Source organism: Vogesella sp. EB (assembly GCF_001037925.1).
Taxonomy (GTDB): Bacteria; Pseudomonadota; Gammaproteobacteria; order Burkholderiales; family Chromobacteriaceae; genus Vogesella; species Vogesella indigofera.
In genome coordinates this window covers 1-53,138 of sequence record NZ_LFDT01000022.1, presented here as the reverse complement: position 1 = coordinate 53,138, position 53,138 = coordinate 1, and the positions used below count along the sequence as shown (strand labels likewise).

Below are 53,138 nucleotides of genomic sequence, written 5' to 3'. Positions count from 1 at the left end.
AAGGTGAAGACATTGAAGTTCTGAAGAAAGAACTGCAGCGTCGTCTTGGTGTGCCTGTGCACGTCAATATCGAAGAAGTTCGCAAGCCAGAGATTGATGCGCAGATCATCGCCGACGGTATCGCCTCGCAGCTGGAAAAGCGCGTGATGTTCCGTCGTGCCATGAAGCGTTCCATGCAAAATGCAATGCGCATGGGTGCCCAAGGCATCAAGATCATGAGCTCCGGTCGTCTGAACGGTATCGATATCGCTCGTAGCGAATGGTACCGCGAAGGCCGCGTGCCTCTGCACACTCTGCGTGCAGATGTTGACTACGCTACTTCTGAAGCTCACACCACCTACGGTGTTATCGGCATCAAGGTATGGGTATACAAGGGCGACATCAAGCCAGGTCAAGTCCAGGCTGCCCCTGTAGCACCAGAGAAGAAATCCAGAAAGGCAGGAGCTCGAAATGCTGCAGCCAACTAGACTGAAATACCGTAAACAGCAGAAAGGTCGCAATACTGGTATCGCGACCCGCGGCAACAAAGTTAGCTTCGGCGATTTTGGTTTGAAAGCAATCGGTCGTGGTCGTCTGACTGCCCGTCAAATCGAAGCGGCTCGTCGTGCTATGACTCGTCACATCAAGCGTGGCGGTCGCATCTGGATCCGCGTATTCCCAGACAAGCCAATCACTTCCAAGCCAGCCGAAGTTCGTATGGGTGGGGGTAAGGGTAGTCCGGAATACTTCGTGGCCGAAATTCAGCCAGGCAAAATGTTGTACGAGATGGATGGTGTTGCCGAAGAGCTGGCACGCGAAGCCTTCCGTCTTGCAGCTGCCAAGTTGCCTATTCCGACAGTGTTTGTAATTAAACAGGTGGGTCAGCAATGAAAGCATCCGAACTGAGAGCGAAAAGTGTTGATGAGCTGAAGGCCGAGTTGCTTGGTTTGCTGAAGGCGCAATTTGCACTGCGCATGCAGCACGCAACTCAACAGCTCGCCAAGAATAGTGAGCTGAAAAAGGTGCGTCGCGATATCGCCCGTACCCGCACTGTTCTGAAAGAAAAGGCTGCCTGAGATGAGCGAAACTAAAGTAGTCCGCACGCTGGTCGGCAAAGTAGTCAGCGATAAGATGAACAAGACCGTTACTGTTCTGGTAGAGCGCAAAGTAAAGCACCCTATCTACGGTAAAATTGTTCGTCGCTCCAAAAAGTTTCACGCTCATGACGAAACCAACCAGTACAAAACTGGCGATCTCGTTGTGATCAGCGAAACTCGTCCACTCTCCCGGACGAAAACTTGGGTTGTGACCTCACTGGTAGAGCGCGCAGTTTAATCTGTGTGTAATGCTTGCAGGGGGGCTTGCCCCTCTGTATAATGTGTGATTCGGTGTTCAGCCGAAGTCATCCCTTACGGGGTCCAAGACTGGCCGTTGGATACGCCACCTTACTTTAGGTGGCGTTTCTTTCATCTTCTTGAAGGTGAAAGAAAGTGACGGAATTAAGTTGGATAGAAAGGTAATCAAATGATTCAAATGCAGTCCATTTTGGATGTTGCAGACAACACTGGTGCGCGTTCTGTTATGTGCATCAAGGTGTTGGGCGGCTCCAAGCGTCGCTACGCTGGCGTGGGCGACATCATCAAGGTGAGCATCAAGGATGCAGCACCTCGCGGTCGCGTGAAAAAAGGTGATGTGTACAACGCTGTTGTCGTGCGTACTGCCAAGGGCGTTCGCCGTCCTGACGGTTCGCTCATCAAGTTTGATGGCAACGCTGCAGTTCTTCTGAACAATAAGCTGGAGCCTATCGGTACCCGTATTTTCGGGCCGGTGACTCGTGAGCTTCGTACCGAGCGTTTCATGAAGATCGTTTCGCTCGCGCCAGAAGTGCTGTAAGGAGACCACAGATGCGCAAAATTCGTAAAGGTGATGAAGTCGTAGTAATCACCGGTAAAGACAAGGGCAAGCGCGGTTCCGTTCTGCGTGTCCTGGAAGGCAAAGTCGTAGTGGAAGGCATCAACCTGGTGAAAAAACACCAGAAGCCTAATCCAGTACGTGGTGTCGCTGGTGGCATCGTTGAAAAGACTATGCCGATTGATGTATCTAACGTCGCTATTTTCAATGCGGGTAGCCAGAAAGCTGACCGCGTAGGCTTCAAGGTGCTTGAGGACGGCCGCAAGGTGCGTATCTTCAAATCCACCGGCGAAGTTATCGGCGCGTAAGGGGTGAAGATGGCACGTCTGTACGATTTTTACAAAAACACTGTTGTACCAGAGCTGGTAAAACAGTTCGGTTACAAGTCCCTGATGGAAGTTCCGCGCATTGAGAAGATCACTCTCAACATGGGCGTGGGCGAGGCTGTGGCTGACAAGAAAGTAATGGATCACGCTGTTTCCGACCTGGAAAAGATTGCCGGTCAGAAGCCAGTTGTGACTACCGCACGTAAGTCGATCGCGGGTTTCAAAATCCGTGACCACTACCCGGTTGGTTGCAAAGTGACCCTGCGTCGTGAACGCATGTACGAGTTCCTGGATCGTCTGGTTACGATCTCGCTGCCTCGCGTACGCGACTTCCGTGGCGTTTCTGCCAAATCCTTTGATGGCCGTGGTAACTACAACATGGGCGTTAAAGAGCAGATCATTTTCCCGGAAATCGAATACGACAAAATCGATGCTTTGCGTGGTATGAACATCACTATCACCACTACTGCAAAGACCGATGAGGAAGCCCGCGCTTTGCTGGCTGCGTTCAAATTCCCGTTCAAGGGCTAAGCACATGGCAACTCTAGCTTTGATTAATCGTGAAGAGAAGCGCGCTAAGCTCGTGGCTAAGTACGCCGGCAAGCGTGAAGCGCTCCTCGCTATCATCAATAACCAGAATCTTTCCGAAGAAGAGCGTTTTGCTGCTCGTCTGCAACTGCAGACCCTGCCGCGTAATGCTAGCCCGGTTCGCCAGCGTCGCCGCTGCGCACTGACTGGTCGCCCTCGCGGTGTATTCCGTAAATTCGGTTTGGCACGTAACAAGCTGCGCGAACTCGCCATGAAAGGCGAGATCCCGGGCGTGACTAAAGCCAGCTGGTAATAGGAGATACAGAATGAGCATGCAAGATCCTATCTCCGATATGTTGACTCGTATCCGCAACGCCCAACGTGCTGCTAAAGCCGTTGTTGCAATGCCTTCTTCCAAGTTGAAGGTGGCCATTGCTCAGGTGTTGAAGGAAGAGGGTTATATCGAGACTTTTTCTGTTACCGATGCTGATAAAAAGCCGGTTCTGGAAATTGAATTGAAGTACTACGTTGGTCGTCCGGTAATCGAGAAGATCGAGCGCGTTTCGCGCCCAGGTCTGCGCGTTTACAAGGGTTCCAACGAGATCCCTAAAGTAATGAACGGTCTTGGTGTCGCTATCGTTTCGACTTCAAGTGGTGTGATGACTGATCGTAAAGCACGTGCAGCCGGTATCGGCGGCGAACTGCTCTGCGTCGTAGCCTAATCGGAGGGTTGAATGTCTCGCGTAGCAAAAAACCCGGTAGTCATCCCTGCTGGCGTAGAAGTGAAATTCGGTGCTGAAGAAGTGACTGTAAAAGGCGCTCTCGGCTCTTTGAGCACAGCACTGTGTGCTGATGTTGAAGTCAAGCTGGTTGATAACCAGCTCGAATTTGCCGCCAAGAACGACAGCAAGTTCGCACGTTCCATGTCCGGAACCCTGCGCGCGCTGCTGAACAACATGGTCATTGGTGTTAGCAAGGGTTTTGAGAAAAAGCTGAACCTGGTGGGTGTGGGTTACCGCGCTCAAGCCCAGGGTGAAGCACTCAACCTGTCCCTTGGTTTCTCGCACCCGGTTGTTCACGCCATGCCAGCCGGCATCAAGTGTGAAACCCCGACTCAGACCGAGATTTTGATCAAGGGTGCCAACAAGCAGTTGGTTGGCCAGGTCGCAGCCGAGATCCGTGCTTATCGTTCCCCAGAGCCTTACAAGGGCAAGGGCGTGCGTTATGCCGACGAGGTTGTGGTTCTGAAAGAAACCAAGAAGAAGTAATTGAGGCCCTGAAATGGACAAGAAACAGACTCGACTCCGCCGCGCACGTAAAACCCGTGCCCGTATTGCGGAGCTCAAGGTGGCTCGTCTGTGCGTTCATCGCACTAACAGCCATATCTATGCTCAAGTGATTGACGCAACCGGTAATGTTGTTCTGGCTAGCGCCTCCTCCCTGGAGTCCGCTGTGCGTGCCGACCTGAGCAATGGCGGCAACACCGCTGCTGCTGCGGTTGTTGGCAAGAACATTGCTGAAAAAGCTAAGGCTGCTGGTATCAACCAAGTTGCTTTCGATCGTTCGGGTTTCAAATACCATGGCCGTATCAAAGCCCTGGCTGACGCAGCCCGTGAAAACGGTCTTGTATTCTAATCGGAGTTAAGAATGGCTAAGCACGAGATCGAAGATCGTGGCGATGGTCTGATCGAGAAGATGATCGGCGTAAACCGCGTCACCAAAGTGGTGAAGGGCGGTCGTATCATGGCCTTCTCGGCTCTGACCGTAGTTGGCGATGCTGACGGTGGTATTGGCATGGGCAAAGGGCGTTCGAAAGAAGTGCCAGTTGCTGTGCAAAAAGGTATGGAGCAGGCTCGTCGCAACATGATCAAGGTTCCGCTGAAAAACGGCACCATCCATCATGCTGTTGTTGGCAAGCACGGTGCGACCACTGTGTTCATGCAGCCAGCTAAAGAGGGTGCCGGTGTTAAAGCTGGTGGTCCTATGCGCGCTGTATTCGAAGCACTGGGCGTACACAACGTTACTGCCAAGATCCATGGCTCGACCAACCCGTACAACGTGGTTCGCGCCACGATTGACGGTTTGAGCAAAATGGCAACTCCTTCGCAGATCGCTGCGAAGCGTGGCCTGACCGTTGCTCAGATTCTGGGAGCGGATCATGAGTGATGTTAAAAAAATCCGTGTGACTCTGGTTAAGAGTCTGATTGGTCGCATCGAGTCTCATAAAGCTTGCGCGAATGGTCTGGGTCTGAAGAAGATCAACCAAGTCGTTGAAGTGATTGATACTCCTGCTAACCGTGGCATGATCAACAAGATCAGCTACCTGGTTAAGAGCGAGGGTTAATATGCTGCTGAATACTATTAAGCCTGCAGCCGGTGCCAAACACGCAAAGCGTCGCGTGGGTCGTGGTATCGGTAGCGGTCTGGGCAAGACTGCTGGCCGTGGTCACAAAGGTCAGAAGAGCCGTGCTGGTGGCTTCCACAAGGTAGGTTTCGAAGGCGGTCAGATGCCTCTGCAACGTCGCCTGCCGAAGCGTGGCTTCAAGTCCCTGACTGCTGGCGATGTAGCCGAAGTTCGCTTGTCCGAACTGGCGCTGATGCCGGTTGACGAGATTGACCTGTTGTCCCTGAAGCAAGCCGGCATCGTGCCGACGCAAGCTCTGGGTGCAAAAGTCATCCTGTCCGGCAAGGTTGAGCGTGCTCTTAAACTGCGTGGCATCGCTGCCACCGCTGGTGCCAAGGCTGCAATCGAAGCCGCTGGCGGTAGCTTCGTAGAATAAGGTAAAGCTCGTGGCGAATGCTTCTCTAGTTGGTAATGCCAGTAAATTTGGTGACCTCAAGCAGCGGATTTTCTTTTTGATCGGCGCGCTGATTGTTTATCGCATCGGTGCCCACGTTCCGGTGCCTGGTATCAATCCGGTAGAACTAGCGAAGTTGTTCCAGTCGTCACAGACGGGCCTGCTTGACATGTTCAACATGTTCTCGGGCGGGGCCCTGTCGAGATTTTCGGTATTTGCCCTGGGCATCATGCCGTACATCTCCGCCTCCATCATTCTTCAACTGGCTTCAGAAATTGTTCCAACGCTGAAGCAGTTGAAGAAGGAGGGTGATGCTGGCCGTCGCAAAATCACTCAGTACACGCGTTATGCAACGCTCTTTTTGGCTACGTTCCAGAGTTTCGGTATTGCTGTCATGCTGTTCAAGCAACCGGAGCTGGTACTGAGTGGTCAGACCGAGTTTTATGTAACGACCGTGGTGACCCTGGTCACCGGCACCATGTTCCTCATGTGGCTGGGCGAGCAGATTACCGAACGTGGTTTGGGAAATGGTATTTCGTTGATCATCTGTTCGGGTATTGCCGCTGGCATTCCCGGATCGATCGGTCAGACACTGACCCTGGCTAGCCAGGGCTCCTTGTCCATCCTGTTGGCGATTGCCTTGTTTGCTGGTGTGATTGCTGTCACTTACTTGGTGGTGTTCGTTGAACGCGGCCAACGTAAAGTGCTGGTCAACTACGCCAAGCGACAGGTTGGCAACCGCGTGATGCAGGGCCAGTCGACGCATATGCCGCTGAAGCTGAATATGGCCGGGGTCATCCCGCCGATTTTTGCATCCAGCATCATTCTTTTCCCGGCAACCGTACTGGGCTGGTTTGGTAATACCGAAGGCTTGGGTGTGCTGAAGTCTGTTGCAGACAAATTGCATCCTGGTCAGCCGCTGTATGTTCTGCTCTATGCTGCTGCTATCGTTTTCTTCTGTTACTTCTATACCGCCCTTGTGTTCAACCCCAAGGAAACGGCTGATAACCTGAAGAAAAGCGGTGCGTTCATTCCGGGTATCCGTCCGGGTGAGCAGACGTCGCGTTATATTGAGAAAATCATTCTCCGTCTAACACTTATTGGTGCGATCTACATCACGCTGGTTTGCTTGTTGCCTGAGTTCCTGATCCTGAAGTGGAATGTACCGTTCTACTTTGGCGGGACTTCGCTGTTGATCATTGTTGTCGTGACAATGGACTTCATGGCACAGGTTCAGTCCTACGTGTTGTCTCACCAGTATGACGGGTTGCTCAAGAAGGCCAACTTCAAGGGCGCATCCGGTCGCTGACGGTCAACGGTAGCAGTTTTATGGCTAAAGAAGATACCATCCAGATGCAGGGCGAGATCCTGGAAAATTTGCCTAGTGCAACTTTCAAGGTCAAGCTCGAGAATGGACACATTGTGCTCGGGTATATTTCCGGAAAGATGCGGATGCACTACATCCGCATCCTGCCGGGAGATAAGGTGACGGTAGAAATGACGCCTTATGATTTGTCCCGTGCCCGTATTGTGTTCCGTGCGAAGTAGTCGCACTTGCTCTTTTCAGATAGAAAGGAACTGAAATGCGTGTACAACCTTCGGTAAAGAAAATTTGCCGTAACTGCAAAATCATTCGCCGCAATCGTGTGGTACGAGTGATCTGCACTGATCCGCGTCACAAACAAAAACAAGGCTAACATTTGTTAGCTGGGTTTTCGTATGTTACAATCGCAACCTTTTCAAGCTCGTAAAGCTTAAGGAAAGAGAATGGCCCGTATTGCAGGGGTAAACATCCCCAATCATGCGCATGCCGTTATCGGCCTGCAGGCTATCTATGGCATCGGTTCTACTCGTGCGAAGCTCATCTGTGCTTCCGCGAGCGTTAATCCTTCTTCCAAGATCAAGGATTTGACCGAAGCCGAGATGGAGTCTCTGCGTGTAGAAGTCAGCAAGTTCACTGTTGAAGGTGACCTGCGTCGCGAAATTACCATGAGCATCAAGCGTTTGATGGACATGGGTTCTTATCGCGGTTTCCGCCATCGTCGCGGTCTGCCTTGCCGTGGTCAGCGCACCCGCACGAATGCACGCACCCGTAAGGGTCCGCGCAAGCCGATCGCCGGCAAGAAGTAATAAGGAACATAGATAATGGCTAAAGCAAACACAGCAGTGCGTGTACGCAAAAAGGTACGCAAAAGCGTAAGCGATGGCATCGTCCACGTTCACGCTTCCTTTAATAACACCATCATCACCATCACTGACCGTCAAGGGAATGCTTTGTCTTGGGCTACCTCCGGCGGTGCTGGTTTTAAAGGCTCGCGTAAAAGTACACCGTTTGCAGCTCAGGTAGCTGCAGAGCACGCTGGTAAAGTTGCCCAAGAATATGGTGTAAAGAACCTTGAGGTTCGTATCAAGGGCCCAGGCCCTGGTCGTGAATCCTCCGTGCGTGCCCTGAACGCCCTTGGCTTCAAAGTTACCAGCATCTCCGACGTGACTCCGGTACCACACAACGGATGTCGCCCTCCCAAGAAACGTCGTATCTAATCCGGAGAGTCTGAGAACATGGCACGTTATATTGGCCCAAAATGTAAGCTTGCTCGTCGCGAAGGGACTGATCTCTTCCTGAAGAGTGCCCGTCGCGCACTTGATTCCAAGTGTAAGCTTGATACCCCTCCTGGTCAGCACGGCGCGAAAAAAGGCCGTCTGTCTGACTATGGTGTACAGCTGCGTGAAAAGCAGAAAGTTCGTCGTATTTACGGCATTATGGAACGTCAATTCCGTAAGTACTTTGCTGAAGCAGCTCGTCGTCAAGGCTCCACCGGTGAAAACCTGCTGAAAATCCTTGAAGCTCGTCTGGACAACGTTGTTTATCGCATGGGCTTTGGTTCTACCCGTGCTGAAGCACGTCAGCTGGTTAGCCACAAGGCAATCACTGTGAATGGTCAGATTGTGAATATTCCTTCTTTCCAAGTGAAAGCAGGCGACGTTGTTGCTATTCGCGAAAAGTCCAAGAAGCAAGTGCGTATTCAGGAAGGCTTGGCCCTGGCCGAGCAAATCGGCTTCCCTTCGTGGGTTGCTGTTGACAGCAAGAAGATGGAAGGTGTCTTCAAGACTGCTCCTGAGCGTTCCGAGCTGTCTAGCGATATCAACGAGCAGCTCGTTGTGGAATATTACTCCAAGTAATCGCTAGCTCTTAAGGAATGACTATGCAAAACAGCGCTTCGGAATTTCTGAAACCGCGTTTGATCGATGTGCAGCCGGTTTCGGCTACACACGCCCGTGTGTCGATGGAGCCGTTCGAGCGTGGTTATGCCCATACTCTGGGTAACGCCCTACGCCGGATCCTGCTCTCGTCGATGCCTGGTTACGCACCGACCGAAGTTACTATTGCTGGCGTTTTGCATGAGTATTCCGCTCTTGACGGTGTTCGGGAGGATGTCGTCGACATTCTTCTGAACCTGAAGGGTGTAGTACTCAAACTGCATGGTCGTGACAGTGTCATTCTTTCCCTGAAAAAGGAAGGTGAAGGCCCTGTCTTGGCTGGTGATCTGGAATTGCCGCACGATGTTGAGGTGATCAACCCTGATCACGTCATCTGCAACCTGTCGGTTGGCGGCAATATTGATATGGAAGTCAAAGTTGAGAAGGGCCGTGGCTACCAGCCAGTTTCCGCCCGCATCAGCCATGATGATAACCGTACCATCGGCACCATCCAGCTCGATGCTTCGTTCTCCCCGGTTAACCGCTGCAGCTTCAATGTTGAGAGCGCCCGTGTGGAGCAGCGCACAGACCTTGACCGTCTTGTGCTGGACATCGAGACCAATGGCGTGATCGAGCCGGAAGAAGCAGTGCGTATTGCTGCCCGCATCCTGGTTGATCAGCTGTCGATTTTTGCAGACTTGCAAGGCACCGCAGTTGAGGAAATCGTTGAAAAGGCGCCGCCGATCGATCCGATCTTGCTGCGTCCGGTTGACGATCTCGAACTTACGGTACGTTCCGCCAACTGTCTGAAGGCAGAGAACATTTACTACATCGGTGATCTCATTCAGCGTACGGAAACCGAGCTGCTGAAGACTCCGAACCTTGGTCGCAAGTCTCTGAATGAGATCAAGGAAGTTCTCGCTTCTAAAGGCCTGACCCTTGGCATGAAACTTGAGAACTGGCCACCGGCTGGTCTTGAGAAGCCGTAAGTCGGGATAAAAGGACACTAAAATGCGTCATCGTAACAGTAATCGTAAATTGAACCGTACGAGCAGCCACCGTCTTGCGATGCTTCGCAACATGGCTAACTCGTTGCTGCGTCACGAAGTGATCGTGACTACTCTGCCAAAGGCCAAAGAACTGCGCCGTGTCGCCGAGCCGCTGATTACCCTGGGTAAGAAGCCATCGCTGGCCAACCGTCGTCTGGCTTTTGACCGCACTCGTGATCGTGAAATGGTTGTAAAACTGTTTGACGAACTCGGCCCACGTTTTGCTAACCGCAATGGTGGCTATGTGCGTATTCTGAAGTACGGCTTCCGTCAGGGCGACAACGCTCCGATGGCACTGGTTGAACTGGTGGATCGTGCAGAAGAAGCAGTTGCAGTAGAAGCCGCTGAATAAGCAGCTTCAAGTAAAAAAGCCGGCGCAAGCCGGCTTTTTTATTGCCCTCGCCACGTAGATGGCTCCCGCACCGTTGCGGCCTGCTGTAGCCGATGCTTCGGCCATTGCCTGCACATTGTGTAGTTGCTAACGCGGGTCGCTGAGCGTGAAAAGCAGGCACAGCCGTCGGTGTTATTGTGGGCTACCGCATGGTAGGTGATGCGGCAGCACACGGCATGCGATTCCTATCCCATCACCTCGTGTCGCCTAAGACAATTCATGCCAGCAGCGGTGCTGGCTATGTGCTGATTGCAGCATTGGGGGCAGCATGTGTGTCACGGTAGCCGGCCCTCGGTCAGCGTAGCCGCCGCTGATCCACTGTCTCGCACAAGACGCGGAATCATTTTCTGCAGATCCAGCCCCGGCCTGCAGCTCATCTCTACAGACTGATCGTAGTTCGCTGTCCTTATTAATTGGTCCTGCCCGCATCCTGCCGGTGGTGTGAGTGGCACGGCTGCCCGATTTCGATAGTGCGGTGCCGCTGCTCAACGCGCACCAGTATGGCAGCGACAGCAACATCTTTACCCGCCCCGTGACGGTAGCGCGCGAGTTAGGTGGCCACATCCAGGTCGGCATGATCGGGGTCGATCTAGCGATCCCGCTGCCGATGACGTGCCACCGCTTTGGCGGCGTGGCGTCACTGTTCGGCGACCAGCACGGGCACGGCCCTAAGGGAGGCTTCTCTCGCCGTATGCAGACCATGACCACACGCTGTCCGGATAACTATGCGCCGAATTGGTGATGGCGACGATGAGGTATGAGGTAACCCGGTTCCGGATGAGGGATTACCCGCTATCGCTGTTTTGCCCGGCCCAGGTCAGACTTTTTTCTGGTTAAATGCTTTAAAAAGGGCAATTGCTCTAGTGGTGGTTTACATAAAGTGATACTAAATAAGCACGCCGGCCCACACGGCGACATAAAACGACAAGGAGAGTAGCGATGAGCAGTAAGGGAACGATGTCATTGAGGCGACGTTTGCAATTGCAGGTGGTACTGGTAGCGGTGCTGCTCTGTATCATCGGCGGCATCACGCTGTACTTCGAGCGCGCCTCGCTGTACGCCGACCGCGAGGCCAAGGTGCGTAATCTGGTTGAGAGCGCGGTCACCCTGATCAAGGGCTACGAGGAGATGGCCGCTGCTGGCAAGCTGTCCGAGGCTGATGCCAAGCAGCAGGCGATTACCGTACTCAACAGCATGCGCTACGACGAGCGCGAGTATTTCTTTGCCTTTGACCCCGCTTGGGTGTGGGTGGCGCACGGCGCCAAGCCGCAGCTGGCCGGTACCAACCTGAAAACCATCAAGGATCCGACCGGCGTCAACCTTGGCGAGCTGTTCGAGACAGCGGTGCGCGACGGCAACGGCCGCAATTTCGTGTCCTACGTGTGGGACAAGCCGGGTTTCGACCAGCCGCAGCCTAAGCTGTCCTACCTCGCTACCAGCGGCAAGTGGGGCTGGGTGGTGGGCACCGGCATCTATCTTGACGACGTGGCGCTGGCGCTGCGCAATACCGCGCTGCTGCTGTTTGCCGAGATATTTGTCGCGCTGCTGCTGGTGGTGCTGATCGGCTACCTGACCCGCCGCAGCGTGATGCAGCAGCTGGGCGGCGAGCCGGCGCTGACGCGCGACGTGGTGCGCCAGATCGCCCAGGGCCAGCTCAATGTCGCGGTGCCGGTGGCGGCCAGCGACAAGGACAGCCTGCTGGCGGCGGTGGCCGACATGCAGCAGCACCTGCGCGAACTGGTCGGCGGTATCGCCGACAGCAGCCAAAGCCTGACCGGCATGGCCGGCAATATTTCCGGCAGTGCCACCGCGGTGGCCACCGGCTCTGAGCAGCAAAGCCGCGCCGCCAGCGACATGGCTGCCTCGATCGAGGAGCTGACTGCAAGCATCAAGCAGATTTCCGAACTGGCCAGCCACGCGCACGCGGTATCGGCCAGCTCCGGCCAGCTGTCGCACAGCGGCGGCGAGGTGATCTCGCGCGCGGTGGACGAGATGCACCGCATCAACGAATCGGTGGATCAGGCGGCGCTGACCATCGGCGACCTGGTCAGCAAGACGCAGACCATCTCCACCATCATGCAGGTGATCAAGGACATCGCCGACCAGACCAACCTGCTGGCACTAAACGCGGCGATTGAGGCGGCGCGGGCCGGCGAGCTGGGCCGTGGCTTTGCCGTGGTTGCCGACGAGGTGCGCAAGCTGTCGGAGCGCACCGGCCAGGCGACGCAGGAGATCGCGGTGATGATCCGCGAGATCCAGAACGGCTCCGAGGCATCGCGCAGCAATATGGAAGAGGCGGTGGAGCGGGTGAAATCCGGGCTGGCTCTGGCGGAGAAGGGCGGCGAGTCGATCCGCCAGATCCGTGACAGCGCCGGCGGCGTGGTGGCGGTGGTGAACGACATTTCGCAGGCACTGTCGGAGCAGGGCCACGCCAGCGAGGAGATCACCCGCCACGTCGAGCAGATCGCGCAGGCGGCGGCACAGAACGCCGAGGCCGCTGGTCACACCTCCGGTGCCATCGGCGAGTTGCACGGCCTGACCGGCAATCTGCGGCAGATGGTGTCGCGCTTCCACGTGTGACGAGACGACAAGGTTGGCCGCAGGCTTGCGGCCAACCTTGTGTGCAATAAAAAAGCCCGACGCAGCGCGTCGGGCTTTGTTCATGCCGCGGTCGGTAACTGGCGGCGGTAACGTTGCCAGCCGTGCAGTGCGATGCCGGCCAGCAGTAGCGCCACGCAGCCCCATAACACCGGCGCATTGCCGTAGCGCATGTATGGCGTCAGCCCGCTGCGGCCCTGTACCCGTGCCGTCAGCGTCTGCCGCGTGTCCGGCGCCGCCACGGTCTGCACCTCACCGCTGGCATCGATCACCGCGGTCATGCCGGTATTGGTGGCGCGCAGCATCGGGCGCCCGGTTTCCAGTACCCGTGCCTGCGACAGCTGCAACTGCTGGCTCATCGCGTTGCTGCTGCCGAACCAGGCCAGGTTGCTGACGTTGGCGAGCATGGTGGCACCGGCGGCGGGGCCGATCAGTTCCTCGCCGAAACCGTCCTCGTAGCAGATGTTGAAGGCGATGCGCTGGTCGGCCACCGCCAGCGGGGCCTGGCTGTCGCCGCCGCGGCTGAAGCCGGACAGCGGCATGTCCATGAAACGGTAGATCCAGCCGGTCACCGCCGGCAGCGGGATGAACTCGCCGAACGGCACCAGATGGTTCTTGGCGTAGTACGGCTGCGCCGGATCGTTCAGCGCCACCACGGCATTGAGATAGCCACTGCCGTCGTCTGTGCGGCGCGGAATGCCGGTGATCAGCGTCGCCTGGCGGCGGCTGGCGTCGCCGTTGATCATGGTCAGGTAGCCGGAGGGGAGGTCGTCGAGGAACACCGGCAGCGCGGTTTCCGGTAGCAGCAGCAGGTCGGACGGTGGCGCGCTGGCCACCATGCGGTAGTAGGTGCTCAGCGTCAGCTCGAAGGTGGCCGGATCCCATTTCAGCGATTGCGGGATATTGCCCTGCAGCAGCGACACCGCCAGCGGCTTGCCGCTGGCTTGGGTCCACTGCTGCTGTTGCAGCCAGGCGCCGCCGCCCCACAGCGCGGTGGCCAGCCCCAGCAGCGCCAGCTGCGGCAGGGGGCGCCAGCGCGGCAGCAGCACGAGGATGGCGGCAGACAGCGCCACGGCATAGGTGACGCCGTGGATGCCGGTGACGGCGGCCAGGCCGGCGAGCGGGCTCTCGGTGATCTGGCTGTAACCGATGGCGCCCCACGGGAAGCCGGTCAGCATCCAGCTGCGCAGCCACTCGCCCAGCGTCCACAGTGCCGGGAACAGCAGCAGCCAGCGGCTGGCGCTGTTGGTGCCGATGCGGCAGGCCAGCCACACTGCCAGCGCCGGGAACAGCGCGAGCCAGGCCGGTAGCAGCAAGGTCATGACGCCGGCCATCGGCGCCGGCATGCCGCCGATGTCGTGCAGGCTGATGTAGATCCAGTAGAAGTTGCTGGTATAGGCGGCCAGCGCCCAGCCGTAGCCGAGCAGGAAGGCGCGTTGCGGCCAACGTTGCACCAGTTCCAGCAGCAGCGCCAGCAGCAGCGGCATCAGCAGGAACAGACGATAGGGGGCAAAGGCGAACACGGTGGCGGCGCCGGCCAGCAGCACCAGCAGCAAATAGCCGAGGGTACGCCGCATCTAGCGTGCTGCCTGCGGACGGCGCTCGACCAGCAGCGCCTGCAGCCGGCGGCTGTCGGCGCGGATCACGGTGAAGTGCCAGTCCTGCAACTGCAGGCCCTCGCCGCGTACCGGCACGTAGCCGAGATTGGCGGTGACCAGGCCGCCGATGGTGTCGACCTCGTCGTCCGGCAGCGCGCACTCGAAGAAGTCGTTGAAGTCGTCGATGCTGGTGGTGGCCAGCACGCGGTAGCGCTCGCCACGCACCGGCACGATGTCGTCTTCCGATTCGATCAGGTCGTGTTCGTCGTCGATGTCACCGACGATCACTTCCAGCACGTCCTCGATGGTGATCAGCCCGGACACGCCGCCGTATTCGTCGACCACGATCGCCATGTGCGTCTTGGTGGCGCGGAACTCGCGCAGCAGGCCGTCGAGGCGCTTGCTCTCCGGCACGAACACCACCGGGCGCAGCGTCTTCTGCAGGTCGAAATCGTTGGGCGTCAGGAAGTAGCGCAGCAGGTCCTTGCTCAGCAGGATGCCCTGTACGTCGTCCTTGTCCTCGCCGATCACCGGGAAGCGCGAATGGCCGGCCTCGATCACGTGCGTCAGCAGCTTTTCCATCGGCTCGGACAGGCGGATCACGTCCATCTGGCTGCGCTGCACCATCACCTCGCGCACGGTGCGCTCGGAGAAGGACAGCACGCCTTCGATCATCGACAGCGCTTCGGCATCCAGCACATTGCGTTCGAAGGCGGCATGCAGCTGGGAAACCAGCTCTTCGCGGTCTTCCGGTTCGTGGGTAAAGCGGTTGAGCAGGCGCTCGAACCAGTTGGGCGCGGGTTTACTGGAATAATCGTCCATGGTGTCGGGTCAGGGTTTCTCTGCGGCGTAAGGATCGGCATAGCCTAACTTGCCGAGGATGACGGTTTCAAGCGCTTCCATCGCCTCGGCCTCGTCGTCGGCTTCGTGATCGAAGCCCTGCAGGTGCAGCATGCCGTGCACGGTGAGGTGGGCGTAGTGCGCGTCCAGGCTCTTGCCCTGCTCGGCGGCCTCGCGTGCCACCACCGGGGCGCAGAACACCAGATCGCCGAACAGCGGCATGCCGGCGACGGTGTCGCCCTCGTTCAGCGCGAAGCTCAGCACGTTGGTGGCGTAGTCCTTGCCGCGGTAGTCGCGGTTCAGCGCCTGGCCTTCGGCCTCGTCCACCACGACCAGCGAAATCTGGGCCTTGTGCACGTCGCGTTGCAGAGCGGCCTGGCACCAGCGGCGCCACTGTTTGCCTTCCGGCAACGCCTGTTCGGCTTCCAGCCGGTCTTCGAGGGTCAGGTCCAGCCGTGCGGCCAACCTTTGCAGCACTTGATTGCGTTTAGCGGTTTTCATCTTCTTGGATCTGGTAACGGTCGTAGGCGTCGACGATCTTCTGCACCAGCGGGTGGCGCACCACGTCGTCGCTCTGGAAATGGTGGAAATGGATGCCGCGCACCTGGCTCAGGATGCGCTCGACCTCGACCAGGCCGCTCTTCTGGTGGCGGGCGAGGTCGATCTGGGTCACGTCGCCGGTGATCACCGCGCGCGAGCCGAAGCCGATGCGGGTGAGGAACATCTTCATCTGTTCCGGCGTGGTGTTCTGCGCCTCGTCGAGGATGATGAAGGCGTTGTTCAGCGTGCGGCCGCGCATATAGGCCAGCGGCGCGATCTCGATCAGGTTCTTCTCGAACAGCTTGGCGACCTTGTCGAAGCCCATCAGGTCGTACAGCGCGTCGTACAGCGGGCGCAGGTAGGGGTCGACCTTCTGCGCCAGATCGCCGGGCAAAAAGCCCAGCTTCTCGCCGGCTTCCACCGCCGGGCGCACCAGCACGATGCGTTTCACCGCGTCGCGCTCCATCGCGTCCACCGCGCAGGCGACGGCGAGATAGGTCTTGCCGGTGCCGGCCGGGCCGATACCGAAGGTGATGTCGTGGCTGAAGATGGCCTGGATGTAGCGGCTCTGGCGCGGGGTGCGGCCTTTCAGATCGCGGCGGCGGGTGTGCAGGGTCGGGGTGTCGTCCAGCCCGTCCTGCGGGTTATCCTGCCGTGCCTCGACCAGTCCCAGCTGGATGTCCTGCACCGACAGCTCGCGTTTTTCCGCCAGCGCATAGAAACGCTGCAGCAGGCCCAGCGCGCGGCCGGCCTGCTCGCCGCGCAGGCTGAACTGCTCGCCGCGGCGCTGGATGCTGACATCCAGCCCGGTTTCAATCTGTTTCAGGTTCTCGTCCAGTGCGCCGCACAGGCGGGACAGGCGTTCGTTGTCGACAGGGGTAAAGCTGTGGCTGCTGTGGGCTTCGGTCATGGACTGGTGGTCGTCAGGGGCGGACATTGCCGTTGCTGGTATCGCTGCTGCAATTGCAGCAGCCTGTGTTCAAGCCCGGCGATGCGCTGCGGATCCGGTTGCGCGGTGCCCAGCGGCACGCCGAAACCGATACCGGCGCTGCCGTGGCTGCCGATGGCGCCGCCCAGCCCGATATTGAGCTGCACCGGGCTGCGTGGCGCCTGTCGCTCATCCTGCAGCTGCTGCCGCGTTTGCGCAAGCGCCTGCGTCAGCGCCGCGCAGTCCATGGTCGCCGGATCGGCCGGTGGCAGGCTGGCACAGGCGGCCAGCAGGGGCAAGATTACAAGCAGCAGGCGCATGGTTCAGTCACTTTCACGCAGCAGCAGTTCGCCGCCCAGCGAGTGCGGGTTGGCTTCGGTAATCACCACGTCGACCAGCTGGTTGATCAGCCGTGGCTGGCCGACAAAATTGACCACGCGGTTGTTGGCGGTACGTCCGGCCAGCATCGACGGGTCCTTCTTCGAGATGTTCTGCACCAGCACGCGCTGCACGCTGCCGAGCATGCCCTGGTTGATGCGGAAGCCTTCAGCCTCGATCACCTCGTTGAGCGCTTCCAGGCGGCGCACCTTCTCGCTGTGCGGGGTGTCGTCGGCAAGGTTGGCCGCCGGCGTGCCGGGGCGCGGGCTGTAGATGAACACATAGCTGAAATCGAAGGCCATGTCTTTCACCAGTTTCAGCGTCGCCTCGAAATCGGCCTCGGTCTCGCCGGGGAAGCCGACGATGAAGTCCGACGACAGGCACAGCTCGGGGCGGATGGCGCGCAGCTTGCGGATGATGGACTTGTATTCCAGCGCGGTGTAGCCGCGTTTCATTGCCATCAGCGTGCGGTCGGAGCCGCTCTGTACCGGCAGGTGGATGTGCGAGACCAGCTTGGGCAGGCGTGCGTAGCAGTCGATGATGCGCTGGCTGAATTCGCGTGGGTGGCTGGTGGTGAAGCGCATGCGCTCGATGCCGGGAATCTCGTGCACGTACTCCAGCAGCAGCGCGAAATCGGCGATCTCGCCGTCGGCCATCAGGCCGCGGTAGGCGTTGACGTTCTGGCCCAGCAGGGTGATTTCCTTCACCCCCTGTGCCGCCAGGCCGGCGATCTCGGTCAGCACGTCATCGAACGGGCGCGACACCTCCTCGCCGCGGGTGTAGGGCACCACGCAGAACGAGCAGTACTTGGAACAGCCTTCCATCACCGACACCATCGCCGCGGCGCCGTCGACCTTGGCTGCCGGCAGGTGGTCGAACTTCTCGATTTCGGGGAAGGAAATGTCGACCTGGGCGCTACCGCTTTGTTGCCGGCTCTTGATCAGCTCCGGCAGGCGGTGCAGCGTCTGCGGCCCGAACACCACGTCGACGTAGGGTGCGCGCTTGACGATGGTGTCGCCTTCCTGCGACGCGACACAGCCGCCGACGCCGATGATCAGGTTGGGATTGGCCTCTTTCAGCGGGCGGATGCGGCCGAGATCGGAGAACACCTTTTCCTGCGCCTTCTCGCGCACGCTGCAGGTGTTGAACAGGATCACGTCGGCGTCTTCCGGGTTTTCCGTCTTGATCATGCCTTCGCTGCTGCCGAGCACGTCGACCATCTTGTCGGAGTCGTACTCGTTCATCTGGCAACCGAACGTCTTGATGTAAACCTTTTTCATGCTGGGCACACTGTAAATGAGAAATGCCAGCAGGGGCCGCCAAAGCAAGCGGCCACGGGCTTGCGAACGGTTTTTGCTGGCAAATGAATAGCTTGCGCCGATTTTAACACGGCTGGCAGGGCTTGGGGATGTCGCGGGCCGGACGGGCGCCGGCGCGGAAACGGAAAAAGCCAGCATTTCTGCTGGCTTTTAAACTGGTGGCGAATCAGGGACTCGAACCCCGGACCTGCGGATTATGATTGCTTGGAAAAAATACAATAAATCATTGGTTTATGCTGTTTTTTCGCAAAAAGCTAAAGCAATAGATGCTTGGAACTAGTATTGGGTAGGTTCCAGAATCTTTGTGGAACAGATTCCTGCTCCCCTCCGGCAGAGCGCATGAGATGGCTGAAGGTTTGTAATTAACTCATTGCCGTCTTGGCTATTTTGCCCGCGACTCTAAGCTGACGCATCGCTAAGGCAAATCCTAGATCTCAAAGATGCTCTCGATTTCACCTGAAACCACTCGCATTCCGGTTTCTACAAGTGCAGTCGGTGAACGAGTAGGCAACCCGCCTGCGATCTTCTCGTGCAAACGTGCGCTAACCTGTGGAGATAGCCCCTCCCACCAACTTGGGGTGCAGAAGAAATTCTCCAGATGCTCCATTGACAGGATTAGCACCGCGTTGGATTTGTCGGTGTCCGGTAGCGCCTTAAACGATTGCACGAGTTGCGCAGCAGCACAGTTCGGCCCACCAAACCATCCAAAACCAACACAGGTTGCGTTGCCTAGCCGCGTGATGTTCAACGCGATCTGGTTTGCGGTCCGACCTGTACCTAGCCTTTGAAGTTGTTTTCCTGAAAAGTCGAACTCCGGCATGAAGGCACCTGCGGCGGCGAATGGCAAAGCCTGGTCAAATTTAATGCCATAGAAGCTGAAGCCGCTGAGATCTTGTTTTAGGAAGGCGCTGTCGTACATTGCCTTCAAACCCGAAACATCTTCCAGCCCTTGCTGGATTCCGAGTTGCTGGTGGTGCAGTAAGTTCTGAATTGCTGCTTGTTGGTTGAAGGGCTGTCCGTAGTCTATGAAGTCTCGCATGGCAATATAGGACCTCAATTGGGCACCTTTCGTGGCGAGCTCATAGGTTACGGCACGAAACGACAGTAGAAATCCATTCCAAGCGTCCAAGATTGAGTCTGCCTGTTCCACAGGTCGAAAAAGCTCAGTGTCATGGCGGCTGCAGAAGCCAGGGAATGTTGATGCTTTGGCTACGCCGATCTTTGCCATGTCAATTTGACCTTGCCTCTTTTCAATCTCTTGGAATGCCTTCTTGGTTGAATATACATGACCATTCTCGGCAATAGAAGCGAGTCCACCTCGACGCTGAATAGTGTGAGATTGGATAGATGAAGGTGTTGAACAGCTTTCTGCAGACGCCGACGGATGCTGACAGGGGCCGGTCTCGTAGAACTTCATGCTTTTGGCCTGTATTTGGCCGAACGACATTGAGGCCTTCTTGTCACGGTCTTTGTGGCAGAACTTCCACTTCTTGCCAGAACCGCACCAGCACGGTCCATAGGTATCGAGTGGTTTCTCAACAGCATTCAACGAGTTCATCATTCCAGCGAACTGCACTGCCTTTATAAAATCGTCATGGTTCTGAAGCAGGTCTGGCATGTCCATTACCTCTGATTTCAGTCTTTAAAAGGGCGCAGGCTGCAGTCTAATGGCATTTCTCATACGAAGAAAGGCTTCAAGGGGACGTTGCAGGCGCGTCTATCTCCGGGTCCTCAGTTGAGTTGCGGTAGTGGCTAAACGGAAATTTTGTGGAATTGTGCAAATGCTGAGAAAACGCGAAAAAGGGGTTACGTTTACACGTAACCCCTTAAAACTATTGGTGGCGAATCAGGGACTCGAACCCCGGACCTGCGGATTATGATTCCGTCGCTCTAACCGACTGAGCTAATTCGCCGTGAGACTTTGCCGTGGCACCGTCCCGGTAAACTGTGGTGGCGAATCAGGGACTCGAACCCCGGACCTGCGGATTATGATTCCGTCGCTCTAACCGACTGAGCTAATTCGCCACATCTCGATGCCTAGGCATCAAGGCCGCTGACTATACGCAGCAGATTTCCGGGTGTCAACTATTTTTCGTGGAGTGGCCTGGCGCCGCTTACAGGGTGTAGCAGCGGTCGCCGCTATTAAAGCCGACCCAGTCGATGGCCACCTGTTTGCCAAAGCCGATCACCTTGAAGGTTTCCCCCATTTCCTGCGGTGACAGCAGGCGCTGCGCCGCCTTGGCTACCGGCAGGTAGTCCTTGACGTTGGCCGCATCCAGGAACGACAGCCGCTCGGTGATGCCGGCGTTGATCAGGAACTGCGCCTGGCTGAGGTAGCCGATCAGGTCGAGGCCGGCATCGAGGCCGCTTTGCGCCACGGCGCTGAAATCCACGTGCGTGGTCAGGTCCATCAGCCCGGGCAGGTAGAACGGATCCTGGATGGTGTGGTGGCGGTAGTGGCCGAGCAGGGTGCCCATGCTGCGTTCCGGGTGGTAGTACTCGCCGGCGTTGTGGCCGTAGTCGATCATCAGGATGGCGCCGCGTTGCAGCACGCCGGCCAGGGTGTGGATGAAGGCGCGGTTGGCGAGGCTGATTTCGGTGACGTAGCCGGGGATGTCCGGCACCAGCTCGGTGGCCAGCGCGGCCAGCGTGGCGTCGCCGAAGTCGCGGTCGTCGAAGCAGAAGGCGCCGTCGCGGATGGTGACGCCGCGCTGCTGCAGGCGGCCGTCCTGCTGGCGGACGACCAGCTCGCACGGCATCGCGTCCAGCACCTCGTTGCCGAGCATGATGCCGTCGAAGGTTTCCGGCAGCGCCGCCAGCCACTGCACCCGCGGCAGCAGCGCCGGGGCGAGGCGGGCGATGGTGTCGCGCTGGCGTTCGATCAGGTCGGGCGACAGGTCGACGATGAAGTACTGCGCCGGCGCGCAGCCGAGCGCGTCCAGCGCCAGCAGCAGGTCGGCGGCGAGGCGGCCGGTGCCGGCGCCGAACTCCATGATGTTGCCGGCAGTCTGCGGCAGCAGCTCGGCCAGCTGGCGCGCCAGCGTCTGCGCGAACAGCGGCGTCAGTTCCGGCGCGGTGACGAAGTCGCCGTCGGCGCCGAACTTGCGGCTGCCGGCGGCGTAGTAGCCGAGGCCGGGCGCGTACAGCGCCTGCTGCATGAAGTGGGCGAAGGAAATCCAGCCGTCGGCCGCGGCGATGTCGGCGGCGATGCGGTGGCTGAGCGCGTGGCTGGTGGCGAGGGCGTCGGCAGAGGGTTCTGGCAGGCTCATGGCGGCTAAGATTTGTCAGTGAAATTGCCGGCGAGTATATATCATGCAGCTTTTGCGCCGTGCCGCGCGTGTGTTGCCGGCAGGGGCGCGAACGGCGGGAAACGGATGGCGGGAGGACAGATGAAAGTCGTGTTGATTACCGGTGGCGCCAAGCGGCTGGGGCAGGCGATGGCGGAGCGGTTTGCCGCAGAGGGCTGGCAGGTGTGCGTGCACTATCACCACTCGGCCAGCGATGCGGCCAACCTTGTCGCCCGCCTGCCGCAGGCACGCAGCTACGGGCTGGACCTGCTGGTGGCGGACGCCGACTTCGCCGGCCTTATCGCGCAGGTGGTGGCCGATTGCGGCCGGCTGGACTGCGTGGTCAACAGCGCCGCGCTGTTCGAGGAGGACGGTTTCTTCGAGCTGTCGCCGGCGGCGTTCGACCGCCAGCTGGCGGTGAACTTCCGCGCGCCGCTGATGCTGGCGGCGGCGTTCGGGCAGTGGCTGCGACAGCAGGACGCGCGCGGTAGCGTGGTCAACATCCTCGACCAGAAGCTGTTCAATCTCAATCCCGATTATTTTTCCTACACCCTGTCCAAGCTGGCGTTGAAGGAAAGCATCCGCCTGCAGGCGATGGCGGCGGCGCCCTACCTGCGCGTCAACGGCGTGGCGCCGGGGCTGACCTTGCTCAGCGGCGAGCAGACGGCGGACAACTTCGCCCGCGCGCACCGCATGACGGCGCTGGGCGAGGGCACCCGCCCGCAATCGGTGGCGGAGGCGGTGCACTTTCTGGCCGAGGCGGTGCAGATCACCGGCCAGGTGCTGACCGTGGACGACGGCCAGCACCTGCTGCCGCTGGCGCGCGACGTGATGTTTGCGGTGGAGGCGTGATGCTGGCCGAAATCTTTCTGCGCGACTTCGTGTTCGACTGCTTCATCGGCATCCATGACTTCGAGCGCGGCGTGCGCCAGCGCATGCAGCTCAACATCGTGCTGCAGGTGACGCGCATGGTGCCGCCGCGCGACGACATCGCGCTGGTGCTGGACTACGACTACCTGCGGCTGCAGACGCTGGCGCTGGTGAAAGACCGCGTGTTCGAGACCCAGGAATACCTGCTCGGCAAGGTGGTCGACATCGCCTTCGGCCATCCTGAGGTGATCGGTGTGCTGGTGGAAACCTGCAAGCCGGACGTGTACCCGGACAGCGCCGGTGTCGGCTGCCGCCTGCGCCTCAGTCGCGACGAGTATCAGGCGCTGCGGCAACAGGGGGCATGGCTGGCCGACTGAGCGGGTGAACAAGGGCGGATTGTGTGGCAACGGACAGGCGTTTGACGTTAAAATCGCCTGTTTTTCAATTTCTTAGCCGTCCTCCATGTCCGACACGCTGCAACTTGCCGACGACAAGGCCAAAAAGGCCCAGTTCGAAGGCAACAAACTCACCAAACGCCTGCGCCACCACGTTGGCGACGCCATCAACGACTTCAACATGATCGAAGAGGGCGACCGCGTGATGGTCTGCCTGTCTGGCGGCAAGGACAGCTACGCGCTGCTGGACATCCTGCTGGGCTTGCAGAAGTCGGCGCCGATCAGCTTCAGCATCGTGGCGGTCAACCTCGACCAGAAACAGCCGGGCTTCCCGGAGCACGTGCTGCCGCAGTATCTGGAATCCATCGGTGTCGAGTACCGCATCATCGAGGAAGACACCTACAGCATCGTCAAGCGCCTGATCCCGGAAGGCAAGACCACCTGCAGCCTGTGCTCGCGCCTGCGCCGCGGCATCCTGTACCGCGTCGCCGACGAGCTGGGGGCCACCAAGATCGCGCTGGGTCACCACCGCGACGACATGCTGCACACGCTGTTCCTGAACATGTTCTACGGCGGCAAGCTGAAGGCGATGCCGCCGAAGCTGGTGTCCGACGACGGCCGCCACATGGTGATCCGCCCGCTGGCCTACTGCCGCGAGAAGGATCTGGAACGCTACGCGCAGCTGCGCGAATTCCCGATCATCCCGTGCAATCTGTGCGGCTCGCAGCCCAACCTGCAGCGCCAGGTGGTGAAGGAGATGGTCAACGACTGGGACAAGCGTTTCCCCGGCCGCGTCGAGAGCATGTTCCGCGCGCTGCAGAATGTGGTGCCGTCGCACCTGGCCGACAGCAAGCTGTTCGACTTTGCCGGCCTCAAGACCGGCGACAGCCCGTTCGAGGGCGGCGATACCGCCTTCGACAAGGAAGAGTTCCGCGATCCGGTCGCGCTGGCGAGCGCGGACGACGACGACACCGCCACGTTGGCCGCAACGCCCGCCGCCCCCGCCCGTCGCACCATCAGCATTCTCGATTCGCGCCCCAAGGCCGACAGCCAGACGGGAGACAGCCGTGGCGGGTAAAGCACAACACCCGTTCCGCCGCCGCGTGCGCAACAGCCAGGACGCGTTGCCGGACGTGGACATCTCCGAGAGCGACAACATCCGCTCGCTGCACCTCGGCTCGGCCACCATCCAGAGCTCGATGGATCTCGACGATCCGGCGGACCTGGTGCTGACCTACACCCGCGCGATGATGGCCTTCCTGCTGTGGAACGACGACCCGCGCCACATCGTGCAGATCGGCCTCGGTGGCGGTTCGCTGGCGCGCTTCATCGACGAGTACCTGCCGGACGCGATCAGCGTGGCGGTGGAGATCAATCCGCAAGTGGTCGCCGTGGCGCGGGTGTTCTTCCAGCTGCCGCCGGAGGGCGACTTCTTCGAGATCGTCGAGGCCGACGGCGCCGATTACATCAAGATGTTCCGCGAATCCACCGACGTGATCATGGTCGACGGTTTCGACGGCCAGCAGATCGTCGCCGACCTGACCACCGAAGAATTCTTCGAGGACTGCAAGCGCGCGCTGACTGCCAACGGCATCTTCGTCACCAACTGGTGGAGCGGCGACAAGCGTTATCAAAGCTTCCTCGAACGCCTGCTGGCCGCCTTCGGTGGCTGCGTGATCGAGCTGCCGGCCGCCACCCACGGCAATATGGCGGTGATGGCGTTCAAACAGCCACCAAGCCTGACCGGCTGGGACGCGCTGGCGAAAAAGGCCGACGAACTGGAAGGCCGTTTCGGCCTGGAATTCGGCGAATTCGTGAAGCGGCTGAAAGAGGCCAACCTGCACAGCAACAACCGTCTGCTGATCTGAGCGCCTGCGCGCCACGGATCCGGCCGCCACGTGCGGCCCTTGTCTATTTTGGGCCCGCCGCCTGCGCGACGGGCAAAGCCTGCGGCAGCACGCCGCAGCGGGAAAGGACTGAAATGATTGCTTACGACAGCATTACCGACCGCAAGATCCGCTTCGCCCTGATCGGCTGCGGCCGCATCGCCAACAACCACTTCGGCGCGCTGGAACAGCACGCCGACCGCGCCGAGCTGACCGATGTCTGCGACACCGACCCGGCGGCACTGGCCGCCGCGGTGGCGCGCACCGGCGCCCGCGGCCACGCAACGTTGGCCGCACTGCTCAAGGCCAGCGACGCCGACGTGATCATCCTGACCACCCCGTCCGGCCTGCACCCGCAGCAGGCGATGGACTGTTTCGCCGCCGGCTTCCATGTGATGACCGAGAAGCCGATGGCGACGCGCTGGCAGGACGGCGTGGCGATGGTGAAGGCCGCCGACCAGGCCGGCCGCCGCCTGTTCGTGGTCAAGCAGAACCGCCGCAACGCCACCTTGCAGCTGCTCAAGCGTGCGGTGCAGGAAAAGCGTTTCGGCCGCATCTACATGGTCAACGTCAACGTGTTCTGGACCCGGCCGCAGGAATACTACGACCAGGCCGACTGGCGCGGCACCTGGGAATACGACGGCGGCGCGTTCATGAACCAGGCCAGCCACTACGTCGACCTGCTGGACTGGATCATCGGCCCGGTGGAGAGCATGCAGGCCTACACCGCCACCATGGAGCGCGACATCGAAGTGGAAGACAGCGGCGTGGTCAGCCTGAAGTGGCGCTCCGGCGCGCTGGGCAGCATGAACGTGACCATGCTGACCTACCCGAAAAACCTGGAAGGCTCGATCACCATCCTCGGCGAGAAGGGCACCGTGCGCATCGGCGGCATGGCCGTCAACGAGATCCAGCACTGGGAATTCGCCGCGCCGCACGCGATGGACGACGACATCAAGGCCGCCAGCTATGCCACCACCAGCGTCTACGGCTTCGGCCACCCGCTGTACTACGACAACGTGATCCAGGTGATGCGCGGCGAGGCGGAGCCGGAAACCGACGGTCGCGAAGGGCTGAAGTCGCTGGAACTGCTGGTCGGCATCTACCTGTCGGCGCGCGACGGCCGTCGCGTCAGCCTGCCGCTGGAGTACTGACATGGCCGCCCATACCGTTCATCCCACCGCCATCGTCGACGACGGTGCGGTGATCGGCGACGACACCCGCGTCTGGCACTGGGTGCACATCTGCAGCCAGGCGCGCATCGGCGCGCGATGCTCCTTCGGTCAGAACGTGTTCGTCGGCAACGACGTGATCATCGGCGACAACGTCAAGGTGCAAAACAACGTGTCGATCTACGACGCGGTAACGCTGGAGGACGACGTGTTCTGCGGCCCGTCGATGGTGTTCACCAACGTCAACAACCCGCGCAGCCACGTCAGCCGCAAGAACGAATACCGCCGCACGGTGGTGAAACGCGGCGCCACCATCGGCGCCAACGCCACCGTGGTCTGCGGCCACACCGTCGGCGAGTACGCCTTCATCGGCGCCGGCGCGGTGGTGACCCGCGACGTGCTGCCGTACGCGCTGATGGTCGGCACCCCGGCCAAGCGCATCGGCTGGATGTGCCAGTGCGGCGAGCGGCTGGCGGACAGCATCGGCGAGCACGACTGCGACGCCTGCGGCCAACGTTACGATATCGGCGGCAACCACTGCACGCCGCTTTGACCCTGTTGAGAGTGACACCATGTCCATCCAGTTCATCGATCTGAAAGCACAGTACCAGCACCTGAAAAGCGACATCGACGCCCGCATCCACGCGGTGCTCGACCACGGCCAGTACATCATGGGGCCGGAGGTGAAACAGCTGGAAGACCAGCTCGCCGCCTACACCGGCGCCAGGCACGCCATCGGCGTCTGCGACGGCACCAAGGCGCTGCTGATCGCGCTGATGGCGCTGGGCGTGAAGGCCGGCGACGAGGTGATCACCACCCCGTTCACCTTCATCGCCACCGGCGAGATGATCGCGCTGCTCGGCGCCAAGCCGGTGTTCGTCGACATCGACCCGCTGACCTACAACCTCGATCCGGCGCTGCTGGAAGCGGCGATCACGCCGCGCACCCGCGCCATCATGCCGGTCAGCCTGTACGGCCAGTGCGCCGATTTCGACGCCATCAACGCCATTGCTGCCAAGCACGGCATCGCGGTGATCGAGGACGGCGCGCAGAGCTTCGGCGCCAGCCAGCACGGCAAGCGCTCCGGCAACCTGTGCACCATCGGCACCACCAGCTTCTTCCCGTCCAAGCCGCTGGGTTGCTACGGCGACGGTGGCGCGGTGTTCACCAACGACGACGAGCTGGCGAAGAAAATGCGCGAGATCCGCATACACGGCCAGGACCGCCGCTACCACCACCCGGTGATCGGCCTCAACGGCCGGCTGGATACGATTCAAGCGGCCGTGCTGCTGGCCAAGCTGCCGAGCTTCCAGGACGAAGTGGTGGCACGCGAGCGCATCGGCGCGCGTTACAGCGAATTGCTGAAGGATGTCGCGCGCGTGCCGGTGATCGCCGCCGGCAACAGCCACGTCTACGCGCAGTACACCATCGAGGTGGACCACCGCGACGCGGTGCAGAAGGCGCTGCAGGAACTGGGCGTGCCGACCGCGGTGCACTACCCGATCCCGCTGCACCTGCAGCCGGCGTTCGCCGATCTGGGGCAGGGCGAGGGCAGCTTCCCGCTGGCCGAAGCCGCCGGCCGTCGCGTGATGAGCCTGCCGATGCACCCGTTCCTCGACGAGGCGACGCAGGATGCCATCGTCGCCGCGGTGAAAAAGGCGCTGGGCTAAGTGGCGTATCTGGCGTTCAAGTACCTGGTTTCCGCCGCCATGGTGGTGCTGGTGTCGGAGCTGGCCAAGCGCAGCGACAAGCTGGGCGCGCTGCTGGCGTCGCTACCGCTGGTGACGGTGCTGACGCTGATCTGGCTGCATCTGGAGCGGCAGCCGGAAGCCAAGGTGGCTAACCACGCCTGGTATACCTTCTGGTACGTGCTGCCGACGCTGCCGATGTTCCTGGTCTTTCCCTGGCTGCAGGCGCGGCTGGGCTTCTGGCTGGCGCTGGGTGCCAGCGTGCTGCTGACCATGCTGCTGTTTGCCGCCTTCGCCTGGCTGCTGCGGCTGGCCGGTATCCAGCTGTTATGAGCTTGAGCGTGCTGCGTCAAAGGTTGGCCGCAGGCGGCTTCATGCGCCATGTGGCGACGCTGGCCAGCGGCGCGGCGCTGGCGCAGGCCTTGCCGCTGCTGTTTGCGCCGCTGTTGACGCGACTGTACACGCCGGCCGATTTCGGCGTGCTGGCGGTGTTCGTCGCCTGGCTGTCCAATCTGGCGGTGATCGCCACCGCGCGTTACGACATGGCGGTGGTGCTGCCCAAGTCCGAGCCGGAAGCGGCGCGGCTGATGCTGCTGGCGCTGGCGATCAATACCGGCCTGCTGTTGCTGACCCTGCCGCTGTTCTGGCCGTGGCACGCCGCCATCGCCGGCCTGCTCGGCGCGCCGCAGCTGGCGCCGTGGCTGCCGTTGCTGCCGCTGGGGGTGTGGTTGGCCGGCGCGGTGGCGGCGTGGACGGCGTGGAACAACCGCCAGCGCCGCTACGCAGCCAATGCGCAGGGGCGGGTGGTGCAGTCGCTGGGCGTGTCGCTGCTGCAGGTGGCGGCCGGCTGGTCCGGCCTTGCCGCTGGCGGGCTGATCCTGTCGCAGCTGGCCGGGCAGGCCATCGCCCTGCTGACGCTGGCGCGTGCCGATGTCGCGGCGCGCCTGCCGTGGCTGCGCGGCCACGATCGTGCCGCGCTGCTGAGCGAGGCGCGGCGTTACCGCGAATTCCCGCTGGTGAACACGCCGCACGCCTTCGTGGTGGCGTTCCAGGATTCGCTGATGCTGGCGCTGCTGTCGGCGCTGTCCGGCGCCGCCATCGTCGGCCAGTACGCGCTGGTGTTGCGGGTACTGAAACTGCCGGCGGCGCTGGTGGGGCAGGCGGTGGCGCAGGTGGTGTTCCGCGATCTGGCTGAGGCGGCGGCATCCGGCCGCGCGCTGTCCGGCCTGCTCAAGCGTGCGGTGCTGGTGCTGGCGGCGCTGTCGGTGGTGCCGTTCGGCGTGCTGGGGCTGTGGGGCGGGCCGCTGTTCGCGCTGGTGTTCGGCGCGCCGTGGTTGGGCGCCGGCGAGATTGCGGCCAACCTGGCGCCGTACTTCGCCGCCGCCTTCATCGTCGGCCCGGCCTTCATGGTGCCGATGGTGATCGGCCGCCAGCGCGCGTCCTTCCTGTTTGTGCTGTGCGGCGTCATCGTCAATCTGGCGGTGTTTGCCGCGGTGTATGTCGCCGGGCGCGACGCCATGCTGGCGTTTAGCGTGATGGCGGTGGTGATGACGCTCTATTTTGCGGCGTATCTGGCGTGGGTATTCCGCCTGCTGCGGCTGCGGGAAAGGTCCGATGTTTAAGCGCGTGCTGTTGTTGCTGTGGCGCCAGTGGCTGGTGTGGCGCGGTGCCCGCCTCGCCGCTTCGGCGCGGGTCAACCCTTCGGTCAGTGTGGTGCCGGCGGCCTTGCAGCTGGGCGAGCACGCCCGGCTGTACTGGGGCGGCGAGGTGCTGACGCACGGCGCCGGCCGCCTGGCGCTTGGTGCGCACAGCCATATCGCTCCGCATTTCTACTGCCTGATCGGCGACAACCGGCTGCAGATCGGCGCGCGCGTCGCCATCGGCCCGCGCTGCATGCTGTTCTGTCACAGCAACGCGATCCCCGCCGACGTGACGGCGACGGCGTTCGTCGATTGCCACAGCGATGCCGACATCAGCGTCGGCAACAACGTGTTCATCGGCGCCGGCGTCATCGTGTTGCCCGGCACCGTGATCGGCGACAACGTGGTGGTCGCCGCCGGCAGCGTGGTCAAGGGCGAGCTGGCACCGGGCGGGCTGTACGCCGGCCAGCCAGCGAGAAAGGTGAGGGCGCTATGCTGACCGCCAATTCGCTGAGTATCTGGCAATACCTGTCCGCCTTCCCGGCCATGCTCGCTGGCCGCCGCCATCACCGCGCCGCGCTGCGCATCGAGCTGGCGCAGCTGTTCGAGGTCGAGGTTGGCCGCATCGTGCTGCTCGACAGCGGCCGTGCCGCCTTTGCCGCGCTTTTGCAGTTGCATGGCGTAGAACCGGGCGACGAGGTCATCGTGCCGGCGTTCACCTGCGTGGTGGTGCCCAACCAGGTGCCGCCGACCGGCGCCACGCTGCGCTTTGTCGATGTCGGTCGCGACAGCCTCAATTTCGACTGGCTGGCGCTGGAAGCCGCCATCACGCCGCGTACCCGCGTGGTGGTGGTGCCGCACAACTTCGGCATCGCCTGCGAGGTGCCGACTTGGCTGCGCGAGAAACAGCGCCACGTGCGCTTTGTCGACGACGCCGCGCATGGTTTTGCTTCCAAGTGCGACGGGCAGTGGCTGGGCACCTACCACGACGGCGCCTTTTTCAGCTTCGAATACTCGAAAAACCTCACCGGCGGCATCGGCGGCATGGCGCTGTTGCCGGCCGGTAGCGAGCTGCCGCCCGCGGCGCTGCCGGAGCTGCCCTGCGGCGACGAGTGGCGGCTGGCAGCGACGCTGAAGGCGCACCTGCTGAGCGCACGCTGGCCGCTGCTGGGGCGCTGCACCATGGCCGCGGTACGACGGCTGGGCATGGTCTACCGCTCCGGCGACGGCGAAGTGGCGCGCGGCGAGCCGCATCCGGCCCGCGCGATGCCGCTGTTGTCTGCGGTGCTGCTGCGCCGCCAGCTGCCGACGCTGACGGCTGCCATCGCGCACAAGCAGCAACTGGCCGTCCGCTACCAGCGCGCGCTGGCCGCCTTGCCGCAGCTGCAGCAGTGGCCGGCGCCACAGGGCACGCACTGGGTGCGCTACCCGTTCGCGCTGCCGTTCGCGGTGGCCGACAAGGCGGCACTGGCGCGCCGGCTGTCCGCCGCCAGCGGCCTGAATATCGGGGTGTGGTTCGACGACGTGATCCACCCCGCCGGCGCCTTCCGCCACGGCTATGTCGCCGGCAGCGCGCCGCACGGCGAGCGGCTGGCTGCCAGCGTGCTCAACCTGCCGATGAACATCGCCGTCGCCGCCGACGCGCAGCTGGAACGCAAGCTGGCGCGGCTGAGCCGGGCGCTGGCCGAGCTGCTGCGCCAGCACAAGGACCCCGCATGAAACTGCTGCTGATCGGCTCCGCCTCGGTGCACACCTTCCGCTACCTCGCCGGCATCGCGCCGCACGTGGACGAAATCCACCTCGTCACCAGTGGCGAGCTGCCGGCGCGCTACCATGCGGCCAACCTTGGCCGCGTGCTGACCGTCGATTTCAGCCTCAAGGCGCTGGCCACCGCCGGCAAGATCGCGGGCCTGATCGATGCGATACAGCCCGACATCGTGCACGTGCACCAGGCCAACAGCGTGGCGTGGCACGCGCGCCGCGCGCTGGCCGGGCGCAAGCTGCCGTGGCTGCTGACCTGCTGGGGCTCGGACGTGCTGCTGCTGCCGCAGCAGAACCGTTTCATGAAGCACCTGGTTGCGGCCAACCTTGCCGCCGCCAGCGCGGTGACCAGCGACTCGCTCAACATGGCGGCGGTGTGCCGCGAGCTGGCGCCGATCCGCCGCATGGACGTGCTCAATTTCGGCATGGATGCGCTGCCGCCGGCGCCGGACATCGCCGCCAAGCCGCTGCAGGTATTGTCCTGCCGCCTGCACAAACCGCTATACCGTATCGACAGCATCGTGCGCGCCTGGGCGGAGGTGGAAGCCGACGCCCGCTTTGCCGGCTGGTCGCTGACCGTGGCCGCCAGCGGCGAGGAGACGGAAAACCTCAAGACCCTGGCCGCCAGGCTCGGTCTTGGCCGCGTGAACTTCACCGGCTTTGTCGCGCCGGAGGTGCTGGCCGGGCTGTACCGCGACGCGCGCGTGTTCGTCAGCGTGCCGAAGAGCGACGCCACCAGCATCAGCCTGCTGGAAGCGATGGGCCACGGCTGCCTGCCGCTGCTGTCCAACCTGCCGGCCAACCTGGAGTGGGTGCTGGACGGCATCAACGGTGCCATCGTCGAGGACGTGGCGCGCCTCGGCAGCGCGCTGAAAACGCAGCTGTTGCGTGCCGCCGACGATGCACAGCTGGCGGAAGCGGTGACGCTGAGCCGCCGGCTGGTGGCGGAAAAAGGCCTGCACCAAGCCAATATGCAGCGTTTTGCCGACATCTACCGTGATTTGCTGGCGTTGCCAGAAGGAAACCGCCAATGAAAATTGCCCATCTCAGCAGCGCCCACCCGCGCCACGACATCCGTATCTTCGTGAAGGAGTGCGCCACGCTGGCCGCTGCCGGGCACGAGGTGCACCTGATCGTCGCCGACGGGCTGGGCGACGAGATCAACCGCGACGTGCGCCTGCACGACGTCGGCGCCAAATCCGGCGGCCGCCTGTCGCGCATGACCGGCACGGTGAAGCGGGTGTACGACAAGGCGCTGGCGCTGATGCCGGACGTCGCGCACTTCCACGACCCGGAGCTGATCCCTGCCGCGCTGCGCCTGCAGCAGGCCGGTATCCGCATCGTCTACGACGTGCACGAGGACGTGCCGCGCCAGGTGCTGGCCAAGCACTGGATACCGGGCATGGCGCGGCCGTGGGTGTCGCGCGGGGTGGAGACGCTGGAGGACTACGCCGCGCGCCGTTTCGACGCCATCGTCGCCGCCACGCCGGTGATCCGCGAGCGCTTTGCGCGTGCCGGCGCGCGCCGCAGCATCGACGTCTGCAACTATCCGATCCTGGCCGAGCTGGTGCGCGACACGCCGTGGAGCAGTCGCCGCAACGAGGCCTGCTACCTGGGCGGCATCAGCCGTACCCGCGGCATCGAGCCGATCATCGCCGCGCTGCCGGATTCCGATACCCGGCTGAACCTGGCCGGTATCTGGAGCGAGCCGGACCTGAAAGCCCGGCTGGTGCGTGAGGCTGGCTGGAGCCGCGTCAACGATCTGGGCGTGCTGGATCGTGCCGGCGTGGCCGAGGTGCTGGCCGCCAGCAAGATCGGGCTGGTGACGCTGCTGCCGACGCCGAGCTACGTCGAGTCGCTGCCGATCAAGCTGTTTGAATACATGGCCGCCGGCATGCCGGTGATCGCCAGCGATTTCCCGCTGTGGCGCGGCATCGTCGAGGACGCCGGCTGCGGCCTGCTGGTCGATCCGCAGGACCCGCGCGCCATCGCCGACGCCATCGCCACGCTGCTGGCCGACGACGCGCGCGCGCAGGCGATGGGCGAGGCCGGCAAGCGCGCGGTGCTGGCCAAATACAGCTGGGCCGCCGAGGGCGACAAACTGCTGGCGCTGTACCGCCAGCTGGAGGAGACAACATGAACTGGCAAACCGCCCCGCAAACCCTGCTGCTGGTGTCGCTGCCGCTGGGCCTGCTGTTTACCCTGCTGCACTGGGGGCTGTACGACATGCCGCTGACGCTGGGCAATGTCGCCACCCACCTGGTGGTGGCGATGGTGTACGCGATCTGGCAGCTGCGCAGCAACGCCTGGTTCGCGAAGCTGCGCGACAACGACTACGCGCGCTGGCGCCGCGTCGCCGCCGGCGGCCAGCTGCGCTTCTTGTTCGCCTATGGCCTCGCCAGCAAGGGCATGGCGCTGGCCTGCCTGATGGTGGGCATGAACTGGGCCTACAGCGGCGCGATCCCGACCTCGGAACGGCTGATGAGCGACGGCATGATCTGGTCGATACTGGGGGTGTGGTTTGCCCGCAACGACTGGAAGCGCATGCAGCGCGGCGCCGGGCTGGAACCGTGAACCGTCGTGCCTGAGCGGGAGCCTGCGATGAACCGACCCCATACCAGCCTGCCGCTGCGCCTGCTGCGTGCCCATCCGCGCCTGCTGGTTGCCATCCTGTTTGGCGTGCTGCTGGCGCGGCTGGCGCCGTGGTTCAGCCCGATGCCGCCGCTGACCGCCTTTCTGGTCGGCTGGAACGGCGGCGCCTGCCTGTACCTGTTGCTGGCCGCGCACATGATGCGGCAGAGCGACGACGACAAGATCCACCGCCACGCGCAGGTGCAGGACGAGGGCCGCCACGTGCTGCTGCTGCTGGTGGTGCTGTCGGCGCTGGTGTGCCTGCTGGCGATCGTGGTCGAGCTGTCGCTGGCGCGGCCGCTGGGCGGCGTGCAGCGCCTCGGCCATATCGCGCTGAGCGGGCTGACCATCGTCACCTCGTGGCTGTTCACACAGACCATGTTCGCGCTGCACTACGCGCACAGCTATTTTCTGGCGCGACACCGTCGCCAGCCGCCGGGGCTGGATTTTCCCGGCCAGGAAACCCCGAATTACAGCGATTTTTTCTACTTTTCCGTGGTGATCGGCACCTCGGCGCAGACCGCGGATGTCGCGCTCAGCTCGCGCGCGATGCGCCGCATCGGCACCCTGCACTGCATGCTGTCGTTTGCCTTCAACACCACGGTGCTGGCGCTGATGATCAACATCGCCGCCGGGCTGATGTCGCTGACCCCTTAACCGAACAGACCCGATAACGTGCGCATTCTCTACATCAATCACTACGCCGGCAGCCCGCGGCACGGCATGGAATTCCGCCCCTACTACCTGGCCCGTGAATGGGTGAAGGCCGGCCACGAAGTCCACATCGTGGCGGCGGACTACTCGCACCTGCGCCAGCACAACCCGACGCTTGCGGCCAACTACGCCGACGAGGACATCGACGGCATCCGCTACACCTGGTGCAAGACGCCCAGCTACGAAGGCAACGGCCTGAAGCGGGTGATCAACATCTTCCGCTTCCTCGGCCGGGTGATGGGTCTGTCCGGGCGCTACCTCAAAGCGTGGCGACCGGACGTGGTGATCGCGTCGTCCACCTACCCGCTGGATACCGTGCCGGCGGCGTTCATCGCCGGCAAGACCGGCGCCAGGCTGGTCTACGAGGTGCACGACCTGTGGCCGCTGACGCCGGTGGAGGTGGGCGGCATGAGCCCGAAGCATCCGTTCATCCGCCTGCTGCAGTGGGCGGAGGACTTCGGCTACCGCAAGGCCGACACCGTGGTGTCGATGCTTCCGTGCGCCCGTGACTACATGCTTGAGCACGGCATGGCGCCGGAAAAATACGTGGTGATTCCCAACGGCGTCGACGTCGCCGAGTGGCAGGGCGCCAGTGAGCCGCTGCCGGCCGAACACCGCCAGCAGCTGGCGCAGCTGAAGGCCGACAAGCGCTTCATCGTCGGCTATGCCGGCGGCCACGGCCTGGCCAACGCGCTGGACTTCCTGCTGCAGGCGGCCAGCCAGCTGCCGCAGGATAGCGGCGTGCACATCGTGCTGGTCGGCGACGGTCCGGACAAGGCGGCGCTGCAGGCGCAGGCGCAGCAGCTGGGGCTGAATAACGTTAGCTTCCTGCCGTCCATCCCCAAGCGCGCGGTGCCGGCGTTTCTGGCCGAGTGCGACGCGCTGTACATCGGCTGGCGCAAGCTGCCGATCTACCGCTTCGGCATCAACCCCAACAAGCTGTTCGACTACCTGATGGCCGCCAAGCCGGTGCTGCATTCGGTGGAGGCCGGCAACGACATGGTGATGGATGCCGGCGCCGGCATCAGCGTGGCGGCGGAAGACGCGGCGGCAATCGCCGACGGCCTGCAGCGCATGGCGGCGCTGACGCCGAACCAGCGCGGCCGCATGGGCGCCGCCGGCAAGGCTTACGTGCTGGCAAAACACGACTACGCGGTGCTGGCCAGACGCTTTTTGCAGGGCCTCCGCTGAAAACCGCCTGTAGCCCGGAAAAGCGCAGCGCATCCGGGGAACCGGTATCCGGGGATTTGAAACCGGCAAGGCTTGCGGCCAACCTTTTGTTAACGAGCACAGCATGAGTCAACAACACATCCGCTTCGATTTTGCCGACGGCCTGCGCGGGCTGGCCATGCTGGCCGTGGTGCTGTTCCACTACACGCAGATCTTCTGGCAGCGCCGCGACCGCATCGGCGAGGTGATGCACCTGCCGCCGCTGGACGGCTACCACGGCGCTTCCTTCGTGCTGCCGTTCAACCTTGGCGCGGTGGGGGTGGGGCTGTTCCTGCTGATCTCCGGGCTGCTGATCCCGCTGTCGCTGACCCGCATGGGGGCGGCGCGCTTCGCGGTGTCGCGCGTGTTCCGCATCTACCCCACCTACTGGGCCGGGCTGCTGCTGACCGTGCTGGCGCTGTGGCTGGCGTCCTGGCTGCCGGGCGGCGACTTCGACGTGACCCGCGCCGACGTGCTGGGCCACGCCAGCATCGCATTCCAGGACTGGCTGGGCGGGCGCAACATCGATCCGGTGATGTGGACGCTGAAGGTGGAGCTGTGGTTCTACGCCATGCTGGGCACGGCGTTCGCGCTGACCGGGCGGCGCATCAAGTGGGCGATCTGGCTGCTGCTGCCGCTGATCGGCTGGCTGTGCCGCTTCGCCGCACCCAACAACTTCCAGACCATCGTCTGCTACTTCCCGCTGATGTTTGCCGGCTGCTGGCTGTACTTCTACCAGACCGGGCAGGCCGGCAAATGGGAAACCGTGCTGCACTTCCTCGCCATGCTGGGCCTGTTCGTGTGGGTGACCAACTGGCACAGCGCCGAGTTGTACGCCAGCTACGGCATCGGCGTGGCGCTGTTCGTCGCCGGCGCGCTGTGGCCGCGGCTGGTGGCCGCGCCGTTGCTGGTGCGGGTGGCCGGCGTCAGCTACGCCTGGTACGTGTGCCACTCGGTGGCCGGTTACGCCATCCTGTTCGCGCTGGCACAATACGGCACCCCGTGGTGGCTGATGGTGGCCATCGCGCTGCTGGCGACCTGGTTCATGGCGGTGGCGATCAACCGCCTGGTGGAGCTGCCGACGCAAAAGATCGGCAAGCGGCTGGCGGACAAATTGAAGTGACGCGGCCAACGTTGGGCGGATTTCGAGGTAGGTCGGCTTAGCGCAGCGTAACCCGGCAAGGTTGGCCGCAGTGGGGCCGATCGCGTAGTCCGGATAAGCCGCAGGTGCATCCGGGGTAGTTTTGTTTGATGTGCCGCTGCGCGGTGTTGTTTGGACTGCCGCTTTCCGCGCGGCGGCGGCTCACTTTCTTTTGCTTCGCCAAAAGAAAGTAAGCAAAGAAAAGGCGACCCGACGCCGCGCGAAACCCCGACCAAGCCCGCCCGCGCCAAGGCGCCGCCGAACTCGCTGCGCTCGGACATGCGGCGGCGTTTACCCTTGGCGCGCATGGTTTGTCCGGCGCGCGGCTGACGGGATGGGCGCGTCGCAGACGTTGCGGCCAAGGTTTCAGGTTTTAAGGTAGGTCGGGTTAGCGTAGCGTAACCCGACAAGGTTGGCCGCATCGGGGATGGTTTTATTTGATGTGCCGCTGCGCGGCGCTGTTTGAGTGCCGCTTTCCGCGCGGCGGCGGCTCACTTTCTTTTGCTTCGCCAAAAGAAAGTAAGCAAAGAAAAGGCGACCCGACGCCGCGCGAAACCCCGGCCAAGCCCGCCCGCGCCAAGGCGCCGCCGAACTCGCTGCGCTCGGACATGCGGCGGCGTTTATCCTTGGCGCGAACGGTTTGTCCGGCGCGCGGCTGACGGGACGGGTGCATCGCAGACGTTGCGGCCAAGGTTGGCCGGCTTTTGTCGGGCGGTGCACCCCGGCCTTATCGGGGCGCGCCGCCGAGGTGATGACAGAGGCAAGGTTGGCCGCAAGCAGGGTAGGTTGGGCTGAATGGAATGAAGCCCAACGTTTACCGCGTGATGGTGACAAGGTTGGGGTGGTAAACGTTGAGCTGAGGAATGGGGCAGGGGGTAATGTGTGAATAGAAAAATCCTGTGTGGAATGTTTCTAATGGCAGGCGTCTCAATTGGTGTCGCGTTGCAAGTATTTAGGGATTTTATTTTTCCGATATCAATTGGACGAATTGGTGATGCGGCTGGTGTTGTTTCTGCTTTAGTGGCATTCCTCACTTTTGTTTTGGGCTGTTTTCTTACATATCAGTAGAAAATCCAGTTTTTATTTTCGGAGCGGTATAAATCACTGAGTGAGTTAGAAAGTCAGCTCAGAATTCTCACTGATGTTTTGCTTAGGTATAACTGCGAAAAATTCACGGATGAACGAGTCTTTTCTGGTAGTGATTTGGTGAGTGATGATGTGAAGTCAGCATGGGATGCTTCCTTTAAGCTATATGCTTACTTGTGGAGAAAGTCATATAGACTTGGTTGTGTTCGCAAGGATGGGCATCTTGATCCTAATGTAATTCTGCGAAAGATGATTGATATAGAGCTTTCCCTTTGCAGTATTGCTGTGAATTTGGGAGTTAGTGCTTATGAAGAAATGCTGAAGAAGCTATCGATTTTTAACGATACTACAGTAAATGAATTAGAAAAATCATTTGAAAGATTAACGAAGTGAGCCAACAAAAATTCCTCCCCTTCGCCCTGCCGGACATCGGCGAAGACGAAATCAACGAAGTGGTCGATGCGCTGCGTTCCGGCTGGGTGACTACCGGGCCGAAAACCAAGCAGTTCGAGGCCGATTTTGCGGCGTTTATCGGTGACGGCGTGGAAGCGATCGCGGTGAACTCCGCCACCGCCGGCCTGCATCTGGCGCTGGAGGCGGTCGGTATCGGCCCGGGCGACGAGGTTATCGTGCCCAGCTACACCTTTACCGCCACCGCCGAGGTGGTTCGCTATCTCGGCGCCCACCCGGTGATCGTGGACGTCGATCCGGTGACCTTCAACATCCGCCCAGAGGCGATTCGCGCCGCGATCACGGAGAAAACCAGGGCGATCATGCCGGTGCACTTTGCCGGTCTGGCCTGCGACATGGACGCGATCATCGCCATCGCCCGCGAGCATAAGCTGAAGATCGTCGAGGACGCCGCCCACGCGATGCCGACGTACTACAAGGGCAAGCTGATCGGCACGCTGGATTCCGATGTCACCGTGTTCAGCTTCTACGCCAACAAGACCATGACCACCGGCGAAGGCGGCATGGTGGTGTCCAAGAACAAGGACATCCTCGCAAGATGTAAAGTCATGCGCCTGCACGGCATCAGTCGCGACGCCTTCGACCGCTACACCTCCAAGACGCCGGCCTGGTATTACGAGGTGGTCGCGCCCGGCTACAAGTACAACATGCCGGACACCGCCGCGGCGATGGGCATTCACCAGCTGAAGAAGATCAACGCCTTCCTGCAGAAGCGCGAAACGTTGGCCGCACGCTACGATGAGGCGCTGGCCGACCTGCCGCTGATCCTGCCGGCGCGGCCGGTGGATGCCGGCAGCAACCACGCCTGGCACCTGTACCCGGTACGGCTGAAGCCGGAAGCCGGCATCAGCCGTGACGATTTCATCGTGCGCATGGCGGAGCTGGGTATCGGCTGCTCGGTACACTTCATCCCGCTGCATCGCCAGCCGGTGTGGCGCGATGGTTACGGCCTGAAGCGCGAGGATTTCCCGGTGGCCGACGCGGCGTTCGAGGCCGAGGTGACGCTGCCGCTGTACACGCGCATGACGGACGACGACCAGCGCCGCGTGATCGCCGCGGTGCGCGAAGTGCTGGGCAAGTGATGAGCGACAAGCCAGAAAACAAGCAAGGCGTCGCGAGCGGCGCGGATGCAGGGCGGACGGCGCACAGCGACCGAGAGAGTACGGACGGTACCGCGCGAGCATCGGCCAACGCCGCAGACGAGTCGTGCAGCAGCTTTGGGCTACCGGATAATCTGCGGCCAACCTTGGCCGCTACCCACGGCTCGCCGATCGTCAAGCGCCTGTTCGACCTGACGGCGGTGCTGGCCGGGCTGTGGCTGATCTGGCCGCTGCTGCTGGCCATCGCGTTGTGGGTGAAGCTGGATTCGCCGGGCCCGGTGTTCTTCCGCCAGGTGCGGGTAGGGCGCGGCGGCCAGCTGTTCCGCATCCACAAGTTCCGCACCATGCAGATCAATGCCGAAGCCGCCGGCCAGCTGACGGTGGGCGCCGACGCCCGCGTCACCCGCGCCGGTCGCCTGCTGCGCAAGACCAAGCTGGACGAGTTGCCGCAGCTGCTGGACGTGCTGTTCGGCGACATGAGCCTGGTCGGGCCGCGCCCGGAGGTGCCGAAATACGTGGCGCTTTATCCGGCGCGGGTGAAGGAGGTCGTGCTGTCGGTGCGCCCCGGCATTACCGACTGGGCGTCGATCCGCATGATCGACGAGAACGAGCTGCTCGGCAAAGCGGCGGATGCGGAAAAGATGTACATCGAATCGATCCTGCCGCAGAAGCTGGATTACTACCTGCAATACGCGCGCAGCTACACGCTGTGGGGCGATGTGCAGATCATCCTGGCCACCTTGCTGAAGATCGTGTCGCGCTAGGCTTTCGGCCCTGTCTGCGGCCAACCTTGGGAACAACATGCTGGAAAAACTGCTGTCCTTCTCGCGCCACCACAAGATGGCGCTGTTGATGCTGCTGGATGCGCTGCTGCTGCCGCTGGCGCTGTGGAGCGCGGTGCTGCTGCGGCTGGGTGGCAACTGGGACCCGAAGCTGGACCCGTACCTGTGGATTTTCGCGGTGCCGCCGCTGTGGGTGCTGCCGATCTTCATCAAGCTCGGCCTGTACCGCGCGGTGCTGAAATTCCTCGACGACCGCATCGTGTACACCGTGTTCGTCGGCGTGTCGCTGTCGGTGCTGCTGCTGATGGCGGTGATCCTGATGGCCGGCATTGCGCCGTTCCCGCGCACCGCCATCGTGATCTTCTGGGTGTTCGCGATGGCCTATATCGGCGGCAGCCGCTTTTTCCTGCGCGGCATCGTGCGCCGCATCGACGCGCTGGACGCGCCGCGGCGGCCGGTGATCATCTACGGCGCCGGCCGTGCCGGCCTGCAGCTGATGGCGGCGCTACAGGAGGGCCGCGAATACCGGCCGCTGGCCTTTGTCGACGACAACCCGCAGCTGTGGCGCCGCACCTTCCGCGGCCTGACGGTGCACGATCCGCTGACCCTGCCGCAGCTGCTGCAGGACAGCGGCGCGGAGGCGATCCTGCTGGCGATGCCGTCGGCCAGCCGTGGCCGCCACCGCCAGATCCTGGAGCAGCTGGAAACCCTGCACGTGCCGATCAAGCGCCTGCCGGGGATGGCCGATCTGGTGTCCGGCGAAGTGCGGGTGGAAGAGCTGCGCGAGGTGGAGATCGACGACGTGCTCGGCCGCGACCAGGTGCCGCCGCAGCCGGAACTGCTGGCCGCCAACATCCGCGGCAAGGTGGTGATGGTCACCGGCGCCGGCGGTTCCATCGGCGCCGAGCTGTGCCGCCAGATCGTGAAAAACCGTCCGGCGCGCATCGTGCTGTTCGAACTGAGTGAATACGCGCTGTACGCGATCGACCAGGAGCTGGCGCGGCTGGCGCCGGCGGTGGCGCGCACGCCGGTGCTGGGCAGCGTCACCGATACGGCGCGGCTGAGTTCGGTGCTGCAGGCGTTCGCGGTGGAGACGGTGTACCACGCGGCGGCCTACAAGCACGTGCCGATGGTGGAGCACAATCCGGTGGCCGGTATCGTCAACAACGCCTTCGGCACCGACAGCTGCGCGCAGGCGGCGCAGGACGCCGGCGTCGCCACCTTCGTGCTGATTTCCACCGATAAAGCCGTGCGGCCAACCAACGTGATGGGCGCCAGCAAGCGCCTGGCCGAGCTGACCTTGCAGGCGCGCCACGCCGCCGGCAGCCGCACCCGTTTCGTGATGGTGCGCTTCGGCAACGTGCTGGGCAGCTCCGGCTCGGTGGTGCCGCTGTTCAAGCAGCAGATCGCGGCAGGCGGGCCGGTGACGCTGACCCATCCCGACATCACCCGCTACTTCATGACCATCCCCGAGGCGGCGCAGCTGGTGATCCAGGCCGGCGCGATGGGCGAGGGCGGCGACGTGTTCGTGCTGGATATGGGTGAGCCGGTGAAGATCATTGATCTGGCGCGGCGCATGATCCACCTGTCCGGGCTGGAGGTGCGCGACGACTACCATCCGCACGGCGACATCGAGATCCGCTGCACCGGCCTGCGCCCGGGTGAGAAGCTGTACGAGGAGCTGCTGATCGGCGACGGCGTGCTGGCCACCGACCATCCGCGCATCATGCGCGCGCAGGAGTACCACCTGCCGCCGGCGCAGCTGGCCGGCCATCTGGCGGCCTTGCGCAGTGCCTGCGCCGCGCTGGACGCGCCGCGCGCCTTTAGCGAGCTGCAACAGGTGGTGCACGAATTCAAGGCGGCGGCGCACACCGCCGACTGGGTGGCACAGGCCGCCGCCGGCGACAACTGAAACGGCGCCGCCCGCACACCGCCCGTCATGCCAGCCATGACGGGCGGTTTTTTTATGGGCGCGTCACGGCGGCAGGGCGTTCGGAAATCCGGATGCCGATCGGGTGGGTATTCGGTCTGCCGTTCTGATGGCCGCTCATGACGAGAGTATTCCTTGTAAATCAACGCTTTGGCTGTAGTAAAAGCTGGCACGGTCTGTGCTGTAGGGGCTGCCAATAGAAAACGGCACGCCAGATGCCGTACGCCGGCCTGGCCGGAGCCACGAAAGTGTTATTGACCCTCATATGCATGGAGTCCCCGTGAAACTGAATCGACTGACAACGATGATCCTGGCCGCAATGGTTCTGGGCATCATCACCGGTTATGCCTGGCGCGAGATGGCCGGCAGCCCGGAAGCCATCAAATCCTTTGCCGACAATCTGTCCATCCTGACCGACGTCTTCCTGCGTCTGATCAAGATGATCATCGCGCCGCTGGTGTTCTCCACCCTGGTGGTCGGCATTGCACGCATGGGTGACTCCGCTACCGTTGGCCGCATCGGTGCCAAGGCGATGGGCTGGTTCGTGACCGCCTCGCTGGTGTCCCTGATGCTGGGCCTGGTGATGGTCAACCTGCTGAAGCCGGGTGTCGGCCTCAGCCTGCCGCTGCCGGACATTACCGCCAGCTCCGGCATCGAGAAGGGCGCGCTGACACTGAAGGACTTCATCAGCCACCTGATTCCGAAGAGCGTGTTCGACGCGCTGGCCAAGAACGAGATCCTCGCCATCGTGGTGTTCTCGCTGTTCTTCGGTACTGGTGCCGCCGCCATCGGCGACAAGGCCAAGGGCCTGATCGACGCCATCGACGCCGTCGCCCACATCATGCTGAAGGTCACCGGCTACGTGATGAACTTCGCGCCGTTCGCGGTGTTTGCCGCGATCGCCGGCATGGTGGCGAAAGAGGGCCTGGGCATCCTGTCCACCTACGGCAGCTTCATGGCGCAGTTCTACATGTCGCTGAGCCTGCTGTGGCTGGCGCTGCTGGCCATGGGTGCGATCTTCCTGAAGGGCCGCGTCATCGAGCTGCTGCGCGCGGTGCGCGAGCCGGCACTGCTGGCCTTCTCCACCGCCAGCTCCGAGGCCGCCTATCCGAAGACCCTGGATCGCCTGAAGCGCTTCGGCTGCTCCGACCGCATCGCCAGCTTCGTGCTGCCGATGGGTTACTCGTTCAACCTCGACGGCTCGATGATGTACTGCACCTTTGCGACCATCTTCATCGCCCAGGCCTACGGTATCGACCTGACGCTGTCGCAGGAAATCACCATGCTGCTGATCCTGATGGTGACGTCCAAGGGCATGGCCGGCGTGCCGCGCGCGTCGCTGGTGGTGATCGCCGCCACCCTGGCACAGTTCAACATTCCGGAAGCCGGCCTGCTGCTGCTGCTGGGCGTCGACCACTTCCTGGACATGGGCCGTTCCGCCACCAACGTGCTGGGTAACGCCATCGCCGCCAGCGTGGTCGCCAAGACCGAGAAGGAACTGACTGCCGCGCTGCCGCAACTGGATGACGATGATGACATCGAGCCGCAGGGCCGTGACGTCGAGCTGCAACCGGCACTGGCCAAGCAGGGCTGATAGACTGCGCGTTTTGCGCTGCCGCCGCCCGGCGGCAGCCTGTCATTCCGGAGTCTTGCCATGAGTCGCGACGAACGTTTTCTCAGCCCCGCCCAGCTTGCCGAGCTGGCCCCCGCACTGCAGCGCCAGCTGGATAGCGAGTTCGGGGTGGAACTGGGCACGTTCGACGCGCAGTCGCTGCTGCTGTTTGTTGCCGGGCGCATCGGCCCGGCGATCTACAACCGCGCGCTGGCCGACGCCCGAAGCGCGCTGGATGCGCGCATGGAGTCGCTGCAGTCGGCACTGTGGGAGCTGGAGCGCGACTGAAGGCGCCCGTTGATGTCATGAAAAAGGTTGGCCGCATGATCACTCATGCGGCCAACCTTTTTTGCGTGTGGCCGGCAGAGCGATTACGCTGCAGGCCATTGCAGGAGGTGTGCTATGGAAACCCGCTGGCTGGAAGACTTTCTGGTATTGGCCGAGACCGGCAGCTTTACCCGCTCCGCCGAATTGCGCCACCTGACGCAACCGGCGTTCTCGCGCCGCATCAAGGCGCTGGAGCAGTGGTTGGGCGCCGACCTGATCGACCGCACCACCTGGCCGACGCGGCTGACGCCGGCCGGCGAGCTGCTGCTGGACAAGGCGCGGCAACTGGTCGGCGAGCTATCCAGCACCCGCACCCTGCTGCGCGGGCTGCATGCGGCGGACGGCACCACGCTGACGCTGGCGGTGCCGCACACGCTGTCGTTCGGCTTCGTACCGCGCTGGCTGGCGGACGAGCGCACGGCGCTGGGCGAGGTGTCGTGGCGCCTGCTGGCGCACAACGTGCACGACGCGGTGGTGGCGCTGGTCGAAGGCAATGCCGACCTGCTGCTGTGTTACCACCATCCGCGCCATCCGGTGGAGCTGAGCGCCGGCCGCTATCCAGGCCTGCGCCTGGGCAGCGAGACGCTGGGGCCGTTCGCGCGCGCGCTGGCGGACGGCCAGCCGCAGTGGCAGCTGCCCGGCAGCAGCGCCGCGCCGTTGCCCTTCCTCGGCTACGGCCAGAACGCCTACTTCCGGCGCATGACCGACCTGATCCTGGAGCGGGCACCGGCCGTGTGCGCGCTGCGGCAGTGCTTCGAGACCGACATGGCCGAGGGACTGAAGGCGATGGTGCTGGAAGGGCACGGCGTCGCCTTCCTGCCGCACAGCGCGGTGCAGCGCGAGCTGGGGGCCGGCCAGTTGTGTGCCGCCGGCGGCGAGCAGTGGACGCTGCCGATGGAGATCCGCGTCTACCGCGATGCGCGACGCGAACTGCCGGCGCTGGATGCGCTGTGGCAGCAGCTGGCGGCGCGCTATCCGGCGGTGTAGCGCGGCGCAACCCCGTATTGCGGCCAACCTTACAGCGACGTTGGCCGCATGTTGTTGGGTTTTGATCGTGCGTTGGCGACATGATCGGCGATCATGCAAATCCTGCATCATCCCATCGCCATTCGGAATTGGTCGTGGTGGCGACGGCGGCGCTACAGTGGCGGCCATCCTTCCCCACACAAGAACACCACCATGTCGACCCGTCTTGAACACGATCTGCTCGGCGACCGCGAGGTCCCTGCCCACGTTTACTGGGGTGTGCATACCCTGCGCGCCATCGAGAACTTCCCGATTACCGGCCAGACCATTGCCGGCTACGGCGACCTGATCCGCGCGCTGGCGGTGATCAAGCAGGCGGCGGCGCAGGCCAACCACCAGCTCGGCCTGCTCGGCACCGTGCACAAGGACGCCATCGTGCTGGCGTGCGAGGAAATCCGCGGCGGCAAGCTGCACGAGCAGTTCGTGGTCGACGTGATCCAGGGCGGTGCCGGCACCTCCACCAACATGAACGCCAACGAGGTGATCGCCAACCGTGCGCTGGAGATCCTCGGCCATGGCAAGGGCGAGTACCAGTACCTGCACCCCAACGAGCACGTCAACATGGGGCAGAGCACCAACGACGTGTACCCGACCGCGCTGCGACTGGCGACGTTCTGGGGTGTGCAGCGCCTGCTGGCGGCGATGGCCCGCCTGCGTGACGCCTTCGACGACAAGGCCGACGAATTCGGCGGCGTGCTGAAGATGGGCCGCACCCAGTTGCAGGACGCGGTACCGATGACGCTGGGGCAGGAATTCCGCACCTACGCGGTGATGCTGGGCGAGGACGAGCAGCGGCTGTACGAAGCCAGCGCGCTGATGCTGGAGATCAACCTCGGCGCCACCGCCATCGGCACCGGCATCACCGCCCACCCGGACTACACGCCGCTGGTGTGCGAGAAGCTGTCGGCGCTGACCGGCATCGCGCTGCAGACCGCGCCGAACCTGATCGAGGCGACCCAGGACTGCGGCGCCTTCGTGCAGCTGTCCGGGGTACTGAAGCGGGTGGCGGTAAAGCTGTCCAAGAGCTGCAACGATCTGCGCCTGCTGTCGTCCGGCCCGCGTGCCGGCCTCGGCGAGATCAACCTGCCAGCCCGTCAGGCCGGCTCGTCCATCATGCCGGGCAAGGTCAATCCGGTGATCCCGGAAGTGGTGACCCAGGTCGCCTATGAAGTGATCGGCAACGACATGACCGTCACCATGGCGGCGGAAGCCGGCCAGCTGCAGCTGAACGCCTTCGAGCCGGTGATCGCCTACAGCCTGTTCCGCAGCGTCAGCCACCTGACCGCGGCCTGCGACACGCTGCGCGAAAACTGCGTGGTCGGCATCACCGCCAACCGCGACTACCTGCTGGACACCGTGCACCGTTCCGTCGGTCTGGTGACGGCGCTGAACCCCTACATCGGCTACGCCGCCGCCACCGAAGTGGCCACCGAGGCGCACGCCAACGGCGGCAGCGTCTACGACATCGTGCTGCGTCGCGGCCTGCTGACGCGCGAACAGCTGGACAAGCTGCTACAGCCGGAGGCGCTGACCAGCCCGCGCTGGGTGACGCTGTAAGTTTGTAGGTCCCTTTATAGGGCGTCCCCGTGCGGTTCTCCGCATGGTGACGCCTTTTTTTGTGGCGGTTCGAGTGGCAGCGGGGAGAAGCCGCAGGGCGAAGTGTCTTGGCAAGGCGGCAGAATCGGTTTATACCGCTTTTGTGCGTTGCACAAAAAGGAGGTCCCATGACCCAGCCCTTGTTGCCCTTGCTGCTGGCAGTCAACGCCGTATTGCCGGCCTTGTGCCGCCGCCAGTGTCGCAGCAGCTTTGCCCTGTGGCATTCGTTGCTGTTTTTCGGTTGGCGCACCGTGCAGTCCGGTGCGCCGTGGCCGCAGCAGTACCAGCGCCTGCAACGCCGCGGCGAGGCCGACTGGCTGGCGTGGCAGCACGAACAGCTGTCGCTGTGCCAGACGCTGGCGGCGGCCGGCGATCCGTCGCCGCTGTGCGGCCAACCTTGCCCGCCGTCGCGCGCGCCGCGGCTGTACCGGCACCTGGCCGACGGCCTGCTGCTGTACGCGCGGCGCAGGCTGACCGTGCCCTGAGAAGCGGTTCACGATCTGCTGCACCCTGATATCCAAGTGGCTGATCCTTCGTTGGCATTGGCCAAAAAATGCGTATTGATATCAACATCAACGGCGCTTTTTTGGTCCATTCCGCCTTGTCTGGTTTTGGCTCACGAGATCGTGAACAGGTTTTGACGCGCATAGAAAAAAGCCTCCGCATGCGGAGGCTTTTTTCATGGTGCCAGGGTTGGCCGCAGCCTTACCAGGCGCTGTGCCACACGTCCAGCAGCTCGCTGCATTCCACGTCGCTGACTTCGGCGCGCGCCTGCAGCCAGCTGTTCAGCGCGTTGCGCATCTCGGCGGTCACCGCCACGCCGTTGATCGGGAATACGATGCCGTCCAGCTGGCCGTCGCTGAAGTGGCCGCCAAAGCTGACACCGTGCTGCTCGACCGCGTCCAGCCAGGCATCCAGTAGGCCGTCGTGGGCGCCGGCAGCGGCGTCTTCTTTCAGATTGGCAATCACGGTAAAGCCCAGTTCCTGGAACTCACCAACGCGCAGCTTCTTGCGCTGGCGGGGTTTCAGGCGTTTCAGGCGCTGGCGGGAATTGGCATTAATCATGGTGAGATCTCCGGGGTAAGTACAGACAGGGCGCGATGATAACGCGCCCTGCCCGGGGTAACACAATTATTTGCGGCGGCGGCGCGTTACAGCCCCAGTTGCTGCCACAGGCTGTCCACGCGCTGGCGGGTGGCGGCGTCCATCACGATCGGGGTGCCCCATTCGCGGCTGGTTTCGCCGGGCAGCTTGTTGGTGGCGTCCAGCCCCATCTTGCCGCCGAGGCCGGACACCGGGCTGGCGAAGTCCAGATAGTCGATCGGGGTGTGCTCGATCAGCGTGGTGTCGCGCACCGGGTCCATGCGCGTGGTGATCGCCCAGATCACTTCCTTCCAGTCGCGGGTGTTGACGTCGTCGTCGACCACCACGATGAACTTGGTGTACATGAACTGGCGCAGGAAGCTCCAGCAGCCCATCATCACCCGCTTGGCGTGGCCGGGGTACTGCTTCTTGATCGACACCACCGCCATGCGGTAGCTGCAGCCTTCCGGCGGCAGGTAGAAGTCGACGATCTCTGGGAACTGCTTCTGCAGTATGGGCACGAACACCTCGTTCAGCGCCACGCCGAGGATGGCCGGCTCGTCCGGTGGCTTGCCGGTGTAGGTGCTGTGGTAGATCGGGTTCTCGCGCATGGTGATGCGGTCGATGGTGAACACCGGGAAGCTGTCCTGCTCGTTGTAGTAGCCGGTGTGGTCGCCGTAGGGGCCTTCCATTGCCATGTCGTTGGGGTGGATGTGGCCTTCCAGCACGATTTCGGCACTGGCCGGCACCTGCAGGTCGGAGCCGAGGCACTGCACCAGCTCGGTACGGCTGCCGCGCAGCAGGCCGGCAAACTGGTATTCCGACAGCGTATCCGGCACTGGCGTCACCGCGCCCAGGATGGTGGCCGGGTCGCAGCCCAGTACCACCGCCACCGGGTAGGGCTTGTCAGGGTTGGCCGCACGGAACTCTCGGTAGTCCAGCGCGCCGCCACGGTGTGCCAGCCAGCGCATGATCACGCGGTTGCGGCCGATCACCTGCTGGCGATAGATGCCGAGGTTTTGGCGCTTCTTGTTGGGGCCGCGCGTCACGGTCAGGCCCCAGGTAATCAGCGGCGCCACGTCGCCGGGCCAGCAGTGCTGGATCGGCAGCCGGGCCAGGTCCACGTCGTCGCCTTCCCACACGATGTCCTGGCACGGCGCCTTCTTCACTTCCTTCGGCGCCATCGACAGCACCTGCTTCAGTAGCGGCAGCTTGTCCCACGCGTCGCGCAAGCCCTTCGGCGGTTCCGGCTCCTTCAGATAAGCCAGTGTCTTGCCGATTTCGCGTAACTGCATCACATCGCTGGCGCCCATGCCCATCGCCACCCGCTTGGGGGTGCCGAACAGATTGGCCAGCACCGGGATATCGTAGCGCTTGTCGCCCTGTTGCGGCGTTTCGAACAGCAGTGCCGGGCCCCCGGCCTTCAGCACGCGGTCGCCGATCTCGGTCATCTCCAGGTGCGGCGACACCGGCACGCTGATGCGCTTCAGCTCGTGCTGTCGTTCCAGTTGGCTAATGAAGTCTCGCAGGTCGTGGTATTTCATGATCGTTTCATGATCTAACGCAAAAACCCTGTTTCAGAGCAAGGTTATTCTTGCCGCACGTCTTCGCCGTGCTCGACAAGTTGCTGGTCAATTAAGAGTGCTTTGGCGAACAAGAAGAATTTTCGCAGAACTTGCTTGGAGATAACCATGAAAAAATTCGCTATCGCCGCCATTCTGGCTTCCTTGTCCGCTGGTGCCTTCGCGGCACAGGGCGACATCATCGCACGTTTGCGTATTACCGATGTAAATCCGCAAACTTCGGTAAACGACACCCTGCAAGCGCTGAATGTTGATGTCAAGAATGACACCATTCCCGAGCTGGACTTCACCTACATGCTCACCAACAACATTGGTGCCGAGCTGATCCTGGGTACGTCCAAGCACGACATCACTGCTGGCGGTGCCAAGATCGGCTCCGTGAAAGTGCTGCCACCGACACTGACGCTGCAGTACCACTTCAATCCGGAAGGCCAGTTCCGTCCGTACGCCGGTGCCGGTATCAACTACACCCGCTTCTACGGCTTCAAGGATGACTCCGGTCTCGGCCTGTCCATCAAGAAAAACAGCTTTGGCCCGGCACTGCAGGTTGGTATCGACATGCCGCTGACCAAGGACGTGTTCCTGAACCTGGACATGAAAAAAATCTGGATCAAGACCAAGGTTGACTCTTCCGTTGCTGGTGGCAATGTCGGTACCCTCGACATCAACCCGCTGGTGACCAGCGTCGGTATCGGCATGAAGTTCTGATCGACCGGCTGCGGCTGGCATGAAAAAGGGCGCTGCGGCGCCCTTTTTGCATGACTCGGGTACAATGCGTCTATTCCAAGGAGATTGTGATGAGCAGCTGGGTAGCGCAGGCGGTACAAAAGATCGAGGCAGACTTCAATCGCTCCAGCGATACGCACCTGATTCCCTTGCCGCTGCCGGGGCTGCCCGACATCCAGCTCTATTTCAAGGACGAGTCCACCCATCCCACCGGCAGCCTCAAGCACCGCCTGGCGCGCTCCCTGTTCCTCTACGGCTTGTGCAACGGCTGGATCAAAGCCGGTACCAGCATCATCGAGGCGTCCAGCGGCAGTACCGCAGTGTCGGAGGCCTACTTCGCCCGTCTGCTGGGGCTGCCGTTCATCGCGGTGATGCCGCGCAGTACCTCGGCCGAGAAAATCCGCGCCATCGAGTTTTACGGCGGGCGCTGTCACCTGGTAGATGATCCGGCCACCATCTATGACGTGTCGCGGCAACTGGCGCAGCAGCTGGATGGTCACTATATGGACCAGTTCACCTACGCCGAGCGTGCCACCGACTGGCGCGGCAACAACAATATCGCCGATACCATTTTCCGGCAGATGGCGCTGGAGCCGCATCCGGTGCCGGAGTGGATCGTGTGTGGCGCCGGCACCGGCGGCACCAGCGCCACCTTTGGTCGTTACGTGCGCTATCAGCGTTTGGCGACGCGGGTGTGCGTGGTGGATCCGGAAAACTCGGTGTTCTACGACAGCTACTATAGTGGCCAGCGCGACCAGCAGTGCCGTGGCGGCTCCGGGGTGGAAGGTATCGGCCGCCCGCGTGTCGAGCCGTCCTTCATCCCCGGTGTGGTCGATCACATGATTCGCGTGCCGAACGTCGCCAGCTACGCCGCGGTGCATTTTCTGGAGGAGGTGCTCGGGCGCAAGTGCGGCGGCTCCACCGGCACCAATTTCTACGGCGTCTGCCAGCTGGCGGCGGAAATGCAGCGTAACGGCCAGAGCGGTAGCATCGTCACGCTGCTGTGTGACGACGGCAACCGCTATCTCAACAGTTACTTCGATCCCGCCTGGCTGGCGGGCAATGGCTACGACATCGCGCCATGGCTGACCCGTTATCGCCGCTTCTTCCACGATGGCGTGTGGTCGGAGGCGCAGGCCTGAACCGCTTGCCTGGCCATACGATACCGATGAGTTCCGCTCCCGTTCCCCACGTTTCCGATCGCAGTCATGTTGCACTGCACGCGGCATTGATCAATGCCGCGCTGATCGTGTTCCTCAGCGCCTATCCGTTCAGCGGCTGGCAGGACACCGGTTTGCCGCTGTTCGACTTCCTGTTCTATCCACTGCCGTACTACACCCGTTTTTTCGACAATGCCGTCAACCTGCTGATCTATATTCCCTACGGCTTCAGCCTGGCGCTGGTGCCGCATCGCAAGTGGCAGGGCTGGGGACTGGCGATGGTGGTGGCCAGTCTCAGTAGTGTGCTGGTGGAGACGCTGCAGCAGTTCCTGCCATTGCGCGTCGCCTCCAATCTTGACGTGCTGTACAACGTCGGCGGCGCCGCCTGCGGCGCGACGCTGGCGACCTTTCCGCTGTTTTCCCGCTTCTGGGCGCAAGGCAAGGCCTTGCGCCGGCGCTGGTTCGTCGGCGACAGCAGTGCCGACTACGCGTTGCTGCTGATCGGATTGTGGTTCCTGACACAGCTGAATCCGGCGATTCCGCTGTTCGGCATGGTGGTGTTGCCGGAGGGTCTGCCGCAGCCGTATGTCTCGCCGCTGCAGGATCCGCAATTGTTCCTGATGCTGATCGAAGGCGGCAGCGCGATGCTCAATCTCGCCGGCAGCCTGCTGTTCCTGACCTGCTTCCTGAGCCGGCGCCAGTACCAGTTGCGCGCCATCGTCTACTTCCTGCTGACGGTGATCGTGCTGAAGCTGGTCACCGCCGGTGCGCTGCTGAAGCCGGCATTGTTCTTCCAGTGGGTCAACCTCAATGTTGCGCTGGGTCTGCTTGGCGGCCTGTTGCTGGTGTGGGCGGTGACGCGCGGTCAACGTTGGCCGCAAACCCTGGCCGCCATGCTGTGCCTGCTGCTGTCACAGCTGGTGGTATCGTTCTGGCCGCTGTCCGGTCTGCAGTCCGACGTGTTGTCGCTGTTCCGCTGGAGCTACGGCCATCTGTTGAACATGAGTGCACTGGTCGACCTGGTGGCCGACTTGTGGCCGCTGGCAGCATTTGCCTGCCTGCTGCTGTCGCTCAGGCAGCAGGGGCGGCACTAATTGCCAGTCGCGGCAACTGGCTCAGGTTGCCGATGCGGTAGTCGACCCAGCACGGCTTGCGCTTCTGCTGGCTGATCCACACCGTCCGCATGCCCAGCTGTCGTGCCGTGCGCAGGTTGGCCGCAGAATCTTCCACCATGATGCAGTACTCGGCGGCAATGCCGCTTTGGCGCAGCACCTGCCGAAACGCGGCCGCCCGCGGCTTGGGCTGGCCGAAACGTTCGATGCCGAAAATCTCCTCAAACAGATGGCCGATGCGCAGGTGTTCGATCAGCGCCTCTACATAGTGTTGCGGGCCATTGGAAAATACCCACTTGCGTCCCGGCAGGCGGCTCAGCAATTGCGGTAGCTGGTTGCTGCTGTCGATCAAGGGCAGCAGTTCGTCCATGTCGTGGGTGTGGCGCAGGAAATGGTCGGCGTCGATGCGGTGATGTCTGACCAGGCCACCAAGGGTTGCGCCATAGCGATGCCAGTACAGCTTGCGCAGGCGGTGGGCCTCGTCTTCGTCAACCTGCAGGTGTTGCATGATGTAACTGGTCATCCGCAGCGTAATCAGCGGAAACACCTGCGCGCCGGCGTGGTGCAGCGTGTCATCAAGATCGAAAAGCCAGTGTCGTTGCATGAATTAATGGGGGTTTGGTAGTTGGAAGGAGTCGGGCGTCCAGCGTAGCAGAGCCAATCCGGCTTGGGTTTTCAATTTTGTTCAGGCTGCTTGCTTATTGAAATCAATGGCTTGTGGTTTTTGTGTCAAAAAGTCCGTTTGCGGGTGTTGACGCAGGTGGCGGGC

The 53,138-nt window shown here is 62.2% G+C and carries 65 protein-coding genes and 2 tRNA genes (1 of these 67 running past the window's edge); 53 read left to right on the top strand and 14 right to left on the bottom strand.

What is annotated here, in order from left to right; genetic code table 11:
• The 24 genes from rpsC to ACG97_RS12405 all read left to right on the top strand — a co-directional run.
• On the top strand, window positions 1-467 hold the 3' portion of the coding sequence (gene rpsC, locus ACG97_RS12510; RefSeq protein ID WP_047967703.1) for a 30S ribosomal protein S3. The gene continues 238 nt to the left of window position 1, outside the view; 467 of the gene's 705 nt are visible here — the last part of the coding sequence; its start codon lies off the left edge, out of view; its stop codon occupies window positions 465-467.
• Window positions 451-870, top strand: a complete 420-nt coding sequence (gene rplP / locus ACG97_RS12505) for a 50S ribosomal protein L16 (RefSeq protein WP_047967702.1) — start codon at window positions 451-453, stop codon at window positions 868-870. Before rpsC ends, rplP begins: the two co-directional genes overlap by 17 nt.
• Window positions 867-1,055: a 50S ribosomal protein L29 gene (gene rpmC / locus ACG97_RS12500; RefSeq protein ID WP_047967701.1), complete on the top strand. Its 189-nt coding sequence runs from the start codon at window positions 867-869 to the stop codon at window positions 1,053-1,055. Before rplP ends, rpmC begins: the two co-directional genes overlap by 4 nt.
• A gap of 1 nt (window position 1,056) precedes the next feature.
• Window positions 1,057-1,314 (top strand): 30S ribosomal protein S17, encoded by a 258-nt coding sequence (gene rpsQ / locus ACG97_RS12495; protein WP_047967700.1) that lies wholly within the window; start codon window positions 1,057-1,059, stop codon window positions 1,312-1,314.
• A gap of 189 nt (window positions 1,315-1,503) precedes the next feature.
• Window positions 1,504-1,872, top strand: coding sequence for a 50S ribosomal protein L14 (gene rplN / locus ACG97_RS12490; RefSeq protein ID WP_047967699.1), 369 nt, complete (start codon window positions 1,504-1,506; stop codon window positions 1,870-1,872).
• Window positions 1,873-1,883: 11 nt separating this feature from the next.
• Window positions 1,884-2,198 (top strand): 50S ribosomal protein L24, encoded by a 315-nt coding sequence (rplX, locus tag ACG97_RS12485; protein ID WP_047967698.1) that lies wholly within the window; start codon window positions 1,884-1,886, stop codon window positions 2,196-2,198.
• 9 nt (window positions 2,199-2,207) lie between these two features.
• Complete coding sequence (gene rplE / locus ACG97_RS12480) at window positions 2,208-2,747, top strand: 50S ribosomal protein L5 (protein ID WP_047967711.1); 540 nt, start codon at window positions 2,208-2,210, stop codon at window positions 2,745-2,747.
• 4 nt (window positions 2,748-2,751) lie between these two features.
• Window positions 2,752-3,057 carry a 30S ribosomal protein S14 gene (gene rpsN, locus ACG97_RS17360; RefSeq protein WP_082133788.1) on the top strand — a complete coding sequence of 102 codons (306 nt, stop codon included), beginning with the start codon at window positions 2,752-2,754 and terminating at the stop codon, window positions 3,055-3,057.
• A 13-nt stretch (window positions 3,058-3,070) separates the two neighbouring features.
• A complete protein-coding gene (gene rpsH / locus ACG97_RS12475; protein WP_047967697.1) occupies window positions 3,071-3,466 on the top strand; it encodes a 30S ribosomal protein S8 in 396 nt (131 codons plus the stop codon).
• Window positions 3,467-3,478: 12 nt separating this feature from the next.
• The gene (gene rplF, locus ACG97_RS12470; RefSeq protein WP_047967696.1) at window positions 3,479-4,012 is read left to right on the top strand and encodes a 50S ribosomal protein L6; all 534 of its coding nucleotides are present in this window, start codon (window positions 3,479-3,481) and stop codon (window positions 4,010-4,012) included.
• 13 nt (window positions 4,013-4,025) lie between these two features.
• Window positions 4,026-4,379, top strand: coding sequence for a 50S ribosomal protein L18 (gene rplR, locus ACG97_RS12465; RefSeq protein ID WP_047967695.1), 354 nt, complete (start codon window positions 4,026-4,028; stop codon window positions 4,377-4,379).
• Window positions 4,380-4,391: 12 nt separating this feature from the next.
• Entirely contained in the window at window positions 4,392-4,910 is a 519-nt protein-coding gene (gene rpsE / locus ACG97_RS12460) for a 30S ribosomal protein S5 (protein ID WP_047967694.1), read from the top strand.
• On the top strand, window positions 4,903-5,088 hold the full coding sequence (rpmD, locus tag ACG97_RS12455; protein ID WP_047967693.1) for a 50S ribosomal protein L30: 186 nt from the start codon (window positions 4,903-4,905) through the stop codon (window positions 5,086-5,088). Before rpsE ends, rpmD begins: the two co-directional genes overlap by 8 nt.
• A 1-nt stretch (window position 5,089) precedes the next feature.
• The gene (gene rplO / locus ACG97_RS12450) at window positions 5,090-5,524 is read left to right on the top strand and encodes a 50S ribosomal protein L15 (protein ID WP_047967692.1); all 435 of its coding nucleotides are present in this window, start codon (window positions 5,090-5,092) and stop codon (window positions 5,522-5,524) included.
• Window positions 5,525-5,534: 10 nt separating this feature from the next.
• Window positions 5,535-6,851: a preprotein translocase subunit SecY gene (secY, locus tag ACG97_RS12445; protein WP_047967691.1), complete on the top strand. Its 1,317-nt coding sequence runs from the start codon at window positions 5,535-5,537 to the stop codon at window positions 6,849-6,851.
• Between the two features lie 20 nt (window positions 6,852-6,871).
• On the top strand, window positions 6,872-7,090 hold the full coding sequence (infA, locus tag ACG97_RS12440) for a translation initiation factor IF-1 (protein ID WP_047967690.1): 219 nt from the start codon (window positions 6,872-6,874) through the stop codon (window positions 7,088-7,090).
• A gap of 35 nt (window positions 7,091-7,125) precedes the next feature.
• Window positions 7,126-7,239, top strand: a complete 114-nt coding sequence (gene rpmJ / locus ACG97_RS17355; RefSeq protein WP_011137711.1) for a 50S ribosomal protein L36 — start codon at window positions 7,126-7,128, stop codon at window positions 7,237-7,239.
• A 70-nt stretch (window positions 7,240-7,309) separates the two neighbouring features.
• The gene (gene rpsM / locus ACG97_RS12435) at window positions 7,310-7,672 is read left to right on the top strand and encodes a 30S ribosomal protein S13 (RefSeq protein ID WP_047967689.1); all 363 of its coding nucleotides are present in this window, start codon (window positions 7,310-7,312) and stop codon (window positions 7,670-7,672) included.
• A gap of 15 nt (window positions 7,673-7,687) precedes the next feature.
• Window positions 7,688-8,083 (top strand): 30S ribosomal protein S11, encoded by a 396-nt coding sequence (gene rpsK / locus ACG97_RS12430; protein WP_017507353.1) that lies wholly within the window; start codon window positions 7,688-7,690, stop codon window positions 8,081-8,083.
• A gap of 18 nt (window positions 8,084-8,101) precedes the next feature.
• Window positions 8,102-8,722: a 30S ribosomal protein S4 gene (rpsD, locus tag ACG97_RS12425; RefSeq protein ID WP_047967688.1), complete on the top strand. Its 621-nt coding sequence runs from the start codon at window positions 8,102-8,104 to the stop codon at window positions 8,720-8,722.
• Window positions 8,723-8,745: 23 nt separating this feature from the next.
• Window positions 8,746-9,729: a DNA-directed RNA polymerase subunit alpha gene (rpoA, locus tag ACG97_RS17350; protein ID WP_082133790.1), complete on the top strand. Its 984-nt coding sequence runs from the start codon at window positions 8,746-8,748 to the stop codon at window positions 9,727-9,729.
• A 22-nt stretch (window positions 9,730-9,751) separates the two neighbouring features.
• Window positions 9,752-10,141 (top strand): 50S ribosomal protein L17, encoded by a 390-nt coding sequence (rplQ, locus tag ACG97_RS12415; protein ID WP_047967686.1) that lies wholly within the window; start codon window positions 9,752-9,754, stop codon window positions 10,139-10,141.
• Window positions 10,142-10,625: 484 nt separating this feature from the next.
• Entirely contained in the window at window positions 10,626-10,922 is a 297-nt protein-coding gene (locus tag ACG97_RS12410) for an aldehyde dehydrogenase family protein (protein ID WP_047967685.1), read from the top strand.
• A 197-nt stretch (window positions 10,923-11,119) separates the two neighbouring features.
• Window positions 11,120-12,760, top strand: coding sequence for a methyl-accepting chemotaxis protein (locus tag ACG97_RS12405; RefSeq protein WP_047967684.1), 1,641 nt, complete (start codon window positions 11,120-11,122; stop codon window positions 12,758-12,760).
• Window positions 12,761-12,840: 80 nt separating this feature from the next.
• Here ACG97_RS12405 and lnt read toward each other — a convergent pair whose 3' ends face one another.
• The 10 genes from lnt to ACG97_RS12355 form a co-directional block, all read right to left on the bottom strand.
• Complete coding sequence (lnt, locus tag ACG97_RS12400; protein WP_047967683.1) at window positions 12,841-14,355, bottom strand: apolipoprotein N-acyltransferase; 1,515 nt, start codon at window positions 14,353-14,355, stop codon at window positions 12,841-12,843.
• Window positions 14,356-15,198: an HlyC/CorC family transporter gene (locus tag ACG97_RS12395; protein WP_047967682.1), complete on the bottom strand. Its 843-nt coding sequence runs from the start codon at window positions 15,196-15,198 to the stop codon at window positions 14,356-14,358.
• Between the two features lie 9 nt (window positions 15,199-15,207).
• Window positions 15,208-15,717: an rRNA maturation RNase YbeY gene (gene ybeY, locus ACG97_RS12390; protein ID WP_047967681.1), complete on the bottom strand. Its 510-nt coding sequence runs from the start codon at window positions 15,715-15,717 to the stop codon at window positions 15,208-15,210.
• Window positions 15,704-16,693 carry a PhoH family protein gene (locus ACG97_RS12385; RefSeq protein ID WP_369793044.1) on the bottom strand — a complete coding sequence of 330 codons (990 nt, stop codon included), beginning with the start codon at window positions 16,691-16,693 and terminating at the stop codon, window positions 15,704-15,706. Before ACG97_RS12385 ends, ybeY begins: the two co-directional genes overlap by 14 nt.
• Window positions 16,663-17,004: a hypothetical protein gene (locus ACG97_RS12380; RefSeq protein ID WP_047967679.1), complete on the bottom strand. Its 342-nt coding sequence runs from the start codon at window positions 17,002-17,004 to the stop codon at window positions 16,663-16,665. Before ACG97_RS12380 ends, ACG97_RS12385 begins: the two co-directional genes overlap by 31 nt.
• A 3-nt stretch (window positions 17,005-17,007) precedes the next feature.
• Window positions 17,008-18,342, bottom strand: coding sequence for a tRNA (N6-isopentenyl adenosine(37)-C2)-methylthiotransferase MiaB (gene miaB, locus ACG97_RS12375; RefSeq protein WP_047967678.1), 1,335 nt, complete (start codon window positions 18,340-18,342; stop codon window positions 17,008-17,010).
• Window positions 18,343-18,808: 466 nt separating this feature from the next.
• Window positions 18,809-19,999, bottom strand: coding sequence for an SEC-C domain-containing protein (locus ACG97_RS12370; RefSeq protein ID WP_156168038.1), 1,191 nt, complete (start codon window positions 19,997-19,999; stop codon window positions 18,809-18,811).
• A gap of 218 nt (window positions 20,000-20,217) precedes the next feature.
• Window positions 20,218-20,294: transfer RNA gene (locus tag ACG97_RS12365), tRNA-Met, on the bottom strand.
• Window positions 20,295-20,329: 35 nt separating this feature from the next.
• Window positions 20,330-20,406, bottom strand: a tRNA-Met gene (locus ACG97_RS12360).
• An 89-nt stretch (window positions 20,407-20,495) separates the two neighbouring features.
• A complete protein-coding gene (locus ACG97_RS12355) occupies window positions 20,496-21,650 on the bottom strand; it encodes a class I SAM-dependent methyltransferase (RefSeq protein WP_047967677.1) in 1,155 nt (384 codons plus the stop codon).
• Window positions 21,651-21,770: 120 nt separating this feature from the next.
• Between ACG97_RS12355 and ACG97_RS12350 the strand changes: the two genes are divergently transcribed.
• From ACG97_RS12350 to ACG97_RS12270, 17 genes are all read left to right on the top strand, one after another.
• On the top strand, window positions 21,771-22,520 hold the full coding sequence (locus tag ACG97_RS12350; RefSeq protein WP_053068168.1) for an SDR family oxidoreductase: 750 nt from the start codon (window positions 21,771-21,773) through the stop codon (window positions 22,518-22,520).
• Complete coding sequence (locus tag ACG97_RS12345) at window positions 22,520-22,915, top strand: dihydroneopterin aldolase (RefSeq protein ID WP_047967675.1); 396 nt, start codon at window positions 22,520-22,522, stop codon at window positions 22,913-22,915. The genes ACG97_RS12350 and ACG97_RS12345 overlap by 1 nt, the downstream gene beginning before the upstream one ends.
• 85 nt (window positions 22,916-23,000) lie before the next feature.
• Window positions 23,001-24,011 carry a tRNA 2-thiocytidine(32) synthetase TtcA gene (gene ttcA, locus ACG97_RS12340; protein WP_047967674.1) on the top strand — a complete coding sequence of 337 codons (1,011 nt, stop codon included), beginning with the start codon at window positions 23,001-23,003 and terminating at the stop codon, window positions 24,009-24,011.
• The gene (locus ACG97_RS12335; protein ID WP_047967673.1) at window positions 24,001-24,801 is read left to right on the top strand and encodes a polyamine aminopropyltransferase; all 801 of its coding nucleotides are present in this window, start codon (window positions 24,001-24,003) and stop codon (window positions 24,799-24,801) included. The genes ttcA and ACG97_RS12335 overlap by 11 nt, the downstream gene beginning before the upstream one ends.
• A gap of 113 nt (window positions 24,802-24,914) precedes the next feature.
• A complete protein-coding gene (locus tag ACG97_RS12330; protein ID WP_047967672.1) occupies window positions 24,915-25,973 on the top strand; it encodes a Gfo/Idh/MocA family protein in 1,059 nt (352 codons plus the stop codon).
• Between the two features lies 1 nt (window position 25,974).
• Complete coding sequence (locus ACG97_RS12325) at window positions 25,975-26,544, top strand: acyltransferase (RefSeq protein ID WP_047967671.1); 570 nt, start codon at window positions 25,975-25,977, stop codon at window positions 26,542-26,544.
• Between the two features lie 19 nt (window positions 26,545-26,563).
• Window positions 26,564-27,661 (top strand): DegT/DnrJ/EryC1/StrS aminotransferase family protein, encoded by a 1,098-nt coding sequence (locus ACG97_RS12320; RefSeq protein ID WP_047967670.1) that lies wholly within the window; start codon window positions 26,564-26,566, stop codon window positions 27,659-27,661.
• Window positions 27,662-28,012, top strand: a complete 351-nt coding sequence (locus ACG97_RS12315) for a DUF3147 family protein (RefSeq protein ID WP_047967669.1) — start codon at window positions 27,662-27,664, stop codon at window positions 28,010-28,012.
• The gene (locus ACG97_RS12310; protein WP_047967668.1) at window positions 28,009-29,301 is read left to right on the top strand and encodes a lipopolysaccharide biosynthesis protein; all 1,293 of its coding nucleotides are present in this window, start codon (window positions 28,009-28,011) and stop codon (window positions 29,299-29,301) included. Before ACG97_RS12315 ends, ACG97_RS12310 begins: the two co-directional genes overlap by 4 nt.
• Window positions 29,294-29,818, top strand: a complete 525-nt coding sequence (locus ACG97_RS12305) for a DapH/DapD/GlmU-related protein (RefSeq protein ID WP_047967667.1) — start codon at window positions 29,294-29,296, stop codon at window positions 29,816-29,818. The genes ACG97_RS12310 and ACG97_RS12305 overlap by 8 nt, the downstream gene beginning before the upstream one ends.
• Window positions 29,812-31,038 (top strand): DegT/DnrJ/EryC1/StrS family aminotransferase, encoded by a 1,227-nt coding sequence (locus tag ACG97_RS12300; RefSeq protein ID WP_047967666.1) that lies wholly within the window; start codon window positions 29,812-29,814, stop codon window positions 31,036-31,038. Before ACG97_RS12305 ends, ACG97_RS12300 begins: the two co-directional genes overlap by 7 nt.
• A complete protein-coding gene (locus tag ACG97_RS12295; RefSeq protein WP_047967665.1) occupies window positions 31,035-32,114 on the top strand; it encodes a glycosyltransferase family 4 protein in 1,080 nt (359 codons plus the stop codon). The genes ACG97_RS12300 and ACG97_RS12295 overlap by 4 nt, the downstream gene beginning before the upstream one ends.
• Window positions 32,111-33,220: a glycosyltransferase family 4 protein gene (locus tag ACG97_RS12290; RefSeq protein WP_047967664.1), complete on the top strand. Its 1,110-nt coding sequence runs from the start codon at window positions 32,111-32,113 to the stop codon at window positions 33,218-33,220. Before ACG97_RS12295 ends, ACG97_RS12290 begins: the two co-directional genes overlap by 4 nt.
• Window positions 33,217-33,654, top strand: a complete 438-nt coding sequence (locus tag ACG97_RS12285) for a hypothetical protein (protein WP_047967663.1) — start codon at window positions 33,217-33,219, stop codon at window positions 33,652-33,654. Before ACG97_RS12290 ends, ACG97_RS12285 begins: the two co-directional genes overlap by 4 nt.
• 27 nt (window positions 33,655-33,681) lie before the next feature.
• Window positions 33,682-34,368, top strand: a complete 687-nt coding sequence (locus tag ACG97_RS12280; RefSeq protein WP_047967662.1) for a DUF1345 domain-containing protein — start codon at window positions 33,682-33,684, stop codon at window positions 34,366-34,368.
• 18 nt (window positions 34,369-34,386) lie between these two features.
• A complete protein-coding gene (locus ACG97_RS12275) occupies window positions 34,387-35,616 on the top strand; it encodes a glycosyltransferase family 4 protein (protein ID WP_047967661.1) in 1,230 nt (409 codons plus the stop codon).
• 103 nt (window positions 35,617-35,719) lie between these two features.
• On the top strand, window positions 35,720-36,757 hold the full coding sequence (locus ACG97_RS12270) for an acyltransferase (RefSeq protein WP_047967660.1): 1,038 nt from the start codon (window positions 35,720-35,722) through the stop codon (window positions 36,755-36,757).
• A gap of 451 nt (window positions 36,758-37,208) precedes the next feature.
• On the opposite strand, the gene ACG97_RS17675 is transcribed toward ACG97_RS12270, so the two are convergent.
• Window positions 37,209-37,448, bottom strand: coding sequence for a hypothetical protein (locus tag ACG97_RS17675; RefSeq protein ID WP_156168037.1), 240 nt, complete (start codon window positions 37,446-37,448; stop codon window positions 37,209-37,211).
• Between the two features lie 533 nt (window positions 37,449-37,981).
• Between ACG97_RS17675 and ACG97_RS17670 the strand changes: the two genes are divergently transcribed.
• From ACG97_RS17670 to ACG97_RS12230, 9 genes are all read left to right on the top strand, one after another.
• Window positions 37,982-38,254 (top strand): hypothetical protein, encoded by a 273-nt coding sequence (locus ACG97_RS17670; RefSeq protein ID WP_156168036.1) that lies wholly within the window; start codon window positions 37,982-37,984, stop codon window positions 38,252-38,254.
• Window positions 38,251-39,414, top strand: coding sequence for a DegT/DnrJ/EryC1/StrS aminotransferase family protein (locus tag ACG97_RS12265; protein ID WP_047967659.1), 1,164 nt, complete (start codon window positions 38,251-38,253; stop codon window positions 39,412-39,414). Before ACG97_RS17670 ends, ACG97_RS12265 begins: the two co-directional genes overlap by 4 nt.
• Window positions 39,415-39,578: 164 nt before the next feature.
• Window positions 39,579-40,196, top strand: a complete 618-nt coding sequence (locus ACG97_RS12260; protein WP_304413452.1) for a sugar transferase — start codon at window positions 39,579-39,581, stop codon at window positions 40,194-40,196.
• Window positions 40,197-40,233: 37 nt separating this feature from the next.
• Window positions 40,234-42,126, top strand: a complete 1,893-nt coding sequence (locus tag ACG97_RS12255) for a nucleoside-diphosphate sugar epimerase/dehydratase (RefSeq protein WP_047967658.1) — start codon at window positions 40,234-40,236, stop codon at window positions 42,124-42,126.
• A 298-nt stretch (window positions 42,127-42,424) separates the two neighbouring features.
• On the top strand, window positions 42,425-43,738 hold the full coding sequence (locus ACG97_RS12250; protein WP_047967657.1) for a dicarboxylate/amino acid:cation symporter: 1,314 nt from the start codon (window positions 42,425-42,427) through the stop codon (window positions 43,736-43,738).
• A 60-nt stretch (window positions 43,739-43,798) separates the two neighbouring features.
• Window positions 43,799-44,044 (top strand): DUF2164 domain-containing protein, encoded by a 246-nt coding sequence (locus ACG97_RS12245; protein WP_047967656.1) that lies wholly within the window; start codon window positions 43,799-43,801, stop codon window positions 44,042-44,044.
• Between the two features lie 114 nt (window positions 44,045-44,158).
• Entirely contained in the window at window positions 44,159-45,070 is a 912-nt protein-coding gene (locus tag ACG97_RS12240) for a LysR substrate-binding domain-containing protein (protein WP_047967655.1), read from the top strand.
• A 192-nt stretch (window positions 45,071-45,262) separates the two neighbouring features.
• Window positions 45,263-46,666: an aspartate ammonia-lyase gene (gene aspA / locus ACG97_RS12235; protein WP_047967654.1), complete on the top strand. Its 1,404-nt coding sequence runs from the start codon at window positions 45,263-45,265 to the stop codon at window positions 46,664-46,666.
• Window positions 46,667-46,833: 167 nt separating this feature from the next.
• Window positions 46,834-47,190, top strand: a complete 357-nt coding sequence (locus tag ACG97_RS12230; protein WP_156168035.1) for a hypothetical protein — start codon at window positions 46,834-46,836, stop codon at window positions 47,188-47,190.
• A gap of 220 nt (window positions 47,191-47,410) precedes the next feature.
• Here the strand turns inward: ACG97_RS12230 and ACG97_RS12225 are convergent, their stop codons facing one another.
• Both ACG97_RS12225 and ubiD read right to left on the bottom strand, forming a co-directional pair.
• Window positions 47,411-47,770 (bottom strand): YggL family protein, encoded by a 360-nt coding sequence (locus ACG97_RS12225; protein WP_047967652.1) that lies wholly within the window; start codon window positions 47,768-47,770, stop codon window positions 47,411-47,413.
• Window positions 47,771-47,856: 86 nt separating this feature from the next.
• Window positions 47,857-49,332 carry a 4-hydroxy-3-polyprenylbenzoate decarboxylase gene (gene ubiD / locus ACG97_RS12220; RefSeq protein WP_047967651.1) on the bottom strand — a complete coding sequence of 492 codons (1,476 nt, stop codon included), beginning with the start codon at window positions 49,330-49,332 and terminating at the stop codon, window positions 47,857-47,859.
• A gap of 147 nt (window positions 49,333-49,479) precedes the next feature.
• On the opposite strand from ubiD, the gene ACG97_RS12215 reads away from it, so the two are divergent.
• The 3 genes from ACG97_RS12215 to ACG97_RS12205 all read left to right on the top strand — a co-directional run bounded on the left by ACG97_RS12215 (window position 49,480) and on the right by ACG97_RS12205 (window position 52,351).
• Window positions 49,480-50,079 carry an OmpW family protein gene (locus ACG97_RS12215; RefSeq protein ID WP_047967650.1) on the top strand — a complete coding sequence of 200 codons (600 nt, stop codon included), beginning with the start codon at window positions 49,480-49,482 and terminating at the stop codon, window positions 50,077-50,079.
• Window positions 50,080-50,168: 89 nt separating this feature from the next.
• On the top strand, window positions 50,169-51,239 hold the full coding sequence (locus ACG97_RS12210) for a PLP-dependent cysteine synthase family protein (protein ID WP_047967649.1): 1,071 nt from the start codon (window positions 50,169-50,171) through the stop codon (window positions 51,237-51,239).
• 26 nt (window positions 51,240-51,265) lie between these two features.
• A complete protein-coding gene (locus ACG97_RS12205; protein ID WP_047967648.1) occupies window positions 51,266-52,351 on the top strand; it encodes a VanZ family protein in 1,086 nt (361 codons plus the stop codon).
• On the opposite strand, the gene ACG97_RS12200 is transcribed toward ACG97_RS12205, so the two are convergent.
• Window positions 52,329-52,973, bottom strand: a complete 645-nt coding sequence (locus tag ACG97_RS12200) for a pyrimidine 5'-nucleotidase (RefSeq protein WP_047967647.1) — start codon at window positions 52,971-52,973, stop codon at window positions 52,329-52,331. The genes ACG97_RS12205 and ACG97_RS12200 overlap by 23 nt on opposite strands.
• Window positions 52,974-53,138 lie beyond the last annotated feature (165 nt).

Excerpts from the sequence above, each read along its gene's own strand:
- rpsK (WP_017507353.1), top strand. The coding sequence starts at position 7,688 with ATGGCTAAAGCAAACACAGCAGTGCGTGTACGCAAAAAGGTACGCAAA.
- ACG97_RS12230 (WP_156168035.1), top strand. The coding sequence starts at position 46,834 with ATGACCCAGCCCTTGTTGCCCTTGCTGCTGGCAGTCAACGCCGTATTG.
- ACG97_RS12300 (WP_047967666.1), top strand. The coding sequence starts at position 29,812 with ATGCTGACCGCCAATTCGCTGAGTATCTGGCAATACCTGTCCGCCTTC.
- rpsQ (WP_047967700.1), top strand. The coding sequence starts at position 1,057 with ATGAGCGAAACTAAAGTAGTCCGCACGCTGGTCGGCAAAGTAGTCAGC.
- rpsE (WP_047967694.1), top strand. The coding sequence starts at position 4,392 with ATGGCTAAGCACGAGATCGAAGATCGTGGCGATGGTCTGATCGAGAAG.
- rpsM (WP_047967689.1), top strand. The coding sequence starts at position 7,310 with ATGGCCCGTATTGCAGGGGTAAACATCCCCAATCATGCGCATGCCGTT.
- ACG97_RS12210 (WP_047967649.1), top strand. The coding sequence starts at position 50,169 with ATGAGCAGCTGGGTAGCGCAGGCGGTACAAAAGATCGAGGCAGACTTC.
- rplQ (WP_047967686.1), top strand. The coding sequence starts at position 9,752 with ATGCGTCATCGTAACAGTAATCGTAAATTGAACCGTACGAGCAGCCAC.
- ACG97_RS12395 (WP_047967682.1), bottom strand. The coding sequence starts at position 15,198 with ATGGACGATTATTCCAGTAAACCCGCGCCCAACTGGTTCGAGCGCCTG.
- ACG97_RS12355 (WP_047967677.1), bottom strand. The coding sequence starts at position 21,650 with ATGAGCCTGCCAGAACCCTCTGCCGACGCCCTCGCCACCAGCCACGCG.
- rpmJ (WP_011137711.1), top strand. The coding sequence starts at position 7,126 with ATGCGTGTACAACCTTCGGTAAAGAAAATTTGCCGTAACTGCAAAATC.
- ACG97_RS12240 (WP_047967655.1), top strand. The coding sequence starts at position 44,159 with ATGGAAACCCGCTGGCTGGAAGACTTTCTGGTATTGGCCGAGACCGGC.
- ACG97_RS12200 (WP_047967647.1), bottom strand. The coding sequence starts at position 52,973 with ATGCAACGACACTGGCTTTTCGATCTTGATGACACGCTGCACCACGCC.
- ACG97_RS12295 (WP_047967665.1), top strand. The coding sequence starts at position 31,035 with ATGAAACTGCTGCTGATCGGCTCCGCCTCGGTGCACACCTTCCGCTAC.
- ACG97_RS12285 (WP_047967663.1), top strand. The coding sequence starts at position 33,217 with ATGAACTGGCAAACCGCCCCGCAAACCCTGCTGCTGGTGTCGCTGCCG.
- rplF (WP_047967696.1), top strand. The coding sequence starts at position 3,479 with ATGTCTCGCGTAGCAAAAAACCCGGTAGTCATCCCTGCTGGCGTAGAA.
- ACG97_RS12370 (WP_156168038.1), bottom strand. The coding sequence starts at position 19,999 with ATGCCAGACCTGCTTCAGAACCATGACGATTTTATAAAGGCAGTGCAG.
- ACG97_RS17675 (WP_156168037.1), bottom strand. The coding sequence starts at position 37,448 with ATGCACCCGTCCCGTCAGCCGCGCGCCGGACAAACCGTTCGCGCCAAG.
- ACG97_RS12320 (WP_047967670.1), top strand. The coding sequence starts at position 26,564 with ATGTCCATCCAGTTCATCGATCTGAAAGCACAGTACCAGCACCTGAAA.
- ACG97_RS12215 (WP_047967650.1), top strand. The coding sequence starts at position 49,480 with ATGAAAAAATTCGCTATCGCCGCCATTCTGGCTTCCTTGTCCGCTGGT.
- ACG97_RS12310 (WP_047967668.1), top strand. The coding sequence starts at position 28,009 with ATGAGCTTGAGCGTGCTGCGTCAAAGGTTGGCCGCAGGCGGCTTCATG.
- ACG97_RS12270 (WP_047967660.1), top strand. The coding sequence starts at position 35,720 with ATGAGTCAACAACACATCCGCTTCGATTTTGCCGACGGCCTGCGCGGG.
- ACG97_RS12280 (WP_047967662.1), top strand. The coding sequence starts at position 33,682 with ATGAACCGACCCCATACCAGCCTGCCGCTGCGCCTGCTGCGTGCCCAT.
- ybeY (WP_047967681.1), bottom strand. The coding sequence starts at position 15,717 with ATGAAAACCGCTAAACGCAATCAAGTGCTGCAAAGGTTGGCCGCACGG.
- ACG97_RS12225 (WP_047967652.1), bottom strand. The coding sequence starts at position 47,770 with ATGATTAATGCCAATTCCCGCCAGCGCCTGAAACGCCTGAAACCCCGC.
- aspA (WP_047967654.1), top strand. The coding sequence starts at position 45,263 with ATGTCGACCCGTCTTGAACACGATCTGCTCGGCGACCGCGAGGTCCCT.
- ubiD (WP_047967651.1), bottom strand. The coding sequence starts at position 49,332 with ATGAAATACCACGACCTGCGAGACTTCATTAGCCAACTGGAACGACAG.
- ACG97_RS12325 (WP_047967671.1), top strand. The coding sequence starts at position 25,975 with ATGGCCGCCCATACCGTTCATCCCACCGCCATCGTCGACGACGGTGCG.
- rpsN (WP_082133788.1), top strand. The coding sequence starts at position 2,752 with ATGGCAACTCTAGCTTTGATTAATCGTGAAGAGAAGCGCGCTAAGCTC.
- rpmD (WP_047967693.1), top strand. The coding sequence starts at position 4,903 with ATGAGTGATGTTAAAAAAATCCGTGTGACTCTGGTTAAGAGTCTGATT.
- rplE (WP_047967711.1), top strand. The coding sequence starts at position 2,208 with ATGGCACGTCTGTACGATTTTTACAAAAACACTGTTGTACCAGAGCTG.
- ACG97_RS12345 (WP_047967675.1), top strand. The coding sequence starts at position 22,520 with ATGCTGGCCGAAATCTTTCTGCGCGACTTCGTGTTCGACTGCTTCATC.
- ACG97_RS12385 (WP_369793044.1), bottom strand. The coding sequence starts at position 16,693 with ATGTCCGCCCCTGACGACCACCAGTCCATGACCGAAGCCCACAGCAGC.
- rpmC (WP_047967701.1), top strand. The coding sequence starts at position 867 with ATGAAAGCATCCGAACTGAGAGCGAAAAGTGTTGATGAGCTGAAGGCC.
- infA (WP_047967690.1), top strand. The coding sequence starts at position 6,872 with ATGGCTAAAGAAGATACCATCCAGATGCAGGGCGAGATCCTGGAAAAT.
- ACG97_RS12205 (WP_047967648.1), top strand. The coding sequence starts at position 51,266 with ATGAGTTCCGCTCCCGTTCCCCACGTTTCCGATCGCAGTCATGTTGCA.
- rplN (WP_047967699.1), top strand. The coding sequence starts at position 1,504 with ATGATTCAAATGCAGTCCATTTTGGATGTTGCAGACAACACTGGTGCG.
- rpoA (WP_082133790.1), top strand. The coding sequence starts at position 8,746 with ATGCAAAACAGCGCTTCGGAATTTCTGAAACCGCGTTTGATCGATGTG.
- rplO (WP_047967692.1), top strand. The coding sequence starts at position 5,090 with ATGCTGCTGAATACTATTAAGCCTGCAGCCGGTGCCAAACACGCAAAG.
- miaB (WP_047967678.1), bottom strand. The coding sequence starts at position 18,342 with ATGAAAAAGGTTTACATCAAGACGTTCGGTTGCCAGATGAACGAGTAC.
- ACG97_RS12245 (WP_047967656.1), top strand. The coding sequence starts at position 43,799 with ATGAGTCGCGACGAACGTTTTCTCAGCCCCGCCCAGCTTGCCGAGCTG.
- ACG97_RS12290 (WP_047967664.1), top strand. The coding sequence starts at position 32,111 with ATGAAAATTGCCCATCTCAGCAGCGCCCACCCGCGCCACGACATCCGT.
- ACG97_RS12330 (WP_047967672.1), top strand. The coding sequence starts at position 24,915 with ATGATTGCTTACGACAGCATTACCGACCGCAAGATCCGCTTCGCCCTG.
- ACG97_RS12255 (WP_047967658.1), top strand. The coding sequence starts at position 40,234 with ATGCTGGAAAAACTGCTGTCCTTCTCGCGCCACCACAAGATGGCGCTG.
- lnt (WP_047967683.1), bottom strand. The coding sequence starts at position 14,355 with ATGCGGCGTACCCTCGGCTATTTGCTGCTGGTGCTGCTGGCCGGCGCC.
- ACG97_RS12405 (WP_047967684.1), top strand. The coding sequence starts at position 11,120 with ATGAGCAGTAAGGGAACGATGTCATTGAGGCGACGTTTGCAATTGCAG.
- rpsD (WP_047967688.1), top strand. The coding sequence starts at position 8,102 with ATGGCACGTTATATTGGCCCAAAATGTAAGCTTGCTCGTCGCGAAGGG.
- rplR (WP_047967695.1), top strand. The coding sequence starts at position 4,026 with ATGGACAAGAAACAGACTCGACTCCGCCGCGCACGTAAAACCCGTGCC.
- ttcA (WP_047967674.1), top strand. The coding sequence starts at position 23,001 with ATGTCCGACACGCTGCAACTTGCCGACGACAAGGCCAAAAAGGCCCAG.
- ACG97_RS12380 (WP_047967679.1), bottom strand. The coding sequence starts at position 17,004 with ATGCGCCTGCTGCTTGTAATCTTGCCCCTGCTGGCCGCCTGTGCCAGC.
- ACG97_RS12305 (WP_047967667.1), top strand. The coding sequence starts at position 29,294 with ATGTTTAAGCGCGTGCTGTTGTTGCTGTGGCGCCAGTGGCTGGTGTGG.
- rpsH (WP_047967697.1), top strand. The coding sequence starts at position 3,071 with ATGAGCATGCAAGATCCTATCTCCGATATGTTGACTCGTATCCGCAAC.
- rplX (WP_047967698.1), top strand. The coding sequence starts at position 1,884 with ATGCGCAAAATTCGTAAAGGTGATGAAGTCGTAGTAATCACCGGTAAA.
- ACG97_RS12350 (WP_053068168.1), top strand. The coding sequence starts at position 21,771 with ATGAAAGTCGTGTTGATTACCGGTGGCGCCAAGCGGCTGGGGCAGGCG.
- rplP (WP_047967702.1), top strand. The coding sequence starts at position 451 with ATGCTGCAGCCAACTAGACTGAAATACCGTAAACAGCAGAAAGGTCGC.